This is a genomic window from Marinomonas sp. GJ51-14, assembly GCF_055808695.1.
In genome coordinates this window covers 1,993,699-2,051,369 of sequence record NZ_CM147879.1, presented here as the reverse complement: position 1 = coordinate 2,051,369, position 57,671 = coordinate 1,993,699, and the positions used below count along the sequence as shown (strand labels likewise).

Sequence of the window (57,671 nt, the reverse complement as noted above, 5' to 3'; positions counted from 1 at the left end):
TCTCTCGAAAAACAATATTTAGGAGGAAAGTAGTATGCACGTCACACAAATATCTGGACACCATATCCACATAACCCCAGCAATCAAAGAACACATCAACGAAAAACTTACTAAAATTGTCCAACTTACAGATCAGATCATCTCGATCAATGTAACCCTATTAAAAGACAATAAACATCAAAAAGTAGAAGCTCGAATACATCTACTGGGAAAAGAAATTTTTGTCATGGCCTCTACTAAAAATAGACTATTCCACGCTATAGACACCATGATAAACAAGCTCACTAGGCAAATCAGAAAACACAAAACCAAACTTGCCATATCAAGTAGTAAAACAGCACAAAAACCTGAAGCTTGAATAAACTTTTGCAAAAAAGTTAATATTAATAGTTTAGAAAGCATCACCTTTCGGGGATGTTTTCTTGTCTTTATTATCTAATTTCAACACTTTTTTAATACCGTTTTTCTACTTTTAACCTATAGATAGAAAATCGAGCTTGAAGTTTGAAACTTTCAACCGCATATTATGTCCTAGTAATGGTTATAAACTTAATAGGAGTAATCACCATGCGTTACACAGAAGCCCTTTCGACACAATCGTCACAAACGGCAAATAAAACGCTTCGCAATACATATGGACTATTGTCACTAACCCTTTTGTTCAGTGCATTAATTGCTGGATTAAGCGTATCAATGAACTGGCCTCATCCGGGCCTAATTGTTACTTTAGTTGGCTTTTACGGATTGTTATTTCTAACTCATAAATTCAAAAACAGCTCTTTAGGCATCCTTTGCGTTTTTGCCTTGACTGGTTTTATGGGATTAACTCTTGGCCCCATTTTAAGCATGTATTTAACTTTACCAGGTGGTGGAAGTTTAATCATGTCGGCGTTAGGCATCACAGGCTTGTCCTTCATGGGCCTATCTGCTTATGCATTGATTTCAAAAAGAGACTTCAGCTTCCTTAATGGATTTATCACTGTTGGTTTCTTCGTTCTATTATTTGCTGTCATTGCAGGCTTCTTTGTTCAAATGCCTGCATTGCAAATATTCATCTCAGCGGGTTTTGCTTTGTTCTCTGGGGCTATCATTTTGCTGCAAACAAACCAAATCGTACGCGGTGGTGAAACAAACTACATCATCGCCACCGTGAACTTGTATGTTTCTTTATACAACATGTTCCTAAGCATCTTATCTTTGCTTGGCATGGCTCGCGACGATTAAAACATCGTTCACTTAATAGGACGAAAATGAAAAGGCCGCTGACTGCGGCCTTTTTTATGTGTAAACTTTGCAATCTGCTTATTTCATCAGAATTGCTTCATCAAGGGCTATTTTTAATGCAATACACTTTACTCATTACAGGTTCGCCTTATCAAAGTAAGGCATGCCACACAGCCCTTCGCTTTATTAAAGCTGCCACCAGTAAATACCCACATTGCATAAAAGGCGTGTTTTTTTATGAAGACGCGGTGCTGATCGGCAATCAAACAGCACAACCACCAAGAGATGAAATAAACATTACTAAAGCTTGGCAAGAAATAGCCAAAGAGCATGATATCCCCTTGTACCTTTGCATCGCTGCTGCGGTTCGTCGTGGCATTATTAACGAAAGCGAAAGCCGCCGTTACGAGCTAGAGCAACATACTTTAGCGGAGCATTTCCAATTAGAAGGTCTAGGCACTTTAGTAGATTTAATGAACACCACTAACAAAGTCGTCCAGTTTAGGTAAACATATGAAACATACTTTAATCCACCTAAACAGCAGTCCATACTCAAGCTTAGCTTGCAAAGAAGGCCTAGATCTCGCCTTAGTATTAGCAACATTTGAACAATCTGTTGACCTTTGCCTTTCTGGTGCCGCACTTTCCATTTTAACTGGTAAGCAAAACCCAACCATAGAGCATGGTAAAAACCTTCACAAGCTTCTAGATGGCTTAGAGTTTTACGATATAGAAAACATCTTCATTGAAAAAGACAGCAACTGGACGGATACAGAGACCTCTTGGAAAGGTATTAGGTCACTTGATACAACTCAATGGCAAACCATGTTTTCGAACTACAAACAGATTTTTCGATTTTAACTTTTTCGGTTTTTAATTATGCGACTTCATCAAATCAATCAACTTGCCTACCCATCAACACTGGAAGCAACATGGCAAAACAGCTTACAAACTGGAGACCAAATCCTTCTCATCGAGGAAGGTTTTTTACGAACCCAGCAATCCGATACTTTTTCCAGCGCACTAAAAAAAATGATTGAAAAGAAAGAAATCAAACTTTATTACCTTCAAAGTGATGCAGCAGCCTATGGTTTGTCTGCTGATATTGGCCTGCCACTATCTGACGAAGAATGGGTAGATATAACTTTTTCAGCCAACATAAACATAAGCTGGTAATGACAATGAAAAATCATGCAGTTTCATTAGACGAAGAAGGTTATTTACTAAACTTACAAGATTGGACGCCAGTGCTGGCTGAACAATTGGCAAAAGATGTTGATATAGAAATGAGTGAGGCCCACTGGGAAATCATTTATTTGTTACGTGAGTTTTACAAAGAATTCGAAGTCTCACCAGCAATGCGTCCACTGGTCAAAGCCGTTAGCAAAAAACTCGGTGCAGAAAAAGGCCGGAGCATTTACCTTATGACCCTTTTCCCTGGTAGCCCACCAAAATTGGCAGCAAAGATAGCAGGCCTACCAAAGCCCGCTAACTGTCTATAAAAGAAAAAACAAACGTTTTAAGATTTCCCATACCATTGTAGCTTTTCTTGTAACGTAACAACTTCACCAATAATGAGCAGTGCAGGTGATTTTGCTTCATTCTTGATCGACACGTCGTAAATATCTTCAATGGTTGAAGTAAAAACCCGTTGTTCTTTTGTGGTGCCTTTTTCCACAATGGCCACAGGCATGCTTGGCTTCATGCCAAATTTCATCAAAGACTGGCTAATGTCTTTAAGACCGGTTAACCCCATATAGATAACCAAGGTTTGCGCTGGATGAACCAATTCTTCCCAAGGCAATTCTGTTGTACCATCTTTCAAATGACCCGTTAAAAAACGCACTGATTGAGCATAATCACGATGGGTTAACGGAATGCCTGCATAAGCAGCACAACCAGCTGCAGCCGTCACACCTGGAACGACTTCAAAAGGTACGCCTTCTTCGATTAGCTCTTCAAGCTCTTCACCACCTCGACCAAAGATGAAAGGATCTCCACCTTTCAGGCGAACCACCATGTGCCCTTCTTTCGCCTTGGCAGCTAACAAACTGTTTATTTCTTCCTGAGGAAGACTATGAAGTGATTTAGCTTTTCCGACATACATTTTTTCTGCCGCCTCAGGAATAAGGTCAATAATTTCTTTGCCAACTAAGCGATCATACAAAACTACGTCTGCCATTTTTAACAAACGATACGCCTTTAGAGTTAGCAATTCTGGATCCCCTGGACCCGCTCCGATTAAATAGACTCTGCCCGTCATAATATTTTCTCATACAAAAAAAGCCTCCTGCGAGGCTTTTTTATTAGTCCCGTAATTTACGCTTTTTTCAAAAGCGTTTTTCCACCCATGTAAGGAATCAACACATCAGGAACGCGCACACTGCCATCTTCGTTCTGATAGTTTTCCAATACAGCGACTAATGTACGCCCTACCGCTAACCCAGAACCATTCAAGGTATGTGCCAATTCTGGACGACCTGTTTCAGGGTTACGCCAGCGAGCTTGCATACGGCGTGCTTGGAAGTCACACATATTAGAGCAAGAAGAAATTTCACGATATTTACCTTGCCCCGGCAGCCAAACTTCAATGTCATAAGTTTTATGAGCAGAGAAACCAAGATCGCCGCCACATAAGATGACTGTACGGTAAGGGAGCTCTAATTTCTGCAAGATAGCTTCTGCATGGCCCACAAGCTCCTCAAGCACTTCCTCAGAGCGATCTGGACGGCAAACATGTACTAACTCAACTTTCTCAAACTGATGTTGACGAATCATACCGCGCGTATCACGACCATAACTGCCAGCTTCACTACGGAAGCAAGGTGTATGAGCTACAAATTTTTTATGAAGGTCTGCATCATTTAGGATTTCATCACGTACCAAATTAGTTACGGGAACTTCGGCTGTCGGAATCAAATACAGGTCATTGTTACCACTGTCCTTATCGACAGGCACCTTGAAAAGATCTTCTTCAAACTTAGGAAGTTGGCCTGTTCCTTTTAATGAGTGGGCATTTACTAGATAAGGCACATAGACTTCAGAGTAACCATGCACATCTGTATGAGTATTAATCATAAATTGAGTAAGTGCACGGTGTAGACGCGCTAAATCAGAATGCATAACAGCAAAACGAGAACCGGTAATTTTAACTGCAGCTTCAAAGTCTAACATTTGCATTGCTTCACCCAGATCAACATGATCTTTTGGCTCAAATTCAAATGCTTTTGGCTCACCCCAGCGACGAATTTCGATATTATCATCTTCTGTTTTGCCTTCTGGCACAGAAGCATGAGGAAGATTCGGAATACCTTCCAATAAAGAATCCATAGCAAGCTGAACTTCCGCTAACTGCTCTTTCGCGGCGTTTAAATCATCGCCCAATGTCGCTGTTTGCGCTTTCAGTTCTGCCGCTTTGTCTTTATCGCCAGACTTCATCGCCTGACCGATGTCTTTGGATACAGAGTTACGGGTCTGTTGCAGATGCTCTGTTTCTACCTGAATCGCTTTACGGCGCTCTTCTAGGGAAGAAAATACGGCCACATCCAATTCATAGCCTTTCTTTTTAAGTTGAGCCGCAATGGCCTCTGGGTCAGCGCGCAATGCTTTAATGTCTAACATCTGAGCAACAATATCCTTTAACAATGTAATAAAAAAATGTATTTAATCGAAGTGTAGGAATGGTTTAGAAAAAGCGTGTCACTGCCATACCAACAGCAAGACCAACAATACCCAAAACACAACTCAATAATAAATAGCTTATCGCACTTAGCCAAGCCTGCATGTTAATAAGTGAGATAATTTCCAAAGAAAAAGTAGAAAACGTTGTAAATGCACCCAAAAAACCCACCATAATTAAAGGTCGATAAGGTTCTAGTGTTGGCATACGCTCACTAATCATTACAAATGCAACCCCCATCAATACACAACCAAGTACATTTATAAGCATGGTTGCAAACGGGAAATGATGCTGCCAGTAGCTGTTAATCCACCTCGTCATGCCATATCGGCTCAAAGCGCCAAAGGCACCGCCAATCGCAATCATAAAATACATCATTTTCTATTCCTTTGAGATAATGTTTTTTTTGCAAAAAATCGTCTTATCTTAATCAATCATCATAGCGTTGACGCAGACTCTGGCTATCTAAATCAGACAACCAAGCCAATTTATCGGTGATTTTTTTCTCTAAACCACGATCTGTCGGTTGATAATAACGCATATTAGCTAATTCTTCTGGCATATAATTTTCTCCAGCAGCATAAGCATGCTCTTCATTATGAGCATAACGGTACTCATCACCGTGCCCCATACTTTTGGCTAACGACGTAGGTGCGTTACGTAAATGGATAGGAACTTCATAGCTTGGATGAGCAGCCACATCAGACATGGCTTGATTAAACGCCTGATAAACCGCATTACTTTTGGGTGCGCAAGCCATGTAAACAGCAGCTTGAGCAATGGCGCGGTTACCTTCACCTGGACCAACACGTTCAAACACATCCCATGCATTTAAGCCAACCTGTAAGGCTCTTGGATCGGCATTACCAATATCTTCTGAAGCAATCGCCAATAGACGTCGCGCAATATACAATGGGTCGCATCCACCATCCAGCATTCGCGCCATCCAATATAAGGCCCCATCAGGCGAAGAGCCACGGACTGACTTATGAAAAGCAGAAATCTGATCGTAGAAAACATCTCCTTTACGGTCGAAGCGACGAACACTACCACCGAGAACATCCTCTAATTGCTCTTGCGTTACCTTACTCCCAGGCTCAACAAGATCCGATAAAATCTCTAAAAAATTTAACCCTCGTCGAATATCCCCGTCAGCCGCTTGCGCCAAAATAGAAAGAAAGTGGTCATCTATTTGGAAGCCATCCCCGTTAAAATCCTTGCTGATACCTCTCTCGTTGTTCTGTAAGGCACGAACTAATACAAGTTGAACTTCTTCTACTGTTGGCGTTTTTAAACGATAAACACGAGCTCTTGACAGCAAAGCTGAATTTAATTCAAAGGCAGGATTCTCAGTTGTAGCACCAATAAACAAAAAGGTACCGTCTTCAATAAAGGGGAGAAATGCATCTTGTTGGGATTTATTAAATCGGTGCACCTCATCAACAAACAATACGGTTTGCGTACCATTCATCATTCGTAGTTGTTTAGCTTGATCAACAGCAGCTCGGATTTCTTTTACGCCAGACATCACGGCAGATATTTCAATAAATTGAGCATCAAGTGCATGGGATAACAATTGAGCGAATGTTGTCTTACCTACACCCGGTGGGCCCCAAAGAATAAAAGAATGGCAGTTCCCTGTCTCAACCATTCTTCGCAACGGCTTCCCTGGACCGACTAGATGCGACTGCCCAATATAGTCATCAAGACTAGTCGGGCGCATTCTAGCAGCCAGAGGCTGATAAGCCCCTGTTGGAGCATCCGAGAAAAGATCTTTCATTATTGACCTTCTACAATCACATCCACGTAATCAGGTAAATCTAAAATAAAGTTGTCTTTCGTAACACCTTCATGTGTTTCAACATTTTTAAATTCAATGACAGTAGTCTGACCCAATGCATCCAAAATACTCATGGAACTAATGACTTTGTTTTTAAATACTAGAGTCAATGTTTGGAATAAGTCTTGGTCATCTTTAGGCGCCAAACGAAACTTATCCTTACCTAAAGTTGTCACGACATAATAAGGTAAAACCTCTGCTGCAGGTTGCCCTAGCAAAGCCGCTGGAGAGTTTCCAACAGCCCCCGACAAAGGTTTCTGAGTCGCTTGCTCTAGATCAATATCCCACACGGTAATTGTTTTACCATCCGATACTATACGCTGGGCAAAAGGCGTCACACTATCCCAGACAAATTGATTGGGTTTCGCTAAAAGAAAAACACCATCACTAACTTGTAACTGTTTACCCTTTTCATCATAGGTAACTTGATGAAACTCACCTTCAATATTTCGATTCTGCTCCAGAAGGCTTTCAACCACATCAACCGTTTCAGCTTGAACTAGACCAGTCTGAAAAATGGCCGCAAAAGTAAATACACATACAGCAACTAATTTATTAATCAAAAATTTCTCCCAAAAATACAGTTACTTGAAAATGACTATTCTGGAATTAAAATATCGCGCTGACCATTGGTCCCCATTGGACCAACCAAACCAGCGGCTTCCATTGCCTCTACCAAATTTGCCGCCCTGTTGTAACCTATTTTCAATCTACGTTGAATAGATGAGATAGAAGCTTTACGGGTTTCTATGACAATCTTCACAGCATCATCATAAAGCGCGTCTTTATCTTCGCTGTCGTCGCCAGACATTAAGTCTTCTGGATTCACAACCACATCATTAATGTATTCAGGCTCGCCGCGTAATTTCCACTCTTCGACGACAGCATGTACCTCTTCATCTGAAACAAAAGCACCATGAACTCGGATTGGCGTTGGCAGCCCTGCAGGAAGATACAACATATCCCCCATCCCCAATAACTGATCCGCACCACCTTGATCCAGAATAGTTCGAGAATCAATTTTCGACGAAACCTGAAACGCCATACGAGTTGGAATGTTAGCTTTAATCAGACCTGTAATGACGTCTACTGAGGGCCGCTGTGTCGCCAAAATCAAATGAATACCAGCCGCTCGTGCTTTTTGAGCAATACGAGCGATCAGCTCTTCCACTTTTTTACCAACTATCATCATCATATCCGCGAACTCATCTACGACAATAACGATATAAGGCAAAGGTTCTAGGTGAGGAACTGTTCGTGCCACACCGTCTTCGGAAAACATCGCCATTTCAGGTTGCCATAAAGGATCTTCAATTGGCTTACCCGCATCAATCGCATCACGGACTTTTTTGTTATAACCAGCAATGTTACGTACGCCTAGTTTCGACATTAATTTATAACGTCGTTCCATTTCATCAACCGACCAACGCAAGCCATTGGCTGCGTCTTTCATATCTGTAATCACTGGTGTTAAAAGGTGTGGAATGCCTTCATAAATAGACAATTCCAGCATCTTCGGGTCAACCATGATCATGCGTACTTCATCTGGTGTTGATTTCAACAACATACTCAGAATCATGGCATTTACACCAACAGACTTACCAGATCCCGTTGTCCCTGCAACCAAAACATGGGGCATTTTCGCCAAGTCGACAACAACTGGCTCACCAGAAATGTCATGACCAAGAGACAAGGTCAAAGGCGAAGAGGAATGATCGTAAGCGTCACAGTTGATAACTTCGGAAAAGTACACTGTGTCACGAACCTGATTCGGAATTTCTATACCAATTGTGGATTTACCTGCAATAACCTCAACAACTCGAACACTCATCACACTTAAAGAGCGCGCAAGGTCTTTCGCAAGATTAGTAATTCTAGATACTTTTACACCAGGTGCTGGTTGAATTTCAAAACGTGTGATCACAGGACCAGGATTCACCTCGACAACGTCCGCTTTCACACCAAAATCCTGTAAACGCTGCTCTAATAATTCAGACAGAGCCAATAACTCATCTTCCGAGTAACCGCCTTGTTTTGGCTTAGGCTTGGTTAATACAGAGCGATCTGGCAAAGAATAAGCTTTCTCTTCTCGGTTACTGGTATCTTCGTTTGATGATGGACCACCAAGAGAATCTAACTGTTTCGCTTCCGACAAAGTTCGAAAAGCTGGCTTATGGGCTGTTGTAGTTGTAGAAGCCGCTTCACCAAACAAAATAGCATCCGCCTGCTCTTTAGTAACGGCAGAAGGCTCTGTAACATCTACTTTATCTGCAGCAGATGAAATATCACGGGCAGACGCCTTGCTTGGCGATTCTGACCAAGACTCTTCAATATAAAGCGTATCACCAAACTCAATGTCTTTGTCATTAGCCGATAATGAGTCTAATCCATCAAAATTAGGCTCTACATGAGGCTGATCTTCAACCTCTTCTGATGATTTATTCGATTTCTTAGATTTAGAAAAAAGCGATGACAAACTAAATTTAGATTTTTCACTCTCTTCTAAAACATCTCCAGAAGAGGGGGCTGAGTAATCTTTATCGATAGATACCGTATCTAAAAGTTCGTCTTTCCCTATGCCTTTTGAAGCAATCGCATTTCTTCTTTTACGAATAAATGCAGGTTCTTCCTCTTCATCTTGCTCCTCAATCGCATGTAAATCAGTTGAACTTGAGTTGATAGGTTTAGCCTCAATGGCTCTTTTATTCAGTTTTGCTTCTCGGCTATCTGCATGCTTTTGACGTACCAACACCACAAATTTAAAAACGACTTCACCTAATCGATCCATTAATCCCAACCAATGAACCTGAGATAACAAGGTAAAGGATAAGATAACTAAGGCTAAACTAACTAAAGTGGCTCCATCATAACCAATAAAGCCATACAGCAAAGTACCAAGCCCATGACCCAATATACCACCAGTGCCGTACTGAAGTGATAATTCGCCCACGGTATGTAAAAAACACAAGGCTGAACCAAATGACAAATATAAAATACTGCCTAATGTGCAGAGTAATGCATTATTAACCGGAAGCAGTGAATGTGGGTTGCGCCATATGATAATAGCCACCCAAAAGAACAAAGGAGGTAAAGAATAAAATAAAGACCCAAAGAAACCAGACATTAAATCAGCAATGGTCGCGCCGATTGGCCCCATGGAGTTTTGAATCGCCCTACCAGTACCGGAATAAAACCAACCAGCATCTTCAGGGTTATAAGTATAAGTTGCTAAACCGAAAAAGAATAAAAATAACAATGCAGCAATAAACGCCGCCTGCTTAGCAAACATATCCCAAATTGGTGAGCGTACTGACTCACTCGCTTTTTCTGACAAAACACGCCTTCCTATTTTATGCTAACCAAAACAAATACATACTCTAAAAAAACAGAGTGACAAGTTCGTCAAGCTTACCATAAAAAAAGCCAGCCCAAAGGGCTGGCTTTCGCTTTTACACTAAGAAAACACTTCTATTAAAGAAAGGTCTTAGAAAGAGGCTTTAGCACCAATTTCAGTGTACTCTGCAAAGTCACCAGTTTCATTTTCAACATAATATGTAATAGCATCTACAGTGTAAAATGCTGCTAACTGAAGACCATTTTGCTCAGCCTCAGTATCCATACCATATTGAGCATTAAACTGAAGTGCATCACTTGCAGCAAACTGAAGCTCAACAACAGCTTGAGACTTATCAGCGCCACCAACTTCACCAGCACCGTAACCAACATTGATAGTCATAGCATCCATATTAGTAGAGAAACCAAGGTTATACGCAGTATCATCACCAACAGAACCAGCAGAAAGACCGAATGAAGTACCTGGGCTAAGTTCCATTTCATAAGAAGCAGCAAAACCGATCTCACTATCACCATCAGCATTTACGGCATCAGAACCCTCAAGACCAACAGTCAGACCAGGAACTACAACATAACGAACAGCAGAATAGACAGAGTCGGTTGCAACACCACCAATCACACCATCATCAGCAAAGAATGCGCCATCAGATAATGAACCGTCAAATTTACCAAAAGATACTGCGCCATTTTTAACATAGATAGCTTCTAAATCAACAGTTGATACATCAGTACCTGCGTTACCGTCAATTTCAATTTCAGCGTATACAACACCAGTATCAATAGCCAACTCAACTTCAGGGTCATTACCCGTACCGTCAAGAACATTACCGCTGTCTTGAATTGTGTAGTTAAGTGCTGCAGTACCAGAAAAAACAGCATCAGCAGCCATAGTAGTTGTAGAAACAGCAGCTGCAACAGCAGTTACCGCGAAGATAGAAGCAAGTTTAATCGCTTTCATTCAAGATTCCCCTTTATATTATAATATATGGTCTTGTAGACCATTTGAAAAATGTTATCCGTTTAAGAAACGTTGTTAAATCAACGACTCATGTATCTTAAAACCATTCAGTTTCACTTTTGTGACAATCGCCAAAAAAGCAAATCATCCTGTAGTTCCCAATACCGAATTCAACTATCGTTTCGAATTACCGTTTTAGGACTGACTTGATTAAAACCAAGTTATCCACCACTGGTCAAGCATTCCTTGCACTTTTTTCTCTTTTTTTCATTTTACCCCCTACTTTGGGTAAAAACTAACCAGCAAGGAGATAAAACTACATTTTTTTTAGAACATTCATGCACATTACAAGGAATTAAGAACGCAAATGTGTCAGCAACTCGCAAACCATACGCTTTTTTATCCTTAATTCAAATATCGGGAGAAAAAAATTTCTTTAATTTTTTAATTAAAAAATATTCATAGATAGTTTTTACTACCAAAGGAATTACAATTACATTATGTAAATCTGCAGACGATAAATACTTAATAAGGTGATCACCATTTCATGCCTGACCTCGAAGATGAAAAACACGAATTAATATTGCTCACAGAGTCCCCTTACGACACTCCAAATCCACATAAAGCACTACAAGATCCAGAGGGCTTATCCGCCGTCGGTGGTGATTTATCTTCAATACGATTAATACATCTTTATAGTAAAGGCTTTTTTCCTTGGTTTAGTGATCCAGATCCTATTTTATGGTGGCACCCTGAGCAAAGATGTGTTTTGTACCCAGAAAACTTTCACGAATCTAAGTCTCTTAAAAAAACACTTAAAAAAGAACCTTGGTATTTTTCAGTAAATAAAGAGTTTCAATCGGTTATTAATCATTGCGCTGCACTTCGAGCAGACAAAGAAGGCACTTGGATTTCAAACGATATTAAAAATGCCTATTTAGAATTGCACAAACTAGGTTATGCACATTCAATGGAAATATGGAAAAATGAAACTCTGGTCGGTGGTTTTTACGGTATTGCCATAGGAAATCTATTTTTTGGTGAATCTATGTTTTCACTTGTGCCAAACGCCTCCAAAATTGCTCTAAAAACATTTTGTGATTTAGCAAAAGAGTGTCGTATTGAACTAATCGATTGTCAGGTAGAGTCAGAGCATTTACTTTCTTTGGGAGCAGAATTAATACCAAGAGAAACATTTTTATCTGCTTTAGAAGACTTTATACCGACGACTAAAAAGAACACAGAACTCTTAAATATTGGCAAAAAACCTGAAAAACAACGAATTTAGCTTAAAAATAGACAGGGTAAGAATGCAACTTAGTTTGCCTTACGGTGAGTTTTTAGGCAAAATATGCTCGATCAAAATTCAGACGTCGCTAAATAAGCATCATGATTTAACTATTTAGCGCTCAATCGACAATAGAGAAACATTTTTTCCCTTTGTCTGTAGACCTCCGAATAAGGCATGGTCGGCGTCTACTAAATTATATAAGTAAACACCATAGGACACATATTGTGGCAAAAGAAGAAGGCTTAGAAATGGAGGGCACTATCATTGATACGTTGCCTAATACCATGTTCCGTGTCGAATTAGAAAACGGACACGTAGTAATTGCTCATATCTCTGGAAAAATGCGTAAAAATTACATCCGTATTTTGACTGGCGACAAAGTAAAAGTAGAGCTGACGCCTTACGACCTTTCAAAAGGCCGTATCGTTTATCGAGCTCGTTAATTTAGAAGCGGTTACCTAATAAGTAGCCATTAGCTAGATTAAAATCATAAAAAAACCGGACACTTTCAAGCGCCCGGTTTTTTTATGTTCAGCAATTGCATTAATTCCTAATGAACAACCGCTTCTTTTATCACTTCAAATTTCAGTTCGTCACTTTTCTCATCTAAAGACACTTTTACGTGTCCACCATCATGCAAATCACCAAAAAGTATTTGATCCGCTAATGGCTTCTTAAGATGTTCCTGAATCACTCGCGCCATTGGACGAGCACCCATCTGACGATCATAGCCCTTATTAGCCAACCAACCTCTTGCCGTATCTGATACTTCCAACATAACGCCTTTAGGATCTAACTGAACCTGCAATTCGACTAAGAACTTATCAACCACATTAAAGATAATGTGTTCATCAAGTTGTTGGAATTGAATAACAGCATCAAGACGGTTTCTAAACTCTGGCGTGAAAGTTCTATTTATCACTTCCATACCATCTGTTGAGTTATCTTGATTAGAGAAACCAATTGTACGACGAGCCAGCTCTTCTGCCCCAGCATTCGATGTCATAACCAGGATCACATTACGGAAATCCGCTTTGCGACCATTATTGTCAGTCAAAGTACCGTGATCCATAACCTGCAACAACAGGTTGAAGACTTCTGGGTGTGCTTTTTCTATTTCATCAAGCAAAACCACACTATGAGGGTTCTTAGTAACCGCCTCTGTTAGCAAACCACCTTGATCAAAGCCAACATACCCTGGTGGCGCACCAATCAAGCGAGAAACCGCATGACGCTCCATGTACTCAGACATATCAAAGCGAATAAGCTCTAACCCTAACTGCTTCGCAAGTTGCTTCGTGATTTCGGTTTTACCAACACCTGTTGGCCCAGCCATTAAGAAAGAGCCTATTGGTTTTTGCTCCGCTTTTAATCCAGCACGGGACAACTTAATCGCCGCCGACAAGGAATCAATCGCACTGTCTTGTCCAAACACCACCATTTTCAAATTTCGTTCTAAATTAGACAGCACTTTTCTATCATCAGAATTAACAGCCCTTACAGGCACACGAGCGATCTTAGACACGATATCTTCAATATCTGACACAGTAATCACAGATTTTCGCTTACCTTCAGGCTGAAGGCGTTGAAACGCTCCCGCCTCATCGATCACATCAATCGCTTTGTCTGGCATGTGACGATCTGTCACATAGCGCTGAGCAAGTTCTGCAGCTGCTAACAAAGCAGGCTCTTCGTATTTAATTTGGTGATGTTCTTCAAACGCACCTATGATGCCTTTCAAGATTTGATACGTATCATCAACGCTCGGTTCGTTCACATCAATTTTTTGGAAACGACGCGCTAAAGCATGATCTTTCTCAAACACACCACGAAACTCTTGAAACGTCGTCGATCCGATGCAACGTAAGCCACCAGAACTTAATACTGGTTTAAGTAGGTTAGAGGCATCCATCACACCGCCAGATGCCGCACCCGCACCGATAATGGTATGAATTTCATCGATAAACAAAATAGCATTCGGCAGTTTCTTCAATTCACCAAGCAATTGCTTAAGGCGCTTTTCAAAGTCACCACGGTATTTTGTCCCCGCTAATAAGGCACCTAAATCCAATGAATACACAACGCCATCTGCAATAACATCTGGCACTTGTCCATCAACGATTCGTTTGGCAAGCCCTTCTGCAATCGCAGTTTTACCTACGCCAGACTCACCAACCAATAATGGGTTGTTCTTACGACGACGAGAAAGCGTTTGTATAACACGCTCCACTTCGTACTCGCGACCAATCAATTTATCGATTTTTCCAGCTTTGGCTTCTTCATTAAGGTTCGTTGCAAACTTTTGCAAAGGAGCCGTGGTTGTATCTTCCGCCTCTTCGTCTTGATCCATTTCTTGAGACGCATCACCTGTTTTGGAGATGCCGTGAGCAACATAATTCACAACATCAATACGAGCAACACCATGGCGTTTCAAGAGATAAACTGTCTGGCTTTCTTGTTCGCTAAAAATGGCCACCAGCACATTCGCACCAGTCACCTCTCGCTTTCCTGATGATTGCACATGAAACACAGCACGTTGTAATACACGTTGAAAACCTAACGTTGGCTGAACTTCTCGCTCTTCATCATCTTCAGGAATTAAAGGCGTTGTACTATCAACGAACTCTTCCAGCTCTTTACTTAAAGTGTCTAAACTCACACCGCATGCTTTTAAAACGCTTGAGGCAGCGTTGTTTTCGATAAGAGCCAATAACAAATGCTCTACTGTCATGAATTCATGGCGTTTGTCGCGCGCCGCTTTGAACGCTGTATTTAGGGTTTGCTCTAGTTCTTTATCTAACATTGCTATTCCCTCACTCTGAATCAGTCAACCTTTTGTAGGTCGCACATTAAGGGGTGCTCATTTTGTTCCACGAACTGTTGTACCATTGCTACTTTCGTTTCCGCAATATCAAAAGGGTAAATACCACAAACTCCTTTACCCTTTTGATGCACTTCCAACATAACTTGATTCGCTTTCTCTCCATCCATAGAAAAAAAACGCTGCAAAACAAATACGACAAAGTCCATTGGCGTATAGTCATCATTGAACAATACAACTTGATACATAGAAGGCGGTTGCAGCTCGGTTTCCTGTGGAGCAATCGCGATACTAGAATGCCCTTGCTGCTCGTCTTCTGATACTAGTCTAATTTTCTGGTTTACAATCATCCCATGCCTCTGAGGCCAAATTTTTCACGTAATTTGCCTAATTCAGCACATTACTACCTTTATATACGTTATAGATTACCACTTGGATTTTACAAATACCAAAACACCTTCTACGCTTTCTATTGAGGCGGTCAAATGTGCAATCAATGTTTACAGAAAAGATTCTAACATTGATTCGAGACAAAGAATTCGCACCTATTTAGCAATCTAAATTATTTAGTTCATACTTTTAAATACATCTATGTTGATCACCACAACTCATGACTGGTCAATTAGACAAACAATAGTGAAACCTTTTATAGCGATTTAGAGTGAATAAGGAGTAACTCATGCATCACGGATTAGTTAAGTGGTTTAATAATGCAAAAGGCTATGGATTTATTGTTTCAGAGGACTTCGAAGAAGATTTGTTTATTCATTATTCTGCAATTAACGTTGAAGGCTATAAAACACTCAAAGCAGGCCAAGCCGTAACTTTCAATGTTGAACCTGGAAATCGAGGCATGCATGCTATTGATATCAATCCACTTACATCAGAGCAAGACGAGCCACAAGAAACTCAAACCGCATAAAGCCAATCGGTTCATAAATATAGCAACATCGCTATCCAAGAATGAATTTGTTATCTTACTCCTCACCATGGGGAGTAAGATCTGTATAATTAAAAAAATACTTTTTTCAGCAAATACTTTTAGCCACTCTTCAATTCAATAATTTAATCACACACTATAACGACACATTGAGCGCATGCCTTCAAATTTGATTTTGTTCAACAAACCCTTTCGAGTTCTGAGTCAATTTTCTCAAGAAGGCGATAAATCCACTCTTGCTGATTTTATTCAAGTCCCAGAATTCTACCCTGCTGGAAGACTGGATTTTGACTCCGAGGGCTTATTACTACTTACCAATCAAGGCGCATTACAACATATCATTGCATCTCCCGACTTCAAATTACCCAAAACTTACTGGGTTCAAGTTGAAGGTAATATTTCAGATGAAGCGCTAAATAAATTAAAGCAAGGTGTAGAATTAAAGGATGGTTTAACTAAGCCCGCTCAAGCAGCACGTATAGAAGAACCTAATATTTGGGAAAGAATGCCACCAGTAAGACACAGAAAAAACATTCCCACAAGCTGGTTATCACTACAGATTCGTGAAGGAAAAAATCGTCAAGTGCGACGCATGACCGCCGCTGTTGGTTTTCCTACACTTAGATTAATACGTTACGCTATTGGTCCATACACATTAGACAACACTCAGGTGGGGCACTGGAACTACATAGAACCAACCGATGACTTATCAAAAGAGGTGACGAATTTTGAAGAACAAAGAAAGAGAAAGATTACCTCATCTAACCGTCGCCGCTCTGGTGAAAAAAGACAGTTTGGACGACCCCAAGGAAACACAATATCTGATGGTAGCAGAGTGGCAGGACAGCCAACTCGTACTAAACCAACCAGCCGGACACATCGAAAATAGCGAAAGCGCTATTGAAGCAGTAATTCGAGAAACCCTAGAAGAATCTGGTTGGCTCGTTAAACCCGTTGGTTTACTTGGCATGTACGCCTTTACTCCTTTTAAAGAGGCAGACACCTACCATCGACTTTGTTTTTTATGTGAGCCAGTAGAAAAAGCGAGTCAAGAGCTCGACCCAGACATAGAATCAAGCCATTGGCTCACTTATGAGGAAATTCTTACACTCCCTCATCGTAGTCCATTAATCAAAGCTTGCATTGAAGATTCACTTCACAACCCCATAATACCTTTATCCTTTATATCTGATCACTTTCTTCGTCCTATCGATAAAGAGAAAGTGATACAATAATGGCAATTAAATTTACCTGAGGCCTTGCCTCTTCGTCTTATGAGTAACCATTGGTCATGAAAGAAAGCACTGCTGCAAACAATGTAAATAGCACAAAAAAAGTCATAGTAGGAATGTCAGGTGGCGTTGACTCTTCAGTATCGGCCCTTATTCTGATGCAGCAGGGCTATCAGGTCGAAGGTTTGTTCATGAAAAACTGGGACGAAGATGATGGTACAGAATATTGTACAGCCAAAGATGACCTTGCTGATGCCCAAGCCGTTTCAGACACATTGGGTATTACACTTCATACGGCCAATTTTGCAGCGGAATATTGGGATAATGTCTTCGAGCACTTTTTAGAAGAATACAAAGCAGGCAGAACACCAAACCCAGACATCCTTTGCAATAAAGAAATCAAATTTAAGGCCTTTTTAGAGTATGCCTTGGCACTTGGTGCAGATTACATTGCAACAGGCCATTATGTACGCCGTGGAGAAAAAGACGGCGAGCCTCTTTTACTAAAAGGTCTTGATGGCAACAAAGACCAAAGTTACTTCCTTTATGCGGTAGGGAAAGACGAAATAGCCAAAACACTTTTCCCAGTAGGTGAACTAGAAAAGCCCGAAGTTCGACGCTTAGCCGAAGAGTTTGGCCTTATCACTCACAACAAAAAAGATAGTACAGGTATTTGTTTTATTGGCGAGCGCCGTTTCAAAGACTTCCTAGAGCAATATTTGCCGGCACAGCCAGGTAATATTGAAACCTTAGAAGGCGATATTATCGCGCGCCATCATGGTTTGATGTATCACACAATAGGCCAGCGTCAAGGTTTGGGCATTGGTGGTTTAGCGAAATATTCAGATGACCCATGGTACGTTGTCGAAAAAGACTTAACGCGCAATGTGCTAGTAGTAACACAAGGTGGCCAGCATGAGTCTTTATTCAAAACCCACTTGATTGCTGATAATTTTGACTGGGTAGCTCGTGAAAAGCCTTCACTTCCGCTTACCTGTAAAGCAAAGTGTCGTTATCGCCAACCAGATCAAGACTGCACCCTTTATGAATTAGAAGATGGACGAATTGAAGTCTCTTTTGTTGAACCTCAACGAGCAATCACACCGGGACAGTCTGTTGTTTTTTATGTTGGTGAGCACTGCCTTGGCGGTGGAATCATCAATGAAGCGTTTAACAAATAGAGAGTTTATAACGTGAGTAGTAGAGAAAAAGAACAATCTATTGCCCTATCCGCTGTATTTCAAGCAGCAGAATTGGTTGCCATTCTAGCCAAAACAGGAAAGGTAGATAACACGGCGTTACAGCCGATGATTGACAGTATTTTGCTCGTCAATGCCCCCTCTACTGAAGAGATTTATGGTGGGCAATGGGATTATCAAAGTAATTTATCCCTTGGTCGCAGTGTCGCTAAAAAAGCACTAGGTAAAGAGCGTAGCAGTGTCAACCCTGATACATTAAGATACGCACTCAGCTTAGTCCATCTTGAAAATAAGCTCGCAAAAACCCCACAGATGCTTTCGACTATTGGTCAGCGAATTTCTCAGATAGAGCAAAAGAAAGCACACTACAATAGCGTACTTCATGAAAACATCATTGCTTCTATTTCAGGAATGTACCAAGACACATTAAGTACTTTACCTTTTCGAATACAAGTACAAGGTGACAGCCGTTTTTTACAACAACCACATATTGCTAACCAGGTCAGAACCATTTTAATGTCGGGAATTCGAGCTGCAATGTTATGGCGACAACTTGGTGGAAAACGCTGGCATTTAATTTTTAAAAGAAAGGCGTTATTAAGTGCTTTAGAGTCTCGTAATTAACCTTAAAAAAACAAGAAAGCCCTATAGGGCTTTTTTTATTCTCATAAAATGAGTCAGTAAATGTAAGTCGATAAACACGAGAATAACTGAAATCAATTTTGAGTATATCTTGGAGCCGATATCTCTATCTTGGTTTTTTAGGTAGTATATCGACCAAATTTTTAACCTGTGCAAATTAATCTGTACAACCAGTTAAAACTTAGGGAATGGCGGCTAAAAGTCATCTTCGATCCAATGGGCAACACAGCCTGAAATGTTAGGGGAATTACATGTCGAAACAAACCATCTATTATACGTTGACCGATGAAGCACCAGCACTGGCCACTTCATCTTTGCTTCCTATCTTTGGCGCTTTTGCAAAAGAAGCTGATATCGAACTAAAGCTTACCGATATTTCTTTAGCAAGCCGTATCCTTTCTTCTTTCTCTGATCTTCTTCCTGCTGATAAGCAAGTTGAAGATGGCCTTAAATTTTTAGGTGACTTAACAGCTTCCCCAGAAGCAAACATCGTAAAACTACCTAACATCAGTGCTTCTTTACCACAGCTTAATGCTGCAATTAAAGAACTTAACGCACATGGCTATGGACTTCCTGATTACCCAGAAAACCCAACAACAGATGAAGAAAAAGACATCCAAGCTCGCTATGCAAAAGTGCTTGGTAGTGCAGTAAACCCAGTTTTACGTCAAGGTAACTCTGATCGTCGTGCGCCTGCAGCAGTAAAAGGTTTTGCTCGTAAAAACCCTCATTCAATGGGTAAATGGAAAAAAACCTCTGTTTCACATGCCGATTACATGCGCGATGGTGACTTCTACTCTTCAGAGCAATCCGTCACTATGGATTCAGCTCAAACCGTTAATATCGAATTTGTGAAAAAAGACGGCTCTGTTGAAGTGAAAAAATCACTTCCACTTTTAGCTGGTGAAATTATAGACAGCATGAATATCAGCTGCGCTAAACTCCGTGCATTCTTCGAGGCAACTCTACAAGAAGCCAAAGAAGACAACATCATGTGGTCTGTACATTTAAAAGCAACCATGATGAAAGTGTCTCACCCAATTGTATTTGGTCATGCTGTAACCGTTTTCTATAAAGACGTATTTGAAAAATATGGAGAGCTATTTGAAGAAATCGGTGTTAACCCAAACAATGGTTTAGGTAGCGTATACGACAAAATCAAAACACTTCCAGAAGCAAAACAGGAAGAAATCAAACAAGCGATTCAAGACGTTTACAAAACGCGTCCAGAATTGGCGATGGTTGACTCTGATAAAGGCATCACCAACCTACACGTACCAAGTGACGTAATTGTAGATGCATCTATGCCTGCGATGATTCGTAACTCTGGTAAAATGTGGGGACGCGATGGTAAAGCACATGATGCTAAAGCCGTTATCCCAGATAGCACCTATGCTCGTATTTATCAAGAAACCATCAACTTCTGTAAAACCAATGGAGCTTTCGATCCAGTAACAATGGGTACAGTTCCAAACGTTGGTTTGATGGCTCAAAAGGCGGAAGAATACGGTTCTCACGATAAGACATTTGAGATCACTGAAGCTGGCACAATGCGTGTTGTTGATGCTCAAGGTAACGTTCTAATGCAGCACGCTGTAGAGAAAGGCGATATCTGGCGCGCATGTCAAACAAAAGACGCTCCAATCCGTGACTGGGTGAAACTAGGCGTTACTCGTGCTCGCCAATCTGATACTCCTGCCGTGTTTTGGTTAGAGGAAGAACGTGCCCACGATAATGAGCTTCGCAAGAAGGTTACCACTTACCTAAAAGATCATGACACTAGCGGTCTAGATATTCGCATCATGACATACAACGAAGCAATCCGTTTTTCTATGGAACGCATCATTCGTGGCCAAGATACTATTTCAGTAACAGGTAACATTCTTCGTGATTACTTAACTGACTTATTCCCTATCTTGGAATTAGGTACATCTGCAAAAATGTTGTCTATCGTTCCAATGCTTCAAGGCGGCGGCATGTATGAAACAGGCGCTGGCGGTTCTGCTCCTAAGCATGTTCAGCAGCTTATGGAAGAAAACCACCTTCGTTGGGATTCTCTTGGTGAGTTTTTAGCTGTAGCGGTTTCTTTTGAAGAGCTTGGTATCAAGCACAACAATGAAAAAGCAAAAATTCTTGCTAAATGCCTAGATAAAGCAACAGGTAAACTTCTAGATGAAAACAAATCACCATCTCGTAAAGCTGGTGAGCTAGATAACCGTGGTAGCCATTTCTACCTTGCTATGTACTGGTCTCAAGAATTGGCTGCTCAAACTGAAAATGCAGAATTAGCCGCTAAATTTGCACCATTAGCGAAAGTACTGGCTGAGAAAGAAGGCACTATTGTTGCTGAGCTTGCTGCAGTACAAGGGAAGCCAGCTGGCCTATCTGGTTACTACAATATCGACCTTGATGCAGTAGAGAAAGTAATGCGCCCAAGTGCGACTTTCAACCAAGCATTGGCTACGCTTTAATTCACTAAAGCATAGTAAGAGCAAATAAAAGGCCCGAGCAACTATGTTGCTCGGGCCTTTTTTGTTTTTGCCTACTCTTCATTCTTGCCGATAAATAAAATGAACCTATATTTAACTAGATAACCATAAGAATAAATAAGAAGACATGCTTGATGCTATACCTCCCTGCTCTCTAAACTTTAAAACTAGAAATTAAACCTGACAAAGCGTTTGATTGGCTCAACACTTGTTCTGCTGCAGCATTAGACTGCTCCGCATTTTCACTGGTGAGCTCTGCTTCATCTCGTATAGATCGAATACGAGCATCAATATTCTCAGAAGCCGCAGACTGTTGCTCCATCGCTGAAGCAATCTCGATCGCCATTGCTGATATATTTCCCATGGAAGAGGTAATCTTATGCAAGGCGTCTCTTGCTTGTTGAGATTGAGTCACACTTTGCTCTGCCTGCTGCTTACTAACAACCATAACTTGAACCGCATCTTGAGAGCCAGTTTGTAACTGTGTGATCATTTTTTGAATCTGCTCTGTGGACTCTTGTGTACGTTGTGCAAGGGTTCTTACTTCATCTGCTACAACAGCAAAACCTCGACCTTGTTCGCCCGCTCGGGCAGCTTCTATTGCCGCATTCAAAGCTAGCAAGTTAGTTTGATCGGCAATACCTCGAATAACATCCAGTATGCTTCCGACATCCGATGTATCTTTCTCTAATGCCTGTAAAACATTCGATGCTTTTTCTACGCCTTTAGCCAAAGCTTCGATAGAAGACACACTTGCCTGCACAACATCTTCTACTTCTTTAGCAACATCATCTGATTCTTTCGCAGCTTGTGCTGCCGCAGTAGCATTGTTGGCAACATGGTGAACCGTTGTCTGCATTTCAGTAACGACACCTGCAATACCAGATGTTTCTCTTTGCAGACTAACCATTCCCATACGAGTTTTATTTGAAGCCACAATCATCTGTTCGCCAGCAACAGACAGTTGATGGGACTGCCCTTGTTGATTCACGACAAGATCCTGGATACCTTTAATAAATACGTTAAAACTACGTGCAACAGAAGCAAGCTCATCACTGCCTTTATCATCTAAGCGAACAGTTAGATCACGTTCGCCCACGGAAATGTTATGAAGTGAAGCTTCCAGTGAATGGAGACTAGGTAAAATACGGCGACGCAAGATCACAATAACACCAACAATAACAACACCAGAAATCAAGCTACTGATCAAAGATAAAAATTCAGCATTTTGGATCGCTCCAATAGATGTATTTGCACTACTATTAAGCTTTTCGGATAATTCATCAGCAATTACTTCTAGTGAGTCGGCTAAAAGGCTAGATTCATCATCCAAACCACCAGGGCCTTTCATTAAGTTATTGCCCGCTTCAGTACCTTCGTTAATATACGCTGTAGCCATTACTCGACCTGCATCATATACTTTTTGAAGTTGTAGCTTTAAACCATCCACTTTTTTATTATAATCTGGGAGAATTTGAGCTAATTCCTCTAAGCTTTTTATTGCTCCTTCTAAACTTTCATCGGCCTCTGGCAAGGCATCATCACCTCGCGTTGCTCCCATATCAGTCAAAAACTGCTGAACTTGGACAACATAATATCGAGCGTCTTTTATTGCAGAAACAGCTTCTGATAAAACAACTTCATGCCTAATCAGTTCTTCATTTCGATTCAAACTATTTTGAGTAATAAAGAAGAGAACAGATAAAGCAATCAACACAATGACTATCGCTAAGTTAATAATACGACTTATTTTCATACGAAATATTTTTCCTGAATATCAGTAATACAAGGACATTAGACAATTAAATATTGATCGCATAATACAACTGAGTAATAAAAAAAGCTGTGAGCAATTACAAAAAAATACCAAGCCTTCTATTAAAAATAGATTCATATCAAAAAAAGTATAAAAAATGGTGTAATAAAATCTATCGAATAGACTCAAATTCCCAGACTGTCATAGCAGTAACCACCTCTTTTGCCTATAATAGCGACTCCCTGAAAACCATGTTCGAGGCGTTATCTCAATGGAATTAACTAGCTTAAATGCAATTTCCCCTATCGACGGTCGTTACGGATCGAAAACAAACGTATTGCGTCGCTCAGTAAGCGAGTACGGTTTGCTACGTATGCGAGTCATAGTTGAAGTTCGCTGGCTACAGGCTCTTGCCAGTCACCCACAAATTATTGAAGTTCCTGCACTTAGTGCTCAAGCCAGCACATTCTTAGATCAGTTGGCAGATAACTTCAATGAAGCCGATGCTCAAGCCATTAAAGACATTGAGAAAACCACAAACCACGATGTCAAAGCGGTTGAATACTTTATTAAAAACAAGATGGCAGACAATGCGGAACTCGCTTCTGTTTCTGAGTTTGTTCATTTTGCATGTACCTCTGAAGACATTAACAACTTATCTCACGCATTAATGCTTCGTGAAGCTCTGGAAGAAGGCATTACTCCAGAGCTAAACAACATCATTAAAGCTATCCAAGATCTTGCTATTGAGCACGCCGAGCAACCAATGCTGTCTCGTACTCACGGCCAAACAGCATCACCTTCGACTGTTGGTAAAGAAATGGCGAACGTTGCTGCACGTCTTAGTCGTCAACTTAAGCAAATCCAAAGCGTTGAGTTTTTAGGCAAAATCAACGGCGCTGTTGGTAACTACAATGCTCACCTTTCTGCTTATCCAGATATTGATTGGCAAGCGCACGCTGAATCATTTGTGACGTCTCTGGGTTTGACTTGGAATCCTTATACAACTCAAATCGAGCCGCACGATTACATCGCTGAATTGTTTGATGCGATTTGTCGTTTCAACACAATCTTGCTTGATTTTGACCGTGATGTTTGGGGCTACATTTCCATGGGCTTCTTTAAGCAAAAAACCATTGCTGGCGAAATTGGTTCATCGACTATGCCGCACAAGGTTAATCCGATCGACTTCGAAAATTCCGAAGGTAACTTGGGTATTGCTAACGCCATCATGGGTCACTTGAGTGCGAAATTACCCATTTCTCGCTGGCAGCGCGATCTAACAGATTCAACCGTATTACGTAACCTAGGTGTTGGCTTGGCCCACAGCTTAATTGCTTACCAATCGACCCTAAAAGGCATCAGCAAACTTGAGATCAATGCGCCTCGCTTAAACGCTGACTTGGATGCTGCATGGGAAGTATTGGCTGAACCAATTCAAACGGTAATGCGTCGTTACGGCATTGAATCTCCATACGAGAAACTAAAAGAGTTAACACGCGGCCGCACAATCGATCAAGCAACCATTGAAGCCTTTGTTGAGACACTCGAAATGCCTGAAAAAGCAAAAGCAGAACTAAAAGCATTAACACCAGGTACGTATATTGGTAATGCTGTTGCTCAAGCGAAAGCCATTCGTAACTAAGCTCTACGTTTCTAAGTAATAAAAAAGAGCCGATTTATCGGCTCTTTTTTGTCTTTGCATTCCAAACTGACTCTTTTTATTTTCACGAGAAATCTATGACAGATCTAAATACGCCGTTAACCATTCTTGGCGGAATGACAGCACAAACTTTTTTGAATGAATACTGGCAGAAAAAACCACTCCTCATTCGTGCTGGCCTGATAGATTTTGAAGTGCCATTGGAAGCCGATGAACTTGCTGGTATGGCAATGGAAGAAGAAGTCGAATCTCGTATTGTAATCGAAAAAGGCAAGACACCATGGGAAACACAGCAAGGTCCCTTTGATGAAAATACTTTTGCGGCCTTACCTGAAAAAGAATGGACTCTATTAGTTCAAGCCGTTGATCACTGGGTCCCTGAAGTTCAAGCCCTAAAAGAACAATTCCAATTTCTACCTAGCTGGCGTTTAGACGATGTAATGGTCAGCTACGCAACCGAAGGTGGTAGTGTTGGACCACACTATGATCAATATGACGTCTTCTTAATCCAAGTGGCTGGTAAACGTCGCTGGCAAGTATTAGCACCCGATGAATACCAGGATTCAGGTATTGCAAATATCGCTCTGCATATCCTAGATAACTTCCCTGTTAATCCAGAAATGGATTGGGAATTAGGAGCCGGTGATATTTTATATTTGCCACCAAACTTCGCTCATAATGGCCGATCCCTAGACGATAATTGCATGACCTACTCCGTTGGTTTTCGCGCGCCAAGCATACAAGACGCTCTAACGGGTATACGCGATAAATTATGCGACACCATTAACGTTAAAAATCGTTTTGCTGCACCGGAAACAGGAAAGCGCGATCATAATGCTCAGATTCATACTGATGATGTTGCTTACTTGCAAACAGAATTGGCTCGATTAATAAACCAACCAGATGTATTAGCCAACTGGTTAGGTGAAACCATGAGTGACAGCAAATACCCTGAATACTTAACGCCTCTAAATACTAAAGATCTAAACGAAGCCTTTAAAAATGCTATTCAAGGGCAAACTTTTATCCGTCCAGGTGACGCGAGAATTTGCTATTATCAAGGCAACAATGGAAACAGCATGACTGTTTTCTGCAACGGTGAAAGTATCAACCTTGACACTGAGTTGGCTTCATTTGTTCAAGCAATCACCGATCAAGTTGAATTTGACTTCTCTGGCTTAGATTTTAGTCAGAATCCTGACTTAGAACCACTTGTACGATTCTTGATTCGTCAGCAAGGTCTTATCGAACTGGTTGCACCAGAAGAATAATAGGAGAAAACAAGGTGAAGGTATTAACATCAGACTGGAACAGCAGCAAGGATCAACTGGTCTTTGTACGTAAACAAGTCTTTATTATCGAACAAGGTATCGACCCAAAAGATGAGTGGGACGAATATGATAAAGATGCTGTTCACTTTGTGACTTTTGGCACAACAGCGGTACCGACTGGAACCTGTAGATTAACAGAAGAAGGACAATTGGGCCGTTTAGCCGTACTACCTGCTTATCGCCATCAAGGTTACGGTGAAATGCTGATGACCAGAGCCATCAAAGTCGCCAGAGAAATGGGAATCCGAAAAGTTTTCTTACATGCACAAGTAGACGTTCAACAGTTTTATGAAAAGCAAAACTTCCATTCAGACGGCAAAATATTTCTAGAAGCTGGAAAAATGCATGTTCGAATGGAAAGAGACATTTAGATTTCTCCTATACTTAAACACAACCATTTTTCGTAGACATAAAAAAACGAGCTTTTTTAATTAAAAGAAGCTCGTTTTTTTCGTTCTAAATTACTAATTAAACGACCGCAATTAGCTCAACATCGAACTGTAGAACTGAGAAAGGTTGAATCATTGCACCAGCGCCTTGAGCACCGTAAGCCAATTCAGCAGGAATCGTTAGACGATATTTTGCACCTTCTTTCATCAACTGAAGACCTTCAGTCCAACCAGCGATAACACCAGTTAATGGGAATTCAATAGGCTCGCCACGGGCGATTGAACTGTCAAATACTTGACCGTCAAGTAAACGACCTTCGTAATGAACTCGAACTGTTGATTCACGGCTAGGAGTAGCACCAGTACCTTCTTCAAGTACTTCGTACTGCAAACCACTTTCCGTTGTTTGAACACCAGCTTTCGCTTTATTTTCCGTAAGGAACGCTTCGCCCGCTTTCACTGTTTCTTCAGATCCTGCACGTGCTTTTTCTTCCATTTTTTGCTGAAGTTCAGCAAAAGCAGCTTCCAATTCTTCACCTGGAACGCGCATTTCAGCTTGATTCAAAGAATCTTCAATCGCAGCAAAAAGATGCGTTAGAGACAATTCTCCAAGGTCACTACCACGTAGTTGATCACCAATTTGACGACCAATACCGTATGCGATTTTTGCTTCATTCGAATCGAACGACAGTTCTGACATGTTTATACTCTCTTATTCATTACATATAAAATTGAACACATATCATAACATAGCCAAATCTCATGGGCTTGTTTTTCAAAGTAAGCATCATGGCTAATCTCCTAATTAAAATTCCCACTATTAAATCAATAGATTTATTAAATGATATCAATTATCATTTACATATTAGATACTTGCTCATTGATAAAGGAGTGCATGATGAAAACCAAGAGCTTCATTCCATCTGTAGTAAAATTTAAAAACAGTAAAAAAGCGACAGATTATTGGTCAATGCTTTTTATAGGCTTAGTTTTTCTATCGTCTATTAGCTGCTTTTTATTTGCTAATCATATTCACCGAGCACAGACGAATCATCTATCAGATGCAACAGATAAAATAAGCTCTATGAAGGTTGATATAGATCACAGCAGTAAAAGTTGAAAGGACTAAGCTTGTAGATATACATCAAAAGAGGATCTTGCCATGTTACCTAAAATCAAAACTATCATTTACGCATGCGATTTAGAAAACCAAACACAATCAGCGGTAGAACTCGTTTTAAATCTTGCGAGTGTCCACCAAGCAAAAGTGTTTTTCCTACACGTCATAGAACCTATCAATACTCAAACAGCAAATATGATTAGTGGTTATATTGCCGAAGAAGTCATGGCAAATATGCGTGCAGATGGTAAAAAAGAGATGAAGGCACGCATGGATAAACTACTATCTGAATTAATGGAAAAGCATGCGGACGAACTTACTAATTTAGCAGCCACACCAGAAACACTTATCGTAAACGGTATTCCAACAGATTCTATCCAACAGATTGCGAAAGAAAAAGATGCGGATCTGATTGTCATGAACAGCCGAACTCACAGTCTTTTAGGGCAAATGGTACTTGGCTCTACTGCTAATAAAGTCATACACTCTAGTGATATTCCTGTATTGGTTGTACCAATCAAATAACCCTCAAGGCTGGGTGAAATACCAAAATAGCCTAGCCAGATTCTTTTCTCTTAGATACACTTACTGTATATATAAACAGTAAGTGTATCTATGATTCTTTATATTGCAGAGAAACCAAGCCTTGCCCGCGCTATTGCGGCCGCCCTTCCAACACCTCAAAAAAAGAGGATGGCTGCATTTGGCTACCTAATGGAGACTGTATTAGTTGGTGCATTGGTCATCTATTAGAACAAGCTGAACCTCACCAATATGATCCTATCTTTAAATCATGGAACTTGGAGCATTTGCCGATTATCCCAACAGATTGGCAATGGCAAGAAAAAGCCAACACAAAAAAACAACTTGGTGTTTTAAAAAAGCTTATCAAAAAAGCAACTCATCTTGTCCATGCAGGTGACCCGGATAGAGAAGGTCAACTATTAGTAGATGAAGTTATTCACTTCACAAAAGTTCCGAAAGATAAACTTCAAAATACTCAACGCTTACTGATTAATGATTTAACACCTGCTGCGGTCAAAAAAGCGTTAAACCACTTACGACCAAATCATGAGTTCGCCGCTCTTTCTCGCTCTGCTTTAGCCAGAGCCAGAGCCGACTGGTTATTTGGCCTCAATCTAACCAGAGCCTATACCATTAGAGGTCGTCAGGCAGGTTATCAAGGTGTATTGTCCATTGGGCGAGTACAAACCCCAGTACTAGGACTTGTCGCAGCAAGAGACAAAGAGCGAGAACACTTCATACCCAAAGATTACTTCCAAGTTTGGGCTCAATTAGAAACAAACCAAAGCATAAGGTTCCAGGCAAAATGGCTACCCAGCGAGGCCTGTAAACCTTATATGGACGAAGAAAATCGTGTGTTAAATCGAGCATTGGCAGTCAATGTTGCTACTCGTATAACGAACCAAACAGCCAATGTGATTGAAGCCAGTTATAAGCATAAAAAGCAGGCTCCACCTCTACCCTATAACTTATCGAGTTTACAAATCGATGCTGCAAAAATATTTTCACTGTCTGCACAACAGGTTTTAGATACCTGTCAAAGCTTGTATGAACGCCATCAAATGATTACCTACCCAAGATCTGATTGTCGCTACTTACCAAGCCTTCAACATAAAGACGCCCAAGGAATATTGACTGCATTAAGTAAATCGACACCTGAACTTTCTCAAGGTGCTAATAATGCTAATGCAACAATACGCAGCAAGGCATGGAACGATAAACAAGTCACTGCTCACCATGCAATCATCCCAACCAGCCAAGCTCATAAAGCAGCTTCCCTTGGAAAAATGGAGTCTCAGATATTTGGGCTTATCGCTCGCCAATATTTAATACAGTTCTATCCTGATTACGATTTTCTCGCTTCTTACATTAAGCTTGATATCGCAGGGGGACAATTTGAGGCAAAGGGAAATACACCTATTTCCCTTGGTTGGCGTTCACTACTCCCGCAAAAACCACAGTCGAGTAATAAAGATGAGAAAAACAACGATGAACAAAATGAATTACCTAAGCTTCAGAAAGGCGATTCACTTTTGTGTCATGAAGGTATTATCCATGACAAGGTAACCACACCGCCAGCGGCATTTACCGACGCAACTCTACTGGCGGCAATGACAGGAATTAATCGTTTTGTCACAGACAAAAATATCAAAGCAATTTTGAAAGATACTGACGGTTTAGGAACCGATGCAACAAGAGCAAGCATTATTGAGTTGTTATTTAAACGAGGCTTTCTAATCAGAAAAGGAAAACAAATACATGCCAGCGAAACAGGCCGTGCTTTTGCAGACTGCTTGCCTAGTCAATTAGTAACACCAGACATGACAGCTCAGTGGGAATCTACACTCAATGGGATTAGCCTTGGTGAAACGAGCTATCAGAGTTTTATGACACACTTAGAAAGTAATTTAGTAGAACTGCTAGATGCCTCGAAAAGCTTGTCTTCAGCCTCATTAAAGCATTTGCCTGCGCCAGCTAAGAAAGCTTTTTCAAAGCGTACTACAGGTAAAAGAAAATCAACATCTAGACCTTCTACCTCAACCTCTAAAACAAGAGCCAAACGATCAACGACAAAAAGTTAACCATAGTTTAGGAGCTAACCTATTGCTAACCAAGCTCCGACACCAATCATTAAGGAGCCGGCAATACGATTCATAATACGAACATTACCACTGTGCATAAGAATAGATTTGAGCGTTCGACCACCTGTTGCGTAAATTAATAAGCAGGTAAATTCGAGGGTTAAAATGATGGCTATTAATACCACTAGTTGATTTGCCAGTGGCTGACTTGCATCCAAAAAAGGAGGCAGTAGTGCGACAAAAAACGCCCAACCTTTAGGGTTAGCAATTGCAGTAACGAAACCTTGAGAAACCAAATCTATTCGCGAAGCAGGTTCGCCATCTGGTTCCATTTTAATCGCCATTTTTCCTTTAGAAAGCCACATCTGAACACCGATGTAAGCTAAATAAGCGCCACCAAGATATTTCAAAACAAGAAAAACACTAGGATAATTCAAAAGCAAAGCTGCCACACCAATTGCAGACAATGTTGCCACTGTCGCAACGCCAGCCAACTCCCCTAACATCATCCAAAGCGCACGTTTAACGCCAATAGTCATACCCAGTGTCATGGCTAATGTCATACACATACCGGGTGTAATGGAAACAAAGAAAAAAGTTGGAATAAACGCAGAAAGCAAAGCGACGTTCACAGAGAGTCCTTATTCATGACAATGAAAAAAAGTAGGCGCTAAACTTCTCATGCTCCTATTAAAGTATCAAGAAAAAAGAGAGGAATAGCGTAAAAAATGAATGGTATTAATAAAAAGAAGATTAAAAGCGTTTTTTCTCTTTAAATGTGGAATCTTCAATAAATTTATTCCACTCATCGTTGAGATCTTCTTCACCGTTAGACTCGGCCTCCATCCGTTTTACTTTCTCTTCTTCTTCCCTCTGTAGAGCCAAATCTTCTTCAATTTCCTGCATTAGATCTGTGTATTTAAGAATAGTTGATTTGGCTTCGATAGAGTCTTTAATTGGACTTAACTGAGATAATGCCTCTTTATACATTTCAACAGCGGTTTCCATTTGACCACTTAAAAATGCCTTACGAGCAAGATAAGCATGATAGTCAGCATTGATTTTATAGTGAAAAAAATCCAGTAACTGACTGTATCGATGAGCAAGATCAGGATCGATGGTTTTGTCTCTTTTAGAAAGAATAAGAAATGATTTAAAAGATTCAAATAAACGCTTCACTTCTACGATTAAAACCTCGTCATTCATAGGTTTTGCTCGTCGCTTTTGTTTACTCGTTTGGAACTCTGTCATTTCTTCAGCTAAATGACCCCGTCGACGAGTTAGAGTTGCATCAGGCTGAAGCAACAATAATTCATCATAAATAGCGATCATTCGAGAAAATAACCATAACCGCATATCTTTTGGCTGATATTGAGGAGGCATATCATCAAGATATCTACGAACCTGGCGCAGCTGGTTATTCAATGTTGCAATTTTACGTAATTTAGCCAACCGAGCTTGCTCTTTTAGCTGCAAAAAAATTGCAAAGCCAATAAAGCCGCCAATAACGAGCAAAAGTACACTAATAGAAACAGCAGTCATATGATATGTAATTTACCTTGGCAAAATTTATAGTCGAATAACACTGAATCTTCTTAGAGAAGCAGCTTAATAAGACTTACCTATTTGTTATTAATTTCTAATTTTATTGGGTAATTAATAGAGTCGGCTAAACATATTAGCTCTTTTTTAGAAATATTCACAGAAATGCTGGATATTTATACGATACAGATCAAACCTTAGAAACTAAAAAAGACCAGAATATCTGATCTTTTTTAGGTTTTTTATTAAGTAATGCCAGTTTAACGAGAAACAGAAAAACCAAGTAACATATAGAAAATCATTGCGGAAAGTAAAGCCGAGGCCGGTACAGTGATCACCCATGCCGCTGCAATACGTAATAGAGCAGATCGTTTAACAAGCTCTTTCTTCGTTGCTTTCTTCAAACCTTTACGCTCTGCTGAAGAAATCGGTGAAGAAGCTTGTGCTGCTTTTAATTCCTTCAAAATAGCTCGTTTTTCTTCTACGTCCGCAGATTTAAAACGCTTCACAAACTCTTGAGTTTGTTGTCCATTATGGCCTGCAGATTCAGAATGAGACACGATGGCTTTTAGTTTTTTCTCATAAGACTGCTTCAAATACTCACGCAAGAAACCAACACCAAAAATCCCGCCCACTGCAATATGTGTGGAGCTAACAGGTAAACCAAGTTGAGATGCAATAATAACAGTAATAGCTGCTGCCATCGCAACACAAAAGGCTCTGGTTTTATCTAACTCAGTAATTTCTGAACCCACTGTTTTAATAAGCTTTGGTCCATATAAAGCAAGACCTATTGCGATACCAAGACCACCAATCATCATGACCCAAATAGGAATCGCTGCTTTACCAGAAACCGCACCAGTCATGAGTGCATCATTAATTGCAGCTAAAGGTCCGATAGCATTCGCAACATCGTTTGCACCGTGAGCAAAACTTAACAACGCAGCAGAGACGATGAGAGGAATAGTAAATAAGCTATTCACCGCATCTTTATCATTCTTCAAAACGGATGCCGCTTTATCAACCATAGGGCGAACGATAAAGTACACTGTCAAAGCAATGGCAAAAGCAAACATTGCTGCGGTGATAAAATCTAGTTGCCAGATTTTCTTCAAACCTTTAAGAATAAGATAGGTTGAAAATGCCCAAACCATTAAGCCAACAAGAAGAGGAACCGCTTTTTTTGCAGCCTCAATCATGTCATTTTTATAAGTAATCGAACGTTTAATGTACATTAGAAATAGAGCGGCAATCACACCACCTAACACAGGCGAAATAACCCAACTTGCGACAATAGCAATCAATTTATCCCAGTTGGCAATATCCCAGCCACCAGCAGCAATACCTGCACCTAATACACCACCAACAATAGAATGAGTTGTTGATACTGGTGCGCCAAGGTAAGTGGCTAAATTCAGCCAAATGGCACCAGCTAATAAAGCCGCCATCATTACCCAAATAAAGGTTGATGCATCACCAATTGAATTGGGATTAATAATGCCGTTTTTAATAGTACCGACAACCGTACCACCAGCAATTAAGGCGCCTGCAGCTTCAAATATCGCTGCAATAAGAATAGCACCTGTCATTGATAAGGCTTTCGAACCAACCGCTGGGCCAACGTTATTTGCAACATCATTAGCACCAATGTTGACTGCCATGTAAGCACCAATGGCCGCTGCAATAGCTAGAATAGATAAGTTCGAAACGCCCATGCCATTGTATGAGGCATAAAAGCCTGACGCCAAAACGAACGCCAAAGCAATCAGTACACGAATAAACTCATGACCACCTAATAAAGTGGATTCTTCTTTCGGGGTATTTGTAAGATCCATATGGGCTCTTCTTTTTATAAATTAATCTATGCCAAACCATCATTTATAAATAATCTTATGAAACAATGATCTACCTAATTCTCGTATCTCAAATCAATTTGGTGTTCATTCGTCCCGTCATATTTTTGTAAAATATAAATTCGGCGCCATTCTACACTGGGTCTATCTAGATAAAAACCCCTAAACTTTTTGAATGACTAACCAAAAATATAGACAAAAAAAAGTGCCCTCGAAAGGCACTGATTACAAATATACTACAGAAATATGACTGTTTTATTACAAGCCAGAATAACGCCTGAAGAGAAGCTTATCAGCATTCAATCACATTGACTGCGAGCCCACCACGAGAAGTTTCTTTATACTTATCGTTCATGTCTCTTCCTGTATCCCGCATAGTACGAATTACTTTGTCCAAAGAAACATAATGACTGCCATCACCACGAAGTGCCATAGACGCTGAGTTAATCGCTTTCATTGACCCCATCGCATTGCGCTCAATACAAGGCACCTGCACTAAGCCGCCAATAGGATCACAAGTTAAGCCTAAATTATGCTCCATGCCGATTTCGGCAGCGTTCTCTATTTGTTCTGGAGTACCACCAGTAGCTGCTGCTAATCCTGCTGCAGCCATGGCGCAAGCTGAACCAACTTCACCTTGGCAACCCACTTCTGCTCCCGAAATAGAAGCATTTTCTTTAAAAAGAAAGCCAATGGCTGCCGCCGTAAGAAAAAATTCGATAATACCCTCTTCATTAGAACGAGGACAAAAATCCCAATAGTAATGGAGAACTGCTGGAATAATACCGGCGGCTCCATTTGTTGGTGCGGTCACGACTCTACCACCCGCTGCATTTTCTTCATTCACAGCCAGCGCATAAAGATTCACCCAATCCATAGCTCCTAAAGAAGGTGTAATCATATCCATACGAGTTTTGCTAATTAGATCTTTATGCAGACTGAAAGCTCGACGCTTTACTTTTAATCCACCGGGTAAAATGCCTTCATTTTTAATACCCTGCTGAACACATGACTTCATCACTGACCAAATAGAAAGAATTCCCTGCTTTATCTCTTCTTCCGTTCTCCAGGTTTTTTCGTTTTCCATAACAATTTGAGCAATGCTTTTGCCTTCTTTTTGACAAAGTTTAATGAGGGTCTCTGCGTTATGAAAAACATAAGGAAGCTCTGTTGTGTCTTCAACTAAAACTACTTTCCCCTGTTCGTCTTCTTCAACAATAAAACCACCACCAACGGAATAAAATGTGGCACTGTGGATTTCTTGATCATTCTCATCAAAAGCCGCTAACACCATACCATTAGCATGAAAATCAAGACGATCAACACGATGATAAATAAGGTCTGTCGCGACATCTATATTAACCAGATGTTGAGACAACAGACTAAGTTGTGAGGTACTTTCGATCCTATCAATGCGGTCACTCACTAAGCTAGGATCAATAGATTCTGGTAACTCGCCTTCCAATCCCATTAAAACAGCAGTACCTGTTCCGTGACCTTTCCCCGTAGCCCCAAGAGAACCGTATAAATCTATTTTCAGGCGATTAACATTGGAAAATAACATCCTTTCCTGCAATTGATGAGCAAATTGATTTGCAGCAACCATTGGGCCAACAGTGTGAGAACTTGAAGGACCAATTCCAACTTTAAAAAGGTCAAATAAACTGATCGCCATACTCTAAATCCTCTACCCTCATAAACATCATCGATGTAACGGTTAAATTACATCATCAAAATAATCAGAAAAGAAATTATCACTTATGAGATAAAGTTTCCAATAAGAAACTAAAAAATAATTAACATCTCAATATGAATTCGAAAACAGGCAAAAATTTGACGCAATAAGGCCATTCATACATTTTATTAAACACAAAAAATTAAAAATACAAAAAAACCAAGAGACAAATGCCTCTTGGTTTTAAACCGTCAACACTCTAGGACGGAACAAACATAGCTCAATTTACCTTAAAAGAATCCCATAGGATTAATGTCATAGCTGATCAACATATTCTTCGTTTGCTGATAATGCTCTAACGCTACTTTATGGGTTTCACGACCAATCCCTGATTTCTTATAACCGCCAAAGGCAGAATGTGCTGGATACATGTGATAACAATTCATCCACACTCGACCTGCTTCTAGATTTCGTCCCATGCGATAAGCAAGATTGGTATCTCGTGTCCACACACCAGCGCCTAGACCGAATTCACTGTCATTGGCTATTGCAAGTGCCTCAGCTTCATCTTTAAATGTTGTCACACTAACTACAGGCCCAAAAATTTCTTCTTGGAAAATACGCATATTGTTTGACCCTTTAAACAAGGTCGGTTGTACATAATAGCCTTTATTGAAGCCATCAACAGCCGCAATACCACCGCCAATCAAAAGCTCTGCACCCTCTTCTTTACCAATGTCGATGTATTTTAATATCTTATCAAATTGTTCTTTAGAAGCCTGAGCACCTACTTGGGTTTCTGTGTCCAGTGGATTACCACGCTTAATAGTTTTAGTTCGCTCAATCACTAACGCCATGAATTCATCGTACATGTCTTCTTGGATTAGAACCCGAGACGGACAAGTACAGACTTCCCCTTGGTTAAAGAAGGCCAATACAAGCCCTTCAACACATTTACTAATGAAAGACTCTTCCTGCTTCATAATGTCAGAGAAATAGATATTTGGGGACTTCCCACCTAACTCGACAGTGGACGGAATAATATTTTCTGCAGCACATTTCAAGATACCTGCACCTACTGGGGTAGAACCAGTAAAAGCAATTTTTGCAATACGTTTGCTTGATGCCAAAGCTTGTCCTGCTTCTTTACCAAAACCATTAACTATGTTTAATACACCTGGTGGCAATAGATCTTGAATAACTTTAACCAATTCAAGAATAGAAACAGGTGTTTGCTCTGCAGGTTTAAGAACCACACAGTTACCAGCAGCTAAGGCTGGAGCTAGTTTCCACGCTGCCATTAGGATAGGAAAGTTCCAAGGAATGATTTGACCTACAACACCTAACGGTTCATGGAAATGATATGCCACTGTGTGCTCATCAATTTCAGCAGCCGTACCTTCTTGTGAACGTAGGCAACCAGCAAAATAACGGAAATGATCAGCCGCTAAAGGAATATCAGCGTTTAATGTTTCGCGTATGGCTTTACCATTATCCCAGGTATCGGCAACCGCAAGGGCTTCTAAATGCTGATCGATTCTATCAGCTATTTTTAAAAGAATACCGGAACGGTTCGCTACTGATGTTTTTCCCCAAGCAGCACGAGCTGCATGTGCAGCATCTAGAGCAAGATTGATATCTTCTTCTGTAGAACGGGGAATTCGGCAAAATACTTCACCGTCGACAGGACTGACTTTATCAAAGTATTGGCCTTTAACAGGTGCAACCCATTCACCACCAATGAAATTCCCATACTCAGCTTGAAAGGTAATAAGGCTACCAGAGGTACCAGGTTTTGCATAAATCATAGTAATTTTCTCCACTTTTATTGTTTTTATTGGTTCAATCAGCAAGGTATTTACCTGAACCTTCACTCTAGAAACAATCCGTAAAGAAAACTTGTCTGTCAGTCCATGATACTTGTCTGCAGATCCATTTCTCTCAATGTTTTTGTATTGACCAATAGACAAGCAAGAGTGATGATAGGAGAAAGAAAAATGATCCACGCCAACTATAAATATAAAAGAGGTGTGTTAATGAACCGTTCTTTCTCTACAGAAAAAACTCGGCTTGAGCATAAACGCTCACCTGTTCAGTTAGTCGAAAACCGCGTATGTTTTGCTGGGCCTAATTCTGAGCTCAGTATTTATGACACCTATGAACAAGCTCAGAAAGTCAGCTTGAAAGCCGATTCTCTACTCTACTGTGGGATGGTGACTGGCGCCAAAGTTATGCATACCCAACACAATGGTCATGTACCATTTCTCCCTCATGAGTCTTTTATATTGGCACCAGAAGAGGAAGTCTTCATTGACTTCCCAGAAGCCCGATGGGAACAACCAACGACGTGCCTCACCATTGCCATATCAAAAGAAAGAGTGGCCCAAATTTGTGATCGCATGAATGACATCATGTTTAAATCTCTGCCTTACGATGCAGTCATTGATCCAAACCAGCATTTACACACAATCCATACTCAAGCAACCCAACAAGTACTGGATCGTTTAACTAGTGACTTTGTTCAAAACGATCCAGATCGGGATCTATTAGTGGATTTTGGTGTTAGTGAATTAGTGACTCGTATACTAAGACATCATGGCAGAGATGCGTTGTTACGATTTACTCAAAGCTCACCTGATGCAAACGGACTAACCTGTGTCATTTATTGGATAGAGCAAAATCTTTCGGAGCCGCTTGATATTAATCTATTAGCTAAAATGGCTTGCATGAGTCGCAGCCGGTTTTACGAAAGCTTTAAGCGTCAGTTAGCTTGCACCCCATTAGAGTATCAACATCAACGTAGGATGAATCGAGCGTATCAACGCTTACAAGAGAAGTGTTCAGTTACTGAAGTAAGTTATGAGTTAGGTTATCAGAGTTTGAGTCACTTCAGTCGACGCTTCCACCAGCATTTTGGTATTTCACCACGTCAAGTAACTCAACCCCATAAGATTAATTAGCCATTGTTTATCCACTTAACAGGGTATTAAAATGTATAACCCAATTTAGATTTACAATAACCAAAGACAGCCAAGATACAAAGCAGCCCAGACATCAAAGCAAGAAATGGGACTAACTGCCCGATTTGATATAAAGATGCCAAAGTAACGGGACCTAATGCCGCCCCCAGTCCCTGCATAGAAGCATTCATACTTGCCAACCGGCTTTGTTGATCATCCTTTACTAACAGTGTCTGTGCCGTCACTATGCCTGGAAACAGAAACCCGACTCCGGTACCAAATAATCCCATAGCAAATAACACACCGGCATAAGAATCTAAAAACATAAATGCAAGCTGTGCCGACACACCAATACTCGTACCTGCAACAATTAAAGTAATAACCCCCAATTGAAACCTAGGTACTAATATCATTTGTACCAAAATACTAAAACAAGACATAGTCATCATGGCAAATCCGACCTGCTTCGTCGTTTCAGAAACATCCAAGTGGAATCTATCTTGAATCAAAAACGCCATGATCTGCTGAACCCCAGTAATAGACAGAATCACCAAGGTAGACATACCTAAAAAAGGCATAACCGGCTCCTTAAACCAATTAATGGCCGGTGGTTTCTCAAATTGACGAACGTGTTTTTTGTCCTTCACAAAAAGCATGACTAATATAGCGGCACAACCTGCCAAAAAAGCAATAATATAAAACGGTGCAGTTAAACCCAACCCACTCAACAAGGACGCACATGCAGGGCCTAAAATCATACCGATACTAAAAGAGGCACCAATTTTGGCAATCGTTGCACTACGATGCTTAATATCTGTATGAGCAATCAAAAAAGTTTGAACCGAAGGTAAAATACCAGCAATCCCAAGTGCAAACACCATACGTAAAGCAAACACTAAATAGTAAGTCTGCTCAGCAGACAAATCGCGAGCCAAGGCTCCCTGTAATACAAGGCCAGTCATCCCAATGGTTACAGCATAACAACTCATACCTATGATGACAGAACGCACACGACCAATTCGATTAATAATCCCTCCCCAGAAAAAAGCAGCAACAACAAAAGTCGCAGCGCCCGCGGTAATCAAGGTACTAATTCGCACATCAGCCAAGCCAATTTCACGACCGATTGGCGGCAAAGAGGTAAAGATAAAAGACTGTCCTATACCTACTGCAGCCAAGCAAAAAAGCAATAACCCACGAGAAAGGCGTTCAGGAAAAGAGATATAGTTGTCAGGAGTAGTCAATGTAAGTCCTTGATATAGGCTAGCTAAAGAATCAGGCGACATGTTTTATCATCCTGACCTTAAAAATAACATATTTTGTATTCTATCTCTGAGGCTAATTTCACTTTAAAGCAGTTATGAAAGATAGGCTAAAAACGTTATATCTTTTCAAGTAAGTGAAACTGCACCCTTTGAAATAAGATGAAAGAGTCCAAATAAGGCTAATGCGTAAATTAGAAAGGTGACGCTCAACCAATGCAAACCAAACTGTTCACCCACTAAACCACTGATCACGGGTAACGTCATCCCCCCCATTACAGCGGCACTGACTTGAAAGCCAATGGCATGAGTAGAATAAGATTTCCCAACTCGAACAACTGTTTGAGAAATCATGCAAGGAAATATGGGTGCCGCACAAAAACCCACTAGCGCTAAACCAGCATAACTCGTATAAGGTGTAATATTGATATTAAAAAGCACTACGCCAAACGCTACGCCAATTAAACAAAGACGCAGCAATACATCAACCGAAAAGCGCTCAACAAGAAAGCCAAAAACCGCTCGACCAAATGCCAAAGATCCCCAGTAAATAGCGACCCAAGTTCCTGCACTCGCCAATGAAATGCCTCGGGATTCCGTCATCACGGTAAAAGCCCACTGCCCTATACCAAACTCGACACCTGTGTACAAAAAGAAAAAAGCAATTTGATATTGGATAACTGGATGTTTTAACGCCTGAAGCTGCGTGATTTTTTGAGGTAAATCAGCAAAATGCGTTTGAGTTTCGTCTATTGTATTTTCTACTGGTTGAGGAAGGTGTTTGTCACTTTCCCACAGGTTACGACTAAAAATAAATATCACCGTAATTGTGAATAAAATGACGGCGAGAACAGCGTAACCCAAGCGCCAGTTCTGTGAAAAATTAACTAACACTGTGGTAATGATGATAGGGCCCGTTGTTGCTCCAACCCCAAACGCGGCATGTAGCCAATTCATATGCCGAGTAGAAAAATTCTCAGCGGCATAAGCATTGAGTCCAGCATCAATCGCACCAGATCCCATGCCAATCAAAATAGCAAACAGAACAAAAACAATGAAACTGGCGCTGCAGTAAAAACCTAATAAACCAAGACTGACAAGAAAACTGCTCAGTACCAACAAGCGCCCAACACCTAGGCGAGACAGTAAATAACCGACAGAAAAACTTGAAATAAGATAACCAACACCACTGCAAAAAATAACTAAGCCTAGCCATCCAATTGGAACACCAAATTCAATACGAACAAATGGCCAATTAATACCATGCGCCGCATCAGGCAGACCTAAACTGATAAAGCCTAAATAGGCAATAAATAACAACACGCCTGATGTGCGCATGAAGACATCCTTATTGGTACTTTCAAATGAACTTAATATTTAAGTACATTTATAATCAACGCTGATAAAAAACCACTACTCTTTTTATTTGAATAATCTGCGCTTTTCTTTTTCAATTGCTTTCCATTTCCAATTAGGTGCTTCACCTTTTACATAATAAACTGCAAGTAAAAGCAGAGTGCTAACAGAAACTAGCAAGATCCATTTAAAAAGCTCTTCTTTTGGATCTACCCAGAAGCTAATAAAACCCACAGCAAATAGATAAAACATTTGCACAAACCAGCCTTGCCAAGCCGTTGGGCGGCTCCAGCCCCAACCATTCTTTTTTGCGGGGAACCAAACTGTTTTTTTATCTGTCATCTTATCCGCCTTATTTCATTCGCCTTGATGGCTCAATAACTCGCTTTACGCTGCCACTTTGCCTGAGTTTTATCTACAAAAAAAGCCTTTGTTAAAAGGCTTTTTCTTTAATCCTTGTGACAACTTATTACCGAGCAAGAAACTCACTGCGAGTTTTATCACTGCGTTTAAATAAGCCGCCTAATGCGGTGGTTTGAGTCGATGAACTCGCGTCCATCACTCCACGCGCTTTTACACAATAATGCACCGCACTGATGCTTACTGCCACATTATCAGTTTCAAGAAGCGCTTGTAGGGTGACAAGAATCTGCTGAGTCAGACGCTCTTGCACTTGAGGCCGCTGTGCAAAGAAACGCACAATCCGGTTAATTTTTGATAAACCAATAATCTTAGTCTTAGGTAAATAAGCCACTTTGGCTAAACCGTCAATGGTGACAAAGTGATGTTCACAGGTGCTGGTAAAGCTAATGTCGCTTACCTTCACCATTTCATCGACTTTCATCTTGTTTTCGATAACAGTAATTTTTGGGAACTGAGCGTAATCCAATCCAGAGAAAATTTCTTTCACGTACATCTTAGCAATACGATGTGGCGTTTCTGCCAAACTGTCATCGGTCATGTCTAAGCCTAATGTCGTCACAACATCTTCAAAGGCACTTTTAATACGTTGATATTTTTCTTCGCTGGTCAGACCGTTATCAATCATAGGGGTTTCTAAACCACTTGATATTAAGGCATCGCGTACCCGTATCGCCTCTTCAGACAACTCAAGGCGACTTACATTCGTTTGTTCGGCTATGTTATTCATATGGTTGTCCTATTCGCTTAACCCTGTCATTCGACATGGAGTCTTTAAAAAGATTCTATTTAGCGGGCTATGCCAAATGTCGTCCTCCATCAAGTGACAAGGTTCGGCCTGTCATATAACGGCTCTCTAAAATGTATTTTACCGCTAACACTGACTCTTGGTCTCCTGGTTCTATACGCAGCAAAGACTTATTGAGTGCTTTTTTTCTATATTCCGTGTCGTCACCCTCGTTAAACATCAAAAGAGAAGGTGCGATGGAGTTCACTTTAACCTTTGGAGCAAACCGTTTGGCAAATGAAACTGTTAAATTAGCCAAACCAGCCTTACTTGAAGCATACGCAATGTGCTTATCACTTCCCTTTTCGGCCACATAATCTGTCATATGAATAATGTCAGCCGTACCATGTTGCTCAAAGCCTGCACATAATAATCCTTCAAAGGCGAGATTTATACGGTAAGGCGCAAATACATGAACTTGCCACATTTTTTCCATCAATGCTGCCGTATCTGAACTCACTTCTTCAGATTCCCACTCGGAGGCATTGTGAATAACACCTCTTAATGATTGATATTCGTTTTGAATGAGAGCAATAAAATCATCCACACCAGCCTGATTCGAAAAATCCGCTTGGATACAGCGAATACCTTGTTCTTCCAAGGCTTTAAAATGCTTCCTTTTCTTACGATAGGTAATAATCACTTGGTAGTTTTGTGTGGCCAAAGCTTGTGCGCAAGCCAAGCCCAGACGTTGTCCACCACCCGTAATAATAATTGGCATTCTGGTTGTCATTCGTACATCCTTACTCAACTTTCAAATTGCTTGATAGAAAGCATCATACAGGCACAAATTTCATTAATGAACTAATCTAAAAAATGTTACAAAAGAGAACAAAGTTAATCCAATATTCATTCTATATCGTATAAATTGAACTTATATTTGAAAATCTAATCTAAAAATTAGCATGTATAATTTTTATTGATTTGCCCACCTTAAATTTAAAATAGACGAAGTGAAGAAGGGAGTTGAAATGAGCTTACAAACAGAAAAAACAGACCTCGCCTTATCGGCAAAAGACATTCCTCAAGAAGCATTTGATTGGTACGATGAATACGCCCATGGCGACATAGACCGACGCACCTTCTTGTCTCGTCTTGGAACGCTTAGTATCACAGGCTTAACACTTTCTGTCGTCGCTGGCGCACTTACACCAAACTACGTACTAGCGGAACAAGTCTCTTTTAACGATCCTGATATTACAGCAAGCTATGTAGAGTTTGACTCACCAAATGGTCATGGCAAAGCGCGTGGTTACTTGGTTATTCCTAAAGGTGTGGGTGCAAACAATAAGGCCGCGACAGTTCTTGTTGTTCACGAAAACCGTGGTCTTAATCCATACATTGAAGATGTTGCCCGTCGTTTAGCAAAAGCGGGCTTTATTGCTCTTGCTCCTGATGCTCTGTTTCCTTTAGGTGGCTACCCTGGAAATGATGACGAAGGTCGTGCTATGCAAAAAACATTAGACGGCAGTAAAATCACTGGCGACTTCATGGATGCAGCAACGCTATTAAAAAATCATGACTTTAGTACAGGCAAAGTCGGCATGGTTGGTTTCTGTTTTGGTGGTTACTTAACCAATGCATTAGTTGCCAACATGCCAGACACGATTAACGCAGGCGCGCCTTATTACGGCACACCAGCAAGATCAAACATTGATAAGATCAAAGCACCATTGCAAATCCATTTTGCTGAATTAGACAAACGTGTGAATGCAACTTGGCCTGATTATGAAAAAGCCTTGAAAGCCAACAACGTTGATTACACAGCCTATGTGTATCCAAAAGCTAATCATGGCTTTCATAATGATTCAACCGCCCGCTATCAAGAAGATAATGCAGAATTGGCTTGGAAAAGAACCATAAACTTCTTTAAGAAAACATTAAATACTTAGTATTTAATTGAACGAAAATAACATTCCTGTCTGGGCTTTTGCTCAAGCAGGAATGCTTTTAGGGTAAACTAAGCCGCTGTTCTTACCATAGGTAAAATCAATACCTTGCACATTCGGTGTTTGTTTCCATAACGTTTCACACAAATCCGCTACACTCGTATCATTACTAGATTGCAACCAAGCCACCACAGCACGAGCAACATTCGGATAAGATATCTGTACAACACGGCTTGTTTCCAGCCAGGTTAAAATCACATCAGCATTTAATACATCCGTTGTTGTTGCAATTCCTAATGTTTCTAATGCAATGGCATTCGAATGCTGTTCTATTTGACCTTTTAGTGGTTTTGCTAAAATACGGCGACCTAATTGAAGCGCTTCTGAATTCAACTCAAACCCTGCATTGCACAATACAGATTCACACTCCGCCAAATTTTGTTGGAATTGCTGGCGACTGAAAGCAAACACTTCTACGTTGCCGTACACACCAGGCTCAATGTCCTTACAATGCAAGCGAAAATGGTAATTGGGAACACCTTCAAGCCATTCCAGCACGGCTTCACTACTCTCAAATGGTAGATATACTAGAACCTGCTCTGAATGAGGTGCATTACTCAAACCTTGAGCATGAATAAGTGGCGGTAATATTGAGTGTCCAAAATGATGCCAATGTGCGCCTAATTGAGTAGCGGCGGGAGCAAAATTCGACATCACCCATTGCGCAATGATGTTTTTCTTATAACGAGGAATATCATACTTAAAAGCGTATTGATGGCCAAAACCAATACAAGGAACACCTTGATACTTGGCAGCCCAAGCGACAATTGGCTCAAAATCCGTAATCACCAAATCGTAACCTTTAGCATCTAATGACCGAATGTCTCGATACAATTTAAAGAAATTGGCATTTCGACAAGTCGCACACAAGTCTAATGCGCCATTACGGGCAACAAAGCTCAGACCTTGAAAAGTACGATAGTCGCCAAAGACGTCCATATCAAAATAGTCTTCTGGTGCTCGCCCAGAAAAGACAAAATCAACATCCATACCTGCTATTTTCATTTCTGCAGCCATGGCTCTTGCTCGCGTAATATGACCGTTACCAGTGCCTTGAACGCCATAAAGTATTTTCATATGAACACTCCAATCATAAATGCCGCACAGGCGGTACCAAGCAAGGCACCAATGACAGTATCTGTTGGAAAATGAACTCCAAGAAAGATACGAGACAAACCGACATTGGCTGCCCAAAAATATAGCATCATGTTGAAACTTGGAAACCACTCACTCAAACAAAATGCGATGAAAAACGCACCCGATGTATGGCCTGACGGAAACGAGAACTGATCCGATGGAATGATAAAGCTACTAAAATCATCTAAGGCATCTGCAGGACGATTACGTTTAAAACCACGTTTTAAAACAAAATACACACAGCGTTCAAGTAAAAAACCAAATGCCAATACCAACACTAAAGTCTCATAACCAGTAAACCAAAATATAAAAGCCAACGCTGCATATAACGGACCGTCGGCAGTGAATGAGATAGCTCGCCCGATGCGAGTTAATGTCACCCTGTGTTTACGGGCCATAAACCAATAAAAAGTCTGGACATCAAAGGTATGGATGTTCTGAAGTATACTCATTTTAGCACCTCAATAATTTGTCTTACTCTCAACATAGACGAGTAAAATGTCATCTAGGTGACAGATATATGACAACTTGGTGACATGCTTTATTGATAAAAAAATACACTCTAAGTACTTTTAAATCACAGACAAAAAAATGCCTCGTCATAGCGAGGCATTTTTTAATACATTTAAAATTTCTATATAAAGAGTCGAAGTATAAGAATTACTTCATACCATTCATTTTATTGAATAAAGCAATCATTGCTTCAGGTTTTACTTTTTTGTTGCTGCTATTCAAGGCATAGACCACTGTTTCGCCTTTAGGACCAGAACCAATATCCGTGTAACGTAATGGAACTTCACCGACAACACGAGCACTGTTCATTTCTTCTAAAGATCCAAACACATAAATTCGGCCTTCAATACGCATTTCACCGTAAAAAATATCAGCGCCTTTTAATGTACCATCATACATATCAACAGAAGCAATTCCCGAAGTTTTTTTCTTGTCTTCATTTGTTAGACCAAAAACAATTGTTTCGCCTTTTGGACCTTCTCCAATTCTCACTTTACGGTATGAGGTTTCACCAACACTTAAAAAATCTTCGTAAACGCCACGGTCATCAAAGATATAAATACGACCTTCATGATGGACTTCATACAAGTCGTTATTGTTCATCGCAGCCATTTCTGTCGCTGGTTCAACAATATCTTTTTTTACAGCATCAGTGCCGCAAGCTGTTAATAACGTCAATGCAAATACGCTTGTTACAATTGAGATTAATTTCATCATCGTGCTCCTAGGTAAGATAGTTAACTACCATAAGAGGTGAAAATGACACAACCGTGACATTTAAATGACAAAACCATGACGAAGGTATTTTCTAATTCATCGATATAATTCCGCAATTACAAATAAAGCTACAACCAGTTAGTTAACATAATACCAAATCCAAGCGACTGAGTTTGGTGATTATAATCCAATAAAGATTGCCCATAACCGTTAAAATATTGAACATAACCTCGCGTCTTTCCCCACAAAGGAAAATTAAACCCAACTTGAACAGCTCCCCTATTATCTGAGGCTTTTAGATTATTTCTCAGCATAATATCAATGCTGTAATCATCAATAATATGAATTAAATTAAACTCTCCATAACCAAAATAATCTTCGATATTTGGATTATCGTCGTTTTCTGAACTTTCAGGAATTCGATACCAAGGTTTGAAGGAAAAGGCGGTATCCCCTTTCTCAAACACAAAATCCATATAAACACGGTTCCATGAACGAGATAAATCACCAGACTGCCCATTTGACTGATGATTAAAGCCATAGGACACATAATTAGGTTTAATACCTAACAAGCCATGTTTTGGTTTGGTAATCAAAAAGACTTCTGGTTCATGATTTGTGTCTCGAAACGGCGCTGAAATATCACTGTTATAAGCTTGCCAATAAGCCTGTTGCGTATAAGCAAACCAAAGACTTGTATCGCGCCCCACCACTTCATAAGCCACTGGAAATTTAATACTCAGTTGAAATTTGAACTCAATACTTTGCAAACTATCTGAATCATCACTACCTAAAAATGCACGATCATTAGGGTTTGATGTATAGGCAAATGGTAAAAAATAATTGGGTTTATGAGGTGTTAATACAAAGGGATTATTTACTGTATCCAGCTCTCTATTTTCTCTTTGCTTAAGAAAACCATTTGCCTCTTTGGCTCGCTTAGCAATAGAGTCTGGAATCGCAGGTTCTACTGGTGTAAAAAAAGCCTCATCTTCAACAATGGATTCGCCACTTACTGAATCTTCATTTGTTTCTTCAGTAACATAAATAACAGCGTTTTTCTCTGACTCATTCAATTCAGCTTGAGCCCAAAGTAAGCTAGGGAGTAGCATTACAGAGCACATAATGACTTTCATTATTTGAAACCTTTTTAAGCGCAACGAGTCACTTTATATTATTGAGATAAAATAACTTTTTTAGCGTAGGTGTCACGATCCATATCGCACATTTCAACAGAAAAGCTAACATTTTTTAATGAAAATTTTGTTAATGCGTCTAAAATTAATTGAGACAACTTTTTCTTTTCTTCTTGTGTTCGCCCAGACAACAGTCTAATCATCACATGGACAAAAGCATCTTCTTGTCCACATGTTATAAAGCTTTTATAAGGAGTACTACGCAACTTAATGTCTTCTGGTGTAAAAACATTTGACGCAATACAAGCCTCTTTGATCGCTTCAAGCATATCGACTGGCGGTACTTCTTGTTCTAAATTCTGACTGTATTCGAGAATACAATGTGGCATTTCAGACTCCTTTGTTAGTTTTACTGAATACAGTTTTTTATCTGATTTGATTATATGATTAATAACCCTGAACTGGATCTACTGTGGTGGGCATTTCGTCAGTTAATCGATAGTGATTTATGTTCTTTGCTACTATTTCGCAAGCACTCATAGGATGTGTCGGTGCAGAAATGTGCGGTAAAACCGTAACTCTATCATTAATCCAGTACGGATGATTTTCTGGCAATGGTTCCTGCATAAACACATCTAAAACGGCATGGGATATAAGCCGTTGATCAAGCATTTCCAATAACGCATTATCATCAATAATAGGACCACGGGCAAAATTAATCAGGCTTGCCCCAGTAGGTAAAAGAGACAAGGTTTGATGGTTTAATAATCCTTGAGTGTAGGTCGTTAAAGGCAAAAGACAGATAAGTATATCACTTTGTACCAGTAACGAAGCCAACCCCTCATCACCATGAAAACAATCAATCCCCTCGATGTTTTTTTCGCTTCGGCTCCAGCCTGCCACAGAAAAACCATTAGCAACCAAACGTTCTGCACTTAACTTTCCCAGCGCCCCTAAACCTAACACTCCAATACGACGTTCTTGGGCTCGGACCATAGGTTGCTGTATCCAAGTTCGCTCTGACTGTTGCTTGGCATAAATGGGCATATCTCGATGTAAGTAAAGAGTCCATGCTAATACAGCTTCAGACATGGTTTGTGCTAAATCTGGATCAATTAATCGCACAATAGAAAAAGAAGGCAAAGATAGCTCATTCATCATGCCTTCTACGCCAGCCCATAAACTATGAACCCACTTTAGATTAGGCAGAGTCAATAAATCCCGAGGGTCAGGATTCGCAACAATAGCAATATCACAATTCTCCTTTTGCTCTTTAGTTAAATCAGCCAGAGGCAAAATACTTTCATCTGGCATAGAAGAAGATAAGAGACGAATCCAAGTTTCTTGCTCCGGGGTTTCAATACGACCAATAAAAGGAATCATTTTGCATATACCTGAGCGATGTCTTTAAAACCTTTTAGCTCTATTGCATTACCACTCGGATCTTTAAAAAACATAGTCCACTGCTCCCCCGGCAAACCTTCAAATCGTACACTTGGTGCAAGATCAAACATAATATTTGCATCCATTAATCGTTTAGCTACCTTTTGCCATTCAAGCAAAGGTAAGATCAATCCAAAATGCGGCATTGGCACAAAATGATCTCCAACTTTACCAGTATTTGTCGTTGGAGATGGCTCTCCTAAATGCAAAGAGAGTTGATGACCATAGAAATCAAAGTCTATCCAAGTTTCAGCACTTCGGCCCTCAGTACAACCTAAGACTGTTGTATAAAACTCACGTGTCTTATCCAGCGAAGTAACATGAAAAGCATAATGGAATAAGGCTGACATAATAGGCTCCTAACAACAAAGTGAAGTTAGAAAAATACAGCACTTGATCCAAAAGTAAATATGAACATCCCAGTAAAGAGAAGATACTTAAGTTAATAATAAAAATAGCGGCAAGCCGCTATTTAGAAATCAGTGACAGACTGAAGCCGTTTAGCTACTGTAAACGATCCTCTGTCACAGTGGTTTTCTCTTGAATTCCAACCATATTAATGTACTCAGGTTGTACGTCCGGTATTGGGTTACTTTCTGCAAAAACTTGAGAACGACTTTGATTTTCAATAATACGAACATGTGAACGATTCAGTTCTCTTGGCTCTTTTACGCCGCAGGAGTGAGCTATCATGCCAATACCATGTAACAATTCAGCCGCATAATTGGCCACACGCTCAGCTTTCTCTACTGCCACCAAGCCCCGTTGTAAATCTGTGTTGTGCGTTGTAATACCTGTTGGACAAGTATTTTTATTACACTGTAGAGCTTGAATACAACCAAGAGAGAATAAAAACCCTCGCGCACTAACAACAAAATCAGCACCAGCGCTTAACGCCCAAGCCGCTTTACCAGGAACGATTAATTTACCTGAAGCAATCACTTTAATATAACGGCGTAAACCATAAGAAGTTATCGTGTTAACGACCAAGGGCAGGCTTTCACGCAAATGCATACCAACATAGTCCATTAGTGGCTGAGGCGCTGCACCAGTCCCACCATCAGAGCTATCAATGGTAATAAAATCAGGGCAATACTCAATCCCCTTCTGATGAATTAACTCACACATAATGTTGAAGAAGTTTAGATCACCAACCACCATCTTAAATCCAACAGGTTTAGATGTAACCTGACGAACACGATGAATCATATCCAATAAATCCTCAATGGATTTTATATCCGTATGACCATTCGGACTGTTAGAGTCTTGACCAGCAGGAATGCCGCGAGTATGTGCTATTTCTTCTGTCACCTTAGCTCCAGGCAACATACCGCCTTTACCCGGTTTTGCTCCCTGACTCATTTTAATTTCAAACATCCGAACATTTTCATGGGCGGCAATACCCGCTAATTTATCATCATCTAAATGACCTTCATTATTACGAACCCCATATTTAGCGGTACCAATTTGAAAGACAAGATCACAACCGCCTTCTAGATGATAAGGTGACAAACCACCTTCTCCGGTATTTAACCAAATACCGGCCTTACTCGCGCCTTTAGATAAAGCCTGTACAGCAGGTTTAGACAAGGCTCCAAAACTCATACCGGAAATATTCACAACAGAATTAGTGCGATAAGGTTTTTTCGCTGTATATTCACCGATACATACTTCTTTCGGCTGTGCAGCATCTTCATCCAAAGTTGGGAATGCGCAATTTAGAAAGAAAATGTCGCCAGGAGTTTCAAGGGAACGAGTTGATCCAAATGCAATAGTACTATCGACTTTTTTCGCAGCACGATATGCCCAAGAACGTTCAGCCCGATCAAACGGACGCTCTTCTCGATCCATCGCAAAAAAATACTGTCGAAAAAACTCCCCCATATGTTCAAACATATAGCGAAATCGGCCAACAACAGGATAGTTACGTCTAATGGTCTGACTGGTCTGATGAGTATCAACCCAATACATTATGCCTACGGCAATGAGAGCAACAAACAACAGAAAAGCGAATAACAATGCACCCCATTGAATTACCGATGTTGCCAATGAAGACAAAAAATCCATAACTAGCCCTTATTATCAAATAAAATTCATTAAGCCATATTACACTATAGTAAAGATTTCAGAGTGGACGAATCGTGAACAAATAAGGTAATAAACTCTTTTGCTGGTACTGGGTGACCAAAATAATACCCTTGATAATAAAAGCAATCTGTTTCTCGTAATTGATTATAATGATCAAGAGTTTCCACCCCTTCTGCAATCACACTCATATCTAATGCTTTTGCCATGGCAATAACGGCATGAACAATAGCTTCATCACTTTTATCAGTTAATAAATCACGCACAAAAGATTGATCTATTTTCAATCTATCAACTGGCAATAATTTTAAATATTTAAGCGAAGAATAGCCGGTACCAAAATCATCAATGGAAAGGTGAACGCCTAAATTTTTTATAGCATTCATTTTTTCCAAACAGGATGACAAGTCACTCAACAACATATTTTCGGTAAGTTCAAGATCTACACAACAAGTAGGTACGTTATGTTTCTCCAATTGATTTTTTAACATGGGTAAAAAGTTTGCTTGTTGAAATTGAATAGGGCTGACGTTAATAGACATACGCCATGACAAATCCCACTGACCATTTTTCAACCAAATAGCAACTTGTGACAGTGCTTCATTTAAAACCCACTGACCAATATCGACAATAAGTCCTATTTCTTCTGCAATAGGAATAAACTCGGCAGGTGAAATAAAACCCTTGTCTTTGTCTTTCCAGCGAATCAAGGCTTCAGCACCAATCACACCGTCTTTATGATGAATTTGTGGTTGATAATACAACTCAAATAATTTCAATTCTGTCGCTTGGTGAAGCGCTTTTTCCATTTCTAAACGGCGATCAGACATAACCTGCATATCCGCTCTATATAAAGCAAAGGTATTACGCCCCGATTCTTTTGCTCTATATAAAGAAGTATCTGCTTGTTTTAAAATAGTTTCAGCAGAACCACAGCTATTATCAAACATAGATGCGCCCAAGCTCGCGGTAATATGAACTTCATGACGCCCAGCTTTTTTTACCTGTTGGCAAGCATACAAAACACTTTTAGAAAACTCACAAACTATTTTTTCAACTTGTTCTTTATCATCACCCAAATTTTTTAATAGAAAAGCAAACTCATCTCCACCCATACGGGCAAAAATAACATTATCTTCTTTAAGATAAGCAAGTTGACCAGCGACACAACAGAGAAGCTGATCACCTACATTATGCCCAAGGGAGTCATTAATAATTTTAAAGCGATCTAGATCCATAAAAACAACAGCAGAATAATTCTTAGCTTGCTGCTTATTTGTCCAAATCTCATTAATTTTATCTGTTAAATATTGGCGATTAGGCAAACCAGTAATTGCATCATAATAGGCTAAATGATGTATATGAGCTTCTGCTGTTTTTCGCTCCGAAATGTCTCGAATAAGTAATAAGGTTTCTTGCTTACCTTGGATTTCATATTTTGCTAGACGGATTTCAACAGGGAATTCAACCTCTTGCCTTTGATATGTGGTTTCAATTGTTAAAGGCGAATTAAGCGGTAGAGTATCTAGCACCTCGGAAAAAAAAGCCCAAGATGATGATGCATGTAACTCTTCTAAAGTACATTGTTTAATCTCTGGCCCTTTCATTTTCAACATTTTTTCGATAGCCGCGTTGGCTAACATGATTTTACGGTTTTCATCGAGCAACAAGATGCCATCAGCGGCATGCTCAATCATCGCACGAGTATGGCTATCGCTCCGCTCAAGATCACTCAAGGCTGTATTTAGCTTATGTAACAATTGAGAAAAAGTAGAATGCAAATGACCTAATTCATCTGATCTATGATGACGATAAAAAGACTTCGATAGTAATAATGTTTTTTTGCGATCAAGTGTTGATAAGGATTCCGTTAAACGCATTAAGGGTTGGGTTACCAAAAAGTAAAACACTAGTGAGATTAACGATGCTAACAAAACGTCTTTAAATAGGTTGTAGAACAGGGTCGACAAATGTGTAGTGAATATATTTTCGAGGAGAAAACGTTTTTCAGGGATAACGAATAAAGATCCAGCATGAAAAACTGGGGTTTCCATGTGTAATTGACGTTCATAGTTTTGTAAGTCTGATAAAAAATAATCAGCTAACGACTGAGAAACAGAAAAATCATGCTCATCATCAGTGGCCTCAAAAAATAGCTTTCCTGCTTCATCTCGAATTTCCACCTTCGCAATGGAAGGGCTCAATAACAAACTTTCTGTCTGTTGTTGTACAAAAGCCTGATCTAATCGGAAAAGCGCTTCAGCCAATGGCTTTTCAACAACTGCCAATAGCTCATCAAAATCCCCATCTATTTGCTTTTTTTGAGACCGAATACCTTCAGTTACTTGTACAGCACTACTTATCAAGCTTAAGACAATAGCGAGCACCAGGGTTAAAATAGCCTGTTTAATAAATAATGACTTTGAAAATATAACGCCCATTATTGTTTCCTTAACCCCTTATATTTCCCACTACACAGCACTTACAGCATCCATTTCAACGAAGTTTGTTCTATAAAATTTAGCGAAAAACCTCATATCCTTTAAAAAGAAAATATACTCAATTGGATTCATAGTAACAGTGATATGGGCTCAATATATGTTTCATTAAGTAAAGCTCGCAGTTTTTTTGCGTCAGATTGTTAACCTTTTTAAGGCTAACATTGGAGAAAAGTAAAGTAGGCAAAGTATAAGTTGATTTAATACTTCAATATATTTCATTTTATCTACCTAGTGATCTAGGTCATAAATAAGCAGTTTTTTTGCACAAAAAAAGCCAGCATGAATCCCATGCTGACTTATCGCGAGACGCTTTTAAATACTCGTAGAGACTTAACCTATCACAGCTCCGTCTTCACGAGAAATCGCCACCACACTAGAACGAGGAACTGATTGACCACCATCAGGCCAATGAGAATTTCCCTTTTCGCCCGGATGCTGAACACTAATGAACATGGTTGTACGCTCAGTATTCCAAGCAGCACCGGTAATTTCACATTCTTTTGGCCCAACTAGGAAACGACGAATTTCGCCGGTTTCAGGATCACCAACCAACATTTGATTGTTACCTTGCCCTTGGAAGCCTTTCGCATTTGAATAGTTACCATCGGTCTGAATCCACAATAGTCCTTTGGTGTCGAATTTAAGACCATCCGGTGAATTAAACATATTGTCTTGGTTTATATTTTTAGAGCCCGCATTTGCGTCATCATACACAGCAGGGTTCCCAGCTAGTACAAACAAACTCCACTTGAATTCACCACTGGTATGATCTTCGTTCATTGGCTCCCAGCGAACGATTTGCCCAAAGTTATTTTTTACACGTGGATTTGGCCCACTTGGAGGTGTCGCGTCACCACCAGCATTCGGCTTAACACCACGATTTTTGTTATTGGTCAAAGCACAGAAAACTTCTACTTTGTTTGGATTCGCAGCCACCCATTCAGGACGATCCATTGTCGTCGCACCAACTTTAGACGCTGCCATACGAGTATGAATCGAAATTTCAGCTTCTGTCATACCAGTTGTTTTAGGTGTTAATGCCAGCCATTCGCCACGATTATCATCATGGAATTTTGCAACGTACAGGGTACCCTCTTCAAGAAGGTCACGGTTGTTTCCACCCGCTAAATACTTATGTTTAGACACAAAGCGATACAAGAATTCGCCACGTTCATCATCTCCAAGATACACAACGACATGACCATTAGAAGCAATCGTTAATTCAGCGTTTTCATGCTTAAAACGACCTAATGCAGTACGTTTTTTAGGGCGAGATGTTGGATCCAGCGGATCAATTTCAACAATATAACCAAAACGATTAGGTTCATTTGGATGCTTAACAACATCAAAGCGATCATCAGCTAAAGCCCAGTTATAACTGCTTTTTACACCTAGACCATAACGTTTATGACCTTCACTAAATTGATGATTTTCATCACTTGCTGAAAAATAGCCGTTGAAATTTTCTTCACACGTTAGATAAGTGCCCCAAGGGGTTTGTCCATTGCCACAGTTATTCCATGTCCCCTTAGCAACAACACCTTTAGGATCCTCCTCAGTACGTAGCCATTTATGACCGCGAGCAGGACCTGTAATGTCCATTTCTGTGTCCGCAGTAATACGACGGTTATAAATAGAATCCTGAACAATCCCCCAATTACCGCCACGATTCGCAACTTCAACGATAGAGACACCATGGGCAGCCTTACTCTTACGAATGTCATCAGCTGTTGCTGGTTTGCCATCTTTACGATTTGCAAACAAGGTTGTCATATTCGTGTATTCATTGTTGACCGCCATAACTTGAGTACCACCTTTCGAAAAGAAAGCCATACCATCATTATGATCACCAAAAGCCAACTCCTGAGAAGCACCAGTACCACCTGTTGTTGAATCTAGAGCAGGAGCATTACTAAATAAAGGATCGCCCCAAGATACTAACACTTCCCACTTGTAGCCTTCTGGAACAGTAATAGTATCGAGCGCATTGGCTTTCACCATTTTAAAAGCAAGACGAGATTCTTCGGAACCTGCAGCAAATGCCTTTCCAGCTGCCAACGTAGTTGACCCCATCACAAAAGCGCCGGCACCAACAGCTGCACCACCACCTAAAAAACCACGGCGTGAAACCATTTTATTCGACACATCTTCGAACTCTACGACTTCTGGCGCTGGTCGTACCAATTCATCTAACTCATCAAAGCTTAGATCATGTTTTTGCACTGTTTTCATAATACTGCCCTATATCATTTAATAGACGGTCGTCGCTGAGCAAAGCTGCTCCATCACGCTTTAACCTAATAAAAACGAATTGCTTTTAAACTGACGGTTCAAAAACACCTCTTGAAAAAAGAAGTTGTTTTTAAATCTATCGTGAACAAGTGACATAAAAATGACAGTTAGATGGCATTATGGTTATATGGAATACGTACATTAGTAAAAAATAATAAAGCGGATTAATAAAAAAGGCTCAATAACTAAAAAACCCTCCGCACCATAAAAATAATAATGCCTTTGAGGATAATGCAATGATCAGAACTCTACGTAAATTCCCAATCAACTTGCGCTTAATTAGTTTGGTTTTCTTCTTCTCTTTAGGACTCCTATTTGTCGTATATTCGAGCCTGACAGCCAACAAACAATCCCTAATGAACGAAAAATACGCACAAACTAAACACGTTATCGAAACCGCATATGGGGTTTTAGATCATTTTTATGTACTTCAACAGTCTGGCGAATTAAGTAAAGAAAAGGCTCAACAGTATGCTATGGAAACCATCAAGGATATTCGTTACTCAGAAACAGAGTATTTTTGGATAAATGACTACTCAGCAACCATGATAATGCATGGAACCAACTCTTCATTAGATGGTAAAAATCTACTAAACCTAGAGGACCCAAATGGTAAAAAATTGTTTTCTGAGTTTGTAAGAGTAGTAAAAACACAAAATGCAGGTTTTGTAGATTATTTATGGCCCAAGCCTGGCAGTGAAAAACCAATCGAAAAAATCTCCTATGTACAAGGCTTTGAGCCTTGGGGATGGATTATTGGCTCCGGAATTTATTTAGATGATGTTGATGCTCAATTTCAAAAAGCAGCCGTGAAATTGGGAGTCATCAGTAGCGCTATTATCTTAATTGCCCTGCTAATTTCTTTTCTAATTATGCGTTCCATCTTACTTCCTATTAGTCAAATAAGACTTGCGATGGAAAATATTTCACATGGTGATGGAGACTTGACCGCACGCTTACCAGAAGCAGGCAATGACCAATTAACCAAAATTGCATCCTACTATAATTCTTTCATTGGTCGACTTTCAGAAACCTTAACCAAAGCCGTTGTGCTTAATCAGGAAGTCGAAAACAAAAGCCAAGAATTGAAGTTGGTCTCATCGCGAACAAAAGCTATTACACAAGAACGTGAAGGCATGTTTGCTCAGATGACAGACACTATAAAAGAAGTCGATCGTTTTAAAGATGAGGTTATTGAAACAACACAATCTACTATTACATCTGCGCAAACAACGGCAAGCAAAACCCAAACAGGTCAAGATTCGATCAAACAAACAGTTGAGTCATTGGATAAATTGTCTCACGAATTGGAATTGGGCCTTCAAACCGTTGTTCAGCTAGCAGAACAATCACAGACCATTGGCTCAGTATTAGATGTGATCAGCGCGATTTCTGAACAAACTAATTTATTGGCACTTAACGCTGCGATTGAAGCTGCTCGCGCTGGTGAGCAAGGTCGAGGCTTTGCCGTCGTTGCTGATGAAGTACGTGGCTTAGCTAGTCGCACAC

54 protein-coding genes (1 of these 54 running past the window's edge) are annotated in these 57,671 nt (G+C 40.2%); 23 read left to right on the top strand and 31 right to left on the bottom strand.

What is annotated here, in order from left to right:
- Window positions 1-34: 34 nt before the first annotated feature.
- From hpf to AC0L3Y_RS09860, 6 genes are all read left to right on the top strand, one after another.
- Entirely contained in the window at window positions 35-358 is a 324-nt protein-coding gene (hpf, locus tag AC0L3Y_RS09885; RefSeq protein WP_473461702.1) for a ribosome hibernation-promoting factor, HPF/YfiA family, read from the top strand.
- Window positions 359-567: 209 nt separating this feature from the next.
- Entirely contained in the window at window positions 568-1,224 is a 657-nt protein-coding gene (locus AC0L3Y_RS09880) for a Bax inhibitor-1/YccA family protein (protein WP_473461695.1), read from the top strand.
- Window positions 1,225-1,340: 116 nt separating this feature from the next.
- Window positions 1,341-1,733, top strand: a complete 393-nt coding sequence (gene tusD, locus AC0L3Y_RS09875; protein WP_473461692.1) for a sulfurtransferase complex subunit TusD — start codon at window positions 1,341-1,343, stop codon at window positions 1,731-1,733.
- Window positions 1,734-1,737: 4 nt separating this feature from the next.
- Window positions 1,738-2,085, top strand: coding sequence for a DsrE family protein (locus tag AC0L3Y_RS09870; RefSeq protein WP_473461686.1), 348 nt, complete (start codon window positions 1,738-1,740; stop codon window positions 2,083-2,085).
- 18 nt (window positions 2,086-2,103) lie between these two features.
- Window positions 2,104-2,400: a DsrH/TusB family sulfur metabolism protein gene (locus AC0L3Y_RS09865; RefSeq protein WP_473461681.1), complete on the top strand. Its 297-nt coding sequence runs from the start codon at window positions 2,104-2,106 to the stop codon at window positions 2,398-2,400.
- 5 nt (window positions 2,401-2,405) lie between these two features.
- A complete protein-coding gene (locus tag AC0L3Y_RS09860; protein WP_473461674.1) occupies window positions 2,406-2,726 on the top strand; it encodes a TusE/DsrC/DsvC family sulfur relay protein in 321 nt (106 codons plus the stop codon).
- A gap of 17 nt (window positions 2,727-2,743) precedes the next feature.
- On the opposite strand, the gene cobA is transcribed toward AC0L3Y_RS09860, so the two are convergent.
- The 7 genes from cobA to AC0L3Y_RS09825 all read right to left on the bottom strand — a co-directional run bounded on the left by cobA (window position 2,744) and on the right by AC0L3Y_RS09825 (window position 11,055).
- The gene (gene cobA, locus AC0L3Y_RS09855) at window positions 2,744-3,487 is read right to left on the bottom strand and encodes a uroporphyrinogen-III C-methyltransferase (protein WP_473461667.1); all 744 of its coding nucleotides are present in this window, start codon (window positions 3,485-3,487) and stop codon (window positions 2,744-2,746) included.
- 56 nt (window positions 3,488-3,543) lie between these two features.
- Complete coding sequence (gene serS, locus AC0L3Y_RS09850; RefSeq protein WP_473461660.1) at window positions 3,544-4,845, bottom strand: serine--tRNA ligase; 1,302 nt, start codon at window positions 4,843-4,845, stop codon at window positions 3,544-3,546.
- A 64-nt stretch (window positions 4,846-4,909) separates the two neighbouring features.
- Window positions 4,910-5,281 (bottom strand): fluoride efflux transporter CrcB, encoded by a 372-nt coding sequence (gene crcB / locus AC0L3Y_RS09845; protein WP_473461655.1) that lies wholly within the window; start codon window positions 5,279-5,281, stop codon window positions 4,910-4,912.
- Between the two features lie 52 nt (window positions 5,282-5,333).
- Window positions 5,334-6,683: a replication-associated recombination protein A gene (locus AC0L3Y_RS09840; protein WP_473461648.1), complete on the bottom strand. Its 1,350-nt coding sequence runs from the start codon at window positions 6,681-6,683 to the stop codon at window positions 5,334-5,336.
- Window positions 6,683-7,306: an outer membrane lipoprotein periplasmic chaperone LolA gene (lolA, locus tag AC0L3Y_RS09835; RefSeq protein ID WP_473461641.1), complete on the bottom strand. Its 624-nt coding sequence runs from the start codon at window positions 7,304-7,306 to the stop codon at window positions 6,683-6,685. Before lolA ends, AC0L3Y_RS09840 begins: the two co-directional genes overlap by 1 nt.
- 35 nt (window positions 7,307-7,341) lie before the next feature.
- The gene (locus AC0L3Y_RS09830) at window positions 7,342-10,077 is read right to left on the bottom strand and encodes a DNA translocase FtsK (RefSeq protein ID WP_473461636.1); all 2,736 of its coding nucleotides are present in this window, start codon (window positions 10,075-10,077) and stop codon (window positions 7,342-7,344) included.
- Between the two features lie 150 nt (window positions 10,078-10,227).
- A complete protein-coding gene (locus AC0L3Y_RS09825; RefSeq protein ID WP_473461629.1) occupies window positions 10,228-11,055 on the bottom strand; it encodes a hypothetical protein in 828 nt (275 codons plus the stop codon).
- 547 nt (window positions 11,056-11,602) lie between these two features.
- Between AC0L3Y_RS09825 and aat the strand changes: the two genes are divergently transcribed.
- Entirely contained in the window at window positions 11,603-12,343 is a 741-nt protein-coding gene (aat, locus tag AC0L3Y_RS09820; protein WP_473461624.1) for a leucyl/phenylalanyl-tRNA--protein transferase, read from the top strand.
- Between the two features lie 227 nt (window positions 12,344-12,570).
- The gene (infA, locus tag AC0L3Y_RS09815; RefSeq protein WP_012070936.1) at window positions 12,571-12,789 is read left to right on the top strand and encodes a translation initiation factor IF-1; all 219 of its coding nucleotides are present in this window, start codon (window positions 12,571-12,573) and stop codon (window positions 12,787-12,789) included.
- Between the two features lie 107 nt (window positions 12,790-12,896).
- On the opposite strand, the gene clpA is transcribed toward infA, so the two are convergent.
- Both clpA and clpS read right to left on the bottom strand, forming a co-directional pair.
- Window positions 12,897-15,149, bottom strand: coding sequence for an ATP-dependent Clp protease ATP-binding subunit ClpA (gene clpA / locus AC0L3Y_RS09810; RefSeq protein WP_473461617.1), 2,253 nt, complete (start codon window positions 15,147-15,149; stop codon window positions 12,897-12,899).
- Between the two features lie 20 nt (window positions 15,150-15,169).
- A complete protein-coding gene (gene clpS, locus AC0L3Y_RS09805; protein ID WP_473461612.1) occupies window positions 15,170-15,517 on the bottom strand; it encodes an ATP-dependent Clp protease adapter ClpS in 348 nt (115 codons plus the stop codon).
- Window positions 15,518-15,846: 329 nt separating this feature from the next.
- Here clpS and AC0L3Y_RS09800 point away from each other — a divergent pair, with 329 nt between their 5' ends.
- The 6 genes from AC0L3Y_RS09800 (at window position 15,847) to AC0L3Y_RS09775 (ending at window position 21,651) form a co-directional block, all read left to right on the top strand.
- Window positions 15,847-16,089 carry a cold shock domain-containing protein gene (locus AC0L3Y_RS09800; protein ID WP_473461608.1) on the top strand — a complete coding sequence of 81 codons (243 nt, stop codon included), beginning with the start codon at window positions 15,847-15,849 and terminating at the stop codon, window positions 16,087-16,089.
- A gap of 175 nt (window positions 16,090-16,264) precedes the next feature.
- Window positions 16,265-16,996, top strand: a complete 732-nt coding sequence (locus AC0L3Y_RS09795) for a pseudouridine synthase (protein ID WP_473461603.1) — start codon at window positions 16,265-16,267, stop codon at window positions 16,994-16,996.
- Window positions 16,932-17,342: an NUDIX domain-containing protein gene (locus AC0L3Y_RS09790; RefSeq protein ID WP_473461600.1), complete on the top strand. Its 411-nt coding sequence runs from the start codon at window positions 16,932-16,934 to the stop codon at window positions 17,340-17,342. The genes AC0L3Y_RS09795 and AC0L3Y_RS09790 overlap by 65 nt, the downstream gene beginning before the upstream one ends.
- Window positions 17,343-17,398: 56 nt before the next feature.
- Complete coding sequence (gene mnmA / locus AC0L3Y_RS09785; RefSeq protein WP_473461597.1) at window positions 17,399-18,520, top strand: tRNA 2-thiouridine(34) synthase MnmA; 1,122 nt, start codon at window positions 17,399-17,401, stop codon at window positions 18,518-18,520.
- Window positions 18,521-18,532: 12 nt separating this feature from the next.
- Window positions 18,533-19,162, top strand: a complete 630-nt coding sequence (gene hflD, locus AC0L3Y_RS09780; RefSeq protein WP_473461593.1) for a high frequency lysogenization protein HflD — start codon at window positions 18,533-18,535, stop codon at window positions 19,160-19,162.
- 269 nt (window positions 19,163-19,431) lie between these two features.
- On the top strand, window positions 19,432-21,651 hold the full coding sequence (locus AC0L3Y_RS09775; protein WP_473461588.1) for an NADP-dependent isocitrate dehydrogenase: 2,220 nt from the start codon (window positions 19,432-19,434) through the stop codon (window positions 21,649-21,651).
- Window positions 21,652-21,823: 172 nt separating this feature from the next.
- Here the strand turns inward: AC0L3Y_RS09775 and AC0L3Y_RS09770 are convergent, their stop codons facing one another.
- Window positions 21,824-23,425, bottom strand: a complete 1,602-nt coding sequence (locus AC0L3Y_RS09770; protein WP_473461580.1) for a methyl-accepting chemotaxis protein — start codon at window positions 23,423-23,425, stop codon at window positions 21,824-21,826.
- Window positions 23,426-23,696: 271 nt separating this feature from the next.
- On the opposite strand from AC0L3Y_RS09770, the gene purB reads away from it, so the two are divergent.
- The 3 genes from purB to AC0L3Y_RS09755 all read left to right on the top strand — a co-directional run bounded on the left by purB (window position 23,697) and on the right by AC0L3Y_RS09755 (window position 26,790).
- A complete protein-coding gene (purB, locus tag AC0L3Y_RS09765) occupies window positions 23,697-25,070 on the top strand; it encodes an adenylosuccinate lyase (RefSeq protein WP_473461575.1) in 1,374 nt (457 codons plus the stop codon).
- 95 nt (window positions 25,071-25,165) lie between these two features.
- Window positions 25,166-26,359: a JmjC domain-containing protein gene (locus tag AC0L3Y_RS09760; RefSeq protein WP_473461570.1), complete on the top strand. Its 1,194-nt coding sequence runs from the start codon at window positions 25,166-25,168 to the stop codon at window positions 26,357-26,359.
- A gap of 14 nt (window positions 26,360-26,373) precedes the next feature.
- The gene (locus tag AC0L3Y_RS09755) at window positions 26,374-26,790 is read left to right on the top strand and encodes a GNAT family N-acetyltransferase (RefSeq protein WP_473461562.1); all 417 of its coding nucleotides are present in this window, start codon (window positions 26,374-26,376) and stop codon (window positions 26,788-26,790) included.
- Between the two features lie 97 nt (window positions 26,791-26,887).
- Here AC0L3Y_RS09755 and AC0L3Y_RS09750 read toward each other — a convergent pair whose 3' ends face one another.
- Window positions 26,888-27,508 carry an FKBP-type peptidyl-prolyl cis-trans isomerase gene (locus AC0L3Y_RS09750; RefSeq protein WP_473461557.1) on the bottom strand — a complete coding sequence of 207 codons (621 nt, stop codon included), beginning with the start codon at window positions 27,506-27,508 and terminating at the stop codon, window positions 26,888-26,890.
- Between the two features lie 462 nt (window positions 27,509-27,970).
- On the opposite strand from AC0L3Y_RS09750, the gene AC0L3Y_RS09745 reads away from it, so the two are divergent.
- From AC0L3Y_RS09745 to AC0L3Y_RS09735, 3 genes are all read left to right on the top strand, one after another.
- Window positions 27,971-28,453 (top strand): universal stress protein, encoded by a 483-nt coding sequence (locus AC0L3Y_RS09745; RefSeq protein WP_473461551.1) that lies wholly within the window; start codon window positions 27,971-27,973, stop codon window positions 28,451-28,453.
- 90 nt (window positions 28,454-28,543) lie between these two features.
- Window positions 28,544-28,681, top strand: coding sequence for a hypothetical protein (locus tag AC0L3Y_RS09740; protein ID WP_473461546.1), 138 nt, complete (start codon window positions 28,544-28,546; stop codon window positions 28,679-28,681).
- Window positions 28,630-30,534: a DNA topoisomerase III gene (locus AC0L3Y_RS09735; protein WP_473470611.1), complete on the top strand. Its 1,905-nt coding sequence runs from the start codon at window positions 28,630-28,632 to the stop codon at window positions 30,532-30,534. The genes AC0L3Y_RS09740 and AC0L3Y_RS09735 overlap by 52 nt, the downstream gene beginning before the upstream one ends.
- Before the next feature lie 14 nt (window positions 30,535-30,548).
- On the opposite strand, the gene AC0L3Y_RS09730 is transcribed toward AC0L3Y_RS09735, so the two are convergent.
- The 5 genes from AC0L3Y_RS09730 to exaC form a co-directional block, all read right to left on the bottom strand.
- Window positions 30,549-31,166, bottom strand: coding sequence for a LysE family translocator (locus AC0L3Y_RS09730; RefSeq protein WP_473461540.1), 618 nt, complete (start codon window positions 31,164-31,166; stop codon window positions 30,549-30,551).
- 121 nt (window positions 31,167-31,287) lie between these two features.
- Window positions 31,288-32,076 (bottom strand): hypothetical protein, encoded by a 789-nt coding sequence (locus AC0L3Y_RS09725; protein WP_473461535.1) that lies wholly within the window; start codon window positions 32,074-32,076, stop codon window positions 31,288-31,290.
- A 260-nt stretch (window positions 32,077-32,336) separates the two neighbouring features.
- Window positions 32,337-33,911, bottom strand: a complete 1,575-nt coding sequence (locus tag AC0L3Y_RS09720; RefSeq protein WP_473461529.1) for an inorganic phosphate transporter — start codon at window positions 33,909-33,911, stop codon at window positions 32,337-32,339.
- Between the two features lie 310 nt (window positions 33,912-34,221).
- Window positions 34,222-35,604 (bottom strand): L-serine ammonia-lyase, encoded by a 1,383-nt coding sequence (locus tag AC0L3Y_RS09715; protein ID WP_473461524.1) that lies wholly within the window; start codon window positions 35,602-35,604, stop codon window positions 34,222-34,224.
- Window positions 35,605-35,894: 290 nt separating this feature from the next.
- Window positions 35,895-37,412 (bottom strand): acetaldehyde dehydrogenase ExaC, encoded by a 1,518-nt coding sequence (exaC, locus tag AC0L3Y_RS09710; RefSeq protein WP_473461519.1) that lies wholly within the window; start codon window positions 37,410-37,412, stop codon window positions 35,895-35,897.
- A gap of 228 nt (window positions 37,413-37,640) precedes the next feature.
- Between exaC and AC0L3Y_RS09705 the strand changes: the two genes are divergently transcribed.
- Window positions 37,641-38,564 (top strand): helix-turn-helix domain-containing protein, encoded by a 924-nt coding sequence (locus AC0L3Y_RS09705; RefSeq protein WP_473461514.1) that lies wholly within the window; start codon window positions 37,641-37,643, stop codon window positions 38,562-38,564.
- Between the two features lie 26 nt (window positions 38,565-38,590).
- Here AC0L3Y_RS09705 and AC0L3Y_RS09700 read toward each other — a convergent pair whose 3' ends face one another.
- The 5 genes from AC0L3Y_RS09700 to folM all read right to left on the bottom strand — a co-directional run bounded on the left by AC0L3Y_RS09700 (window position 38,591) and on the right by folM (window position 43,122).
- A complete protein-coding gene (locus AC0L3Y_RS09700) occupies window positions 38,591-39,850 on the bottom strand; it encodes an MFS transporter (RefSeq protein ID WP_473461511.1) in 1,260 nt (419 codons plus the stop codon).
- 105 nt (window positions 39,851-39,955) lie between these two features.
- Window positions 39,956-41,164: an MFS transporter gene (locus AC0L3Y_RS09695; protein ID WP_473461505.1), complete on the bottom strand. Its 1,209-nt coding sequence runs from the start codon at window positions 41,162-41,164 to the stop codon at window positions 39,956-39,958.
- A gap of 84 nt (window positions 41,165-41,248) precedes the next feature.
- Complete coding sequence (locus AC0L3Y_RS09690) at window positions 41,249-41,524, bottom strand: hypothetical protein (protein WP_473461502.1); 276 nt, start codon at window positions 41,522-41,524, stop codon at window positions 41,249-41,251.
- A gap of 127 nt (window positions 41,525-41,651) precedes the next feature.
- Window positions 41,652-42,332: a GTP cyclohydrolase I FolE gene (gene folE / locus AC0L3Y_RS09685; protein ID WP_473461499.1), complete on the bottom strand. Its 681-nt coding sequence runs from the start codon at window positions 42,330-42,332 to the stop codon at window positions 41,652-41,654.
- A gap of 67 nt (window positions 42,333-42,399) precedes the next feature.
- The gene (gene folM, locus AC0L3Y_RS09680; protein ID WP_473461495.1) at window positions 42,400-43,122 is read right to left on the bottom strand and encodes a dihydromonapterin reductase; all 723 of its coding nucleotides are present in this window, start codon (window positions 43,120-43,122) and stop codon (window positions 42,400-42,402) included.
- 238 nt (window positions 43,123-43,360) lie between these two features.
- Between folM and AC0L3Y_RS09675 the strand changes: the two genes are divergently transcribed.
- Window positions 43,361-44,281, top strand: coding sequence for a dienelactone hydrolase family protein (locus AC0L3Y_RS09675; protein WP_473461488.1), 921 nt, complete (start codon window positions 43,361-43,363; stop codon window positions 44,279-44,281).
- A 42-nt stretch (window positions 44,282-44,323) separates the two neighbouring features.
- Here the strand turns inward: AC0L3Y_RS09675 and AC0L3Y_RS09670 are convergent, their stop codons facing one another.
- The 10 genes from AC0L3Y_RS09670 to AC0L3Y_RS09625 form a co-directional block, all read right to left on the bottom strand.
- On the bottom strand, window positions 44,324-45,415 hold the full coding sequence (locus AC0L3Y_RS09670; protein ID WP_473461482.1) for an MJ1255/VC2487 family glycosyltransferase: 1,092 nt from the start codon (window positions 45,413-45,415) through the stop codon (window positions 44,324-44,326).
- Window positions 45,412-45,927: a phosphatase PAP2 family protein gene (locus tag AC0L3Y_RS09665; protein WP_473461477.1), complete on the bottom strand. Its 516-nt coding sequence runs from the start codon at window positions 45,925-45,927 to the stop codon at window positions 45,412-45,414. Before AC0L3Y_RS09665 ends, AC0L3Y_RS09670 begins: the two co-directional genes overlap by 4 nt.
- A gap of 208 nt (window positions 45,928-46,135) precedes the next feature.
- Entirely contained in the window at window positions 46,136-46,705 is a 570-nt protein-coding gene (locus AC0L3Y_RS09660) for a hypothetical protein (protein WP_473461472.1), read from the bottom strand.
- Window positions 46,706-46,833: 128 nt separating this feature from the next.
- Window positions 46,834-47,841, bottom strand: a complete 1,008-nt coding sequence (locus tag AC0L3Y_RS09655) for a phospholipase A (protein WP_473461467.1) — start codon at window positions 47,839-47,841, stop codon at window positions 46,834-46,836.
- Between the two features lie 38 nt (window positions 47,842-47,879).
- Complete coding sequence (locus AC0L3Y_RS09650) at window positions 47,880-48,230, bottom strand: 5-carboxymethyl-2-hydroxymuconate Delta-isomerase (RefSeq protein ID WP_473461464.1); 351 nt, start codon at window positions 48,228-48,230, stop codon at window positions 47,880-47,882.
- Between the two features lie 58 nt (window positions 48,231-48,288).
- A complete protein-coding gene (locus AC0L3Y_RS09645) occupies window positions 48,289-49,224 on the bottom strand; it encodes a 2-hydroxyacid dehydrogenase (protein WP_473461459.1) in 936 nt (311 codons plus the stop codon).
- Window positions 49,221-49,634: a VOC family protein gene (locus AC0L3Y_RS09640; RefSeq protein ID WP_473461454.1), complete on the bottom strand. Its 414-nt coding sequence runs from the start codon at window positions 49,632-49,634 to the stop codon at window positions 49,221-49,223. The genes AC0L3Y_RS09645 and AC0L3Y_RS09640 overlap by 4 nt, the downstream gene beginning before the upstream one ends.
- Window positions 49,635-49,788: 154 nt before the next feature.
- On the bottom strand, window positions 49,789-51,351 hold the full coding sequence (locus AC0L3Y_RS09635) for an FMN-binding glutamate synthase family protein (protein WP_473461448.1): 1,563 nt from the start codon (window positions 51,349-51,351) through the stop codon (window positions 49,789-49,791).
- Window positions 51,352-51,395: 44 nt separating this feature from the next.
- The gene (locus tag AC0L3Y_RS09630; protein WP_473461443.1) at window positions 51,396-53,810 is read right to left on the bottom strand and encodes a putative bifunctional diguanylate cyclase/phosphodiesterase; all 2,415 of its coding nucleotides are present in this window, start codon (window positions 53,808-53,810) and stop codon (window positions 51,396-51,398) included.
- A 390-nt stretch (window positions 53,811-54,200) separates the two neighbouring features.
- Window positions 54,201-56,102, bottom strand: a complete 1,902-nt coding sequence (locus AC0L3Y_RS09625) for a PhoX family protein (protein ID WP_473461437.1) — start codon at window positions 56,100-56,102, stop codon at window positions 54,201-54,203.
- Between the two features lie 296 nt (window positions 56,103-56,398).
- Between AC0L3Y_RS09625 and AC0L3Y_RS09620 the strand changes: the two genes are divergently transcribed.
- Window positions 56,399-57,671 carry the 5' portion of a methyl-accepting chemotaxis protein gene (locus AC0L3Y_RS09620; RefSeq protein ID WP_473461433.1) on the top strand. The gene runs 365 nt beyond the window's last position, so only the first 1,273 of its 1,638 coding nucleotides appear in the window; it begins with the start codon at window positions 56,399-56,401; the stop codon falls past the right edge of the window.

What these genes read in the sequence shown, in the direction of transcription:
- hpf (WP_473461702.1), top strand. Translation starts at nt 35, where the DNA reads ATGCACGTCACACAAATATCTGGACACCATATCCACATAACCCCAGCA.
- AC0L3Y_RS09880 (WP_473461695.1), top strand. Translation starts at nt 568, where the DNA reads ATGCGTTACACAGAAGCCCTTTCGACACAATCGTCACAAACGGCAAAT.
- tusD (WP_473461692.1), top strand. Translation starts at nt 1,341, where the DNA reads ATGCAATACACTTTACTCATTACAGGTTCGCCTTATCAAAGTAAGGCA.
- AC0L3Y_RS09870 (WP_473461686.1), top strand. Translation starts at nt 1,738, where the DNA reads ATGAAACATACTTTAATCCACCTAAACAGCAGTCCATACTCAAGCTTA.
- AC0L3Y_RS09865 (WP_473461681.1), top strand. Translation starts at nt 2,104, where the DNA reads ATGCGACTTCATCAAATCAATCAACTTGCCTACCCATCAACACTGGAA.
- AC0L3Y_RS09860 (WP_473461674.1), top strand. Translation starts at nt 2,406, where the DNA reads ATGAAAAATCATGCAGTTTCATTAGACGAAGAAGGTTATTTACTAAAC.
- cobA (WP_473461667.1), bottom strand. Translation starts at nt 3,487, where the DNA reads ATGACGGGCAGAGTCTATTTAATCGGAGCGGGTCCAGGGGATCCAGAA.
- serS (WP_473461660.1), bottom strand. Translation starts at nt 4,845, where the DNA reads ATGTTAGACATTAAAGCATTGCGCGCTGACCCAGAGGCCATTGCGGCT.
- crcB (WP_473461655.1), bottom strand. Translation starts at nt 5,281, where the DNA reads ATGATGTATTTTATGATTGCGATTGGCGGTGCCTTTGGCGCTTTGAGC.
- AC0L3Y_RS09840 (WP_473461648.1), bottom strand. Translation starts at nt 6,683, where the DNA reads ATGAAAGATCTTTTCTCGGATGCTCCAACAGGGGCTTATCAGCCTCTG.
- AC0L3Y_RS09825 (WP_473461629.1), bottom strand. Translation starts at nt 11,055, where the DNA reads ATGAAAGCGATTAAACTTGCTTCTATCTTCGCGGTAACTGCTGTTGCA.
- aat (WP_473461624.1), top strand. Translation starts at nt 11,603, where the DNA reads ATGCCTGACCTCGAAGATGAAAAACACGAATTAATATTGCTCACAGAG.
- clpA (WP_473461617.1), bottom strand. Translation starts at nt 15,149, where the DNA reads ATGTTAGATAAAGAACTAGAGCAAACCCTAAATACAGCGTTCAAAGCG.
- clpS (WP_473461612.1), bottom strand. Translation starts at nt 15,517, where the DNA reads ATGATTGTAAACCAGAAAATTAGACTAGTATCAGAAGACGAGCAGCAA.
- AC0L3Y_RS09800 (WP_473461608.1), top strand. Translation starts at nt 15,847, where the DNA reads ATGCATCACGGATTAGTTAAGTGGTTTAATAATGCAAAAGGCTATGGA.
- AC0L3Y_RS09795 (WP_473461603.1), top strand. Translation starts at nt 16,265, where the DNA reads ATGCCTTCAAATTTGATTTTGTTCAACAAACCCTTTCGAGTTCTGAGT.
- AC0L3Y_RS09790 (WP_473461600.1), top strand. Translation starts at nt 16,932, where the DNA reads ATGGTAGCAGAGTGGCAGGACAGCCAACTCGTACTAAACCAACCAGCC.
- mnmA (WP_473461597.1), top strand. Translation starts at nt 17,399, where the DNA reads ATGAAAGAAAGCACTGCTGCAAACAATGTAAATAGCACAAAAAAAGTC.
- AC0L3Y_RS09775 (WP_473461588.1), top strand. Translation starts at nt 19,432, where the DNA reads ATGTCGAAACAAACCATCTATTATACGTTGACCGATGAAGCACCAGCA.
- AC0L3Y_RS09770 (WP_473461580.1), bottom strand. Translation starts at nt 23,425, where the DNA reads ATGAAAATAAGTCGTATTATTAACTTAGCGATAGTCATTGTGTTGATT.
- purB (WP_473461575.1), top strand. Translation starts at nt 23,697, where the DNA reads ATGGAATTAACTAGCTTAAATGCAATTTCCCCTATCGACGGTCGTTAC.
- AC0L3Y_RS09760 (WP_473461570.1), top strand. Translation starts at nt 25,166, where the DNA reads ATGACAGATCTAAATACGCCGTTAACCATTCTTGGCGGAATGACAGCA.
- AC0L3Y_RS09750 (WP_473461557.1), bottom strand. Translation starts at nt 27,508, where the DNA reads ATGTCAGAACTGTCGTTCGATTCGAATGAAGCAAAAATCGCATACGGT.
- AC0L3Y_RS09745 (WP_473461551.1), top strand. Translation starts at nt 27,971, where the DNA reads ATGTTACCTAAAATCAAAACTATCATTTACGCATGCGATTTAGAAAAC.
- AC0L3Y_RS09740 (WP_473461546.1), top strand. Translation starts at nt 28,544, where the DNA reads ATGATTCTTTATATTGCAGAGAAACCAAGCCTTGCCCGCGCTATTGCG.
- AC0L3Y_RS09725 (WP_473461535.1), bottom strand. Translation starts at nt 32,076, where the DNA reads ATGACTGCTGTTTCTATTAGTGTACTTTTGCTCGTTATTGGCGGCTTT.
- AC0L3Y_RS09720 (WP_473461529.1), bottom strand. Translation starts at nt 33,911, where the DNA reads ATGGATCTTACAAATACCCCGAAAGAAGAATCCACTTTATTAGGTGGT.
- AC0L3Y_RS09715 (WP_473461524.1), bottom strand. Translation starts at nt 35,604, where the DNA reads ATGGCGATCAGTTTATTTGACCTTTTTAAAGTTGGAATTGGTCCTTCA.
- exaC (WP_473461519.1), bottom strand. Translation starts at nt 37,412, where the DNA reads ATGATTTATGCAAAACCTGGTACCTCTGGTAGCCTTATTACCTTTCAA.
- AC0L3Y_RS09705 (WP_473461514.1), top strand. Translation starts at nt 37,641, where the DNA reads ATGAACCGTTCTTTCTCTACAGAAAAAACTCGGCTTGAGCATAAACGC.
- AC0L3Y_RS09700 (WP_473461511.1), bottom strand. Translation starts at nt 39,850, where the DNA reads ATGTCGCCTGATTCTTTAGCTAGCCTATATCAAGGACTTACATTGACT.
- AC0L3Y_RS09695 (WP_473461505.1), bottom strand. Translation starts at nt 41,164, where the DNA reads ATGCGCACATCAGGCGTGTTGTTATTTATTGCCTATTTAGGCTTTATC.
- AC0L3Y_RS09690 (WP_473461502.1), bottom strand. Translation starts at nt 41,524, where the DNA reads ATGACAGATAAAAAAACAGTTTGGTTCCCCGCAAAAAAGAATGGTTGG.
- folE (WP_473461499.1), bottom strand. Translation starts at nt 42,332, where the DNA reads ATGAATAACATAGCCGAACAAACGAATGTAAGTCGCCTTGAGTTGTCT.
- folM (WP_473461495.1), bottom strand. Translation starts at nt 43,122, where the DNA reads ATGACAACCAGAATGCCAATTATTATTACGGGTGGTGGACAACGTCTG.
- AC0L3Y_RS09675 (WP_473461488.1), top strand. Translation starts at nt 43,361, where the DNA reads ATGAGCTTACAAACAGAAAAAACAGACCTCGCCTTATCGGCAAAAGAC.
- AC0L3Y_RS09670 (WP_473461482.1), bottom strand. Translation starts at nt 45,415, where the DNA reads ATGAAAATACTTTATGGCGTTCAAGGCACTGGTAACGGTCATATTACG.
- AC0L3Y_RS09665 (WP_473461477.1), bottom strand. Translation starts at nt 45,927, where the DNA reads ATGAGTATACTTCAGAACATCCATACCTTTGATGTCCAGACTTTTTAT.
- AC0L3Y_RS09660 (WP_473461472.1), bottom strand. Translation starts at nt 46,705, where the DNA reads ATGATGAAATTAATCTCAATTGTAACAAGCGTATTTGCATTGACGTTA.
- AC0L3Y_RS09655 (WP_473461467.1), bottom strand. Translation starts at nt 47,841, where the DNA reads ATGAAAGTCATTATGTGCTCTGTAATGCTACTCCCTAGCTTACTTTGG.
- AC0L3Y_RS09650 (WP_473461464.1), bottom strand. Translation starts at nt 48,230, where the DNA reads ATGCCACATTGTATTCTCGAATACAGTCAGAATTTAGAACAAGAAGTA.
- AC0L3Y_RS09645 (WP_473461459.1), bottom strand. Translation starts at nt 49,224, where the DNA reads ATGATTCCTTTTATTGGTCGTATTGAAACCCCGGAGCAAGAAACTTGG.
- AC0L3Y_RS09640 (WP_473461454.1), bottom strand. Translation starts at nt 49,634, where the DNA reads ATGTCAGCCTTATTCCATTATGCTTTTCATGTTACTTCGCTGGATAAG.
- AC0L3Y_RS09635 (WP_473461448.1), bottom strand. Translation starts at nt 51,351, where the DNA reads ATGGATTTTTTGTCTTCATTGGCAACATCGGTAATTCAATGGGGTGCA.
- AC0L3Y_RS09630 (WP_473461443.1), bottom strand. Translation starts at nt 53,810, where the DNA reads ATGGGCGTTATATTTTCAAAGTCATTATTTATTAAACAGGCTATTTTA.
- AC0L3Y_RS09625 (WP_473461437.1), bottom strand. Translation starts at nt 56,102, where the DNA reads ATGAAAACAGTGCAAAAACATGATCTAAGCTTTGATGAGTTAGATGAA.